The sequence below is a fragment of the Novosphingobium sp. CECT 9465 genome, from assembly GCF_920987055.1.
In the GTDB taxonomy this organism is placed as follows: Bacteria; Pseudomonadota; Alphaproteobacteria; order Sphingomonadales; family Sphingomonadaceae; genus Novosphingobium.
In genome coordinates, this window is sequence record NZ_CAKLBX010000001.1 from 962,895 (window position 1) to 1,018,833 (window position 55,939).

Genomic DNA, 55,939 nt, shown 5'->3' on the forward strand with positions numbered 1-55,939 from the left:
TCGTTTTCTTCGGTCACGCTGCGCGCTGCGACCGGGGTCTGCGCCGAGATTTGCGGTGGGGTTAAAGACGACATTTGCTGTGGCAGCGCTGACGATTGAGCGACCGCACTGGCTGAAGGTTCAGGTTCCTTGCTGACCGAACAGGCGGCCAGAGCGGCCAGAAGAGTCAGCGGGATCAGGGATGCGGCGCGCATGGGGCAGTTTCCTCTCGCAACGGACCGCGCTCTGCGGCATGAATGGGTGCAACATGATCGACAGAAACGCGCTGATCCAGCCTGATCGCGGCCAGCAGGCCACTGCCATCCACCTTGTCGACAAGGCGACGCTGCCGGATTTCCTCAAGGGACTCAACGCCGGACAGCGGGCAAGCCTTGCCGCGCAGAAATTCGAGGGCGGCGGCTATGAACATGCTATCGTGCCAGATGGCGATGGCTGGTTCGCGGTGGCGGGCGTGGCGAATGTCAACAATCTGTCGTCGTGGTGCCTTGCCAAGCTGGCCGATGTGCTGCCCGGCGGGACCTATCGCAGGGTCGGCGGGGATGCGGGCAAGGCGCTGCATGGCTGGGTGACAGGGCAATATCGCTTCGACCGCTACCGCAAGGACTCGACGGAAGCCGAACCCCGCATCCTTCTGACCAAGGAAGTCGCGCTGATCGAACCGGCGCTTGCCGAGGCGACGGCCGTGCTGATGGTGCGCGATCTGGTGAATACGCCCGCCGAGGACATGGGACCGGCGCAGCTTGAAGCCGAGGCGCGCGCGATGGCCCGGATGCATCACGCCGAAATTCATGTGGTGGCGGGCGATCTGCTCGAACGCGATTACCCGATGGTTCACGCGGTCGGACGCGCCGCCGCGCGCAGCCATGCGCCGCGCATGATCGAACTGGAATGGGGCGATCCTGCGCATCCGCGCGTGGCCATCGTCGGCAAGGGCGTGTGCTTCGATTCCGGCGGGCTGGATATCAAGCCCGCATCGGGCATGGCGCTGATGAAAAAGGACATGGGCGGGGCCGCCCATGCGCTGGCGCTGGCGGGCCTTGTCATGGCGATGGGCTTGAAAATCCGGCTGCATATGCTTGTTCCTGCGGTGGAAAACGCGATATCTGCCCATGCGTTCCGACCGGGCGATATCCTGCGCGCGCGCAACGGCTTGTCGGTGGAAGTCACCAACACCGATGCCGAAGGGCGGCTGGTGCTGGGCGATGCGCTGGTGCGGGCTTGCGAAATGACGCCAGACCTGGTGATCGACTTTGCCACGTTGACCGGCGCGGCGCGCGTGGCGCTTGGCCCCGATCTGCCCGCGATGTTCGCACGGCGCGACGAAACGGCGCAGGGCCTGATCGCCGCCGGGCTTGAACGCGACGATGCGTGCTGGCGGCTGCCATTGTTCGAAGGCTATCGCGAGTATCTGAAATCGGACGTGGCCGATCTGCAGAATTCGCCCGCCAATGGCTTTGCCGGTGCCAGCGTGGCGGCATTGTTCCTTGATCGCTTCGTGACTGAAGGCACCGACTGGGCGCACTTCGATACATTTGCCTGGCGGCCTGCGGCAAAGCCGGGGCGGCCCAAGGGTGGCGACGCGCTGGGCCTGCGCGCGGCATGGGGGCTGTTGAAGGCGAGATACGGCTGAAATGCGCATCGGCTTGCCTGACAGCGCCGACGCGGCTAATCGCCCTGCTTTCCTGTTCCGGGGGCCACCTGAATTGACCGTTGAAGCATCGCCTCTTCCTGTTGACGTACCGAACGCGCAGCTATCACTGTGCCGCCCGTCGGACCGTTCGGACAAGCCACACCTGCCGGTGCGGGGCGACCTTGCACACATCGGTCTGGCCGGGCGCTATTTCGTGCCGCACTACGCCGTGCCGATGCCGCATGTGCTGAAGACGACCACTGTGATGCGCGGCGCGGGCAAGCTGGAAGGTGAGGCGTTGCGGACGATTGCCGAAGGCGAAGTCTTTGATGTGCTCGATATTTCAGGCGGCTGGGCGTGGGGGCAGGCAAAGTCCGACTTGTTGGTCGGCTATGTGGAACTGACCGTGCTTGAGGCGCTGGCATGACAACGTCGGTCTTCATCGATGGAGCAGCGGGCACGACCGGGCTGGAAATTGCCGACCGTCTGGCGGGCCGCAGCGAATTCGCGCTGATTGCTCTGGATGATGCGCGGCGCAAGGACGATGCAGCGCGGTCGCAAGCGATCAACGATGCCGATGTGGTGATCCTGTGCCTGCCCGATGATGCTGCGCGCGATGCCGTGGCGATGATTCGCAATGATCGTACGCGCGTGATCGACGCATCGACCGCGCATCGCGTGGCCGATGGCTGGACGTACGGCTTTCCCGAAATCGTCGGGCGCGAGGTCGTGGCGGAAGCGCGGCGGGTTTCGAACCCCGGCTGCTATCCCACCGGCTTCCTCGGCCTGCTCGCACCACTGGTCCATAATGGCCTGCTGCCTTCGGCCTGGCCCTATAGCTGCAATGCGATTTCCGGCTATTCCGGCGGCGGCAAGGCCCTGATCGCGCGGTTCGAAGATGATCGGGACATTGCATGGCGCGGTTATGGCCTGACCTTCGGGCACAAGCATGTGAGCGAGATGCAGCGCTATGCAGGCCTTGCCATCGCCCCGATGTTCAGCCCCGCGGTGGTCGCGGCGCATCGCGGCATGATCGTGGAAATCCCGCTGCCGCTGGGCGTGATGCCGGGCAACGTCCCTGCCGAACTGCTGCGGGCGGCGCTGACGCAGTTCTATGCCGGGTCGCCGGTGGTGACAGTGGAGCAGGACTTGCCTGCCGATGGCGAACTGCTGCTGCGCGCGTCGATGGAACCGTGGGACGGGTTGAAACTGCACGTGATGGGCAGCGCCGATGGCGAACAGGTGCGGCTGGTCGCGGTGCTCGACAATCTGGGCAAGGGCGCAAGCGGGGCGGCGGTGCAGACGCTGAACCTGATGGCCGGGCTGGACGAGACCGCAGGCTTGCGCCTCTGACGAATCGCCGGGTAACCCAAAATGCAAAAAGGCCCGCGCTCCCTCTGGAGGCGGGCCTTTTTGTTTGCGCAGAAGCGCTGAAAGATCAGTCTTCCGGTGCGATGGTCACGCGCAGGCCATCGAGATCGCCGGTGACCTGAACCTGGCACGAAAGGCGCGAGGTTGCGTTGCGGTGGTCCGAACTGTCGAGCAGATCGTTCTCGTCTTCGCTCATCGCCGGGATCTTGTCGGCAAAGGCAGGGTCGATGAACACATGGCAGGTAGCGCATGAGCAGCAGCCGCCGCACAGTGCCAGAAGCTCGTCAAAGCCATTGTCGCGGATTGCTTCCATCACCGAAAGACCGGCATCGACTTCTACCGTGGATTCTTCACCAGCACGATTGACAACGACAAGCTTGGGCATCGTCCATTCTCCAAACGCGGCGCAGGGCACTCCCCCTGTTCGCCTTTGGACGGGGCTGCTATCGCGGCAGCCTGGGTTTGGCAACTGCCGATCCGGTCAAATCGCCTGCTTGGGAGAATTAAGGATGGGTCTGTCGGCAGAAGCGATCCGTGCAGGGCTTGATCATATCGCCAGCCGCACACCTGCCCTGGCCACTGCAATCGAGCGGGTGGGCTACCCGGAACCGCGCATCCGCGCTACCGGCTATGGCACGCTGCTGCGTACGATCGTGGGTCAGCAGGTGAGCGTGGCGGCGGCGGCTTCGGTATGGAACAAGCTGGAGGCGCTGCTGGGGGAGGACATGCCGCCGCAGGATCTGCTCGACGCCGATTTCGACGCGCTGCGCGCCTGCGGGTTGTCGCGCCAGAAACAGGGCTATGCGCGGTCGTTGTGCGAATTGGTGGTATCGGGCGAACTCGATCTCGAACATCTGCCTGCCGATGATGAGGAGGCAATCGCCGAACTGGTCAGGATCAAGGGCATCGGGCGCTGGTCGGCGGAGATATATCTGCTGTTTGCCGAAGGCCGTGCCGATATCTGGCCCGCCGGCGATCTGGCGGTGCAGGTGGGGCTGGGCAAGCTGCTGGGGCTTGCCGAACGCCCCAGCGAGAAGGACACGCGCGCTCTGGCCGAGGCGTGGCGACCGCATCGCGGCGCCGCGGCGATCTTCACCTGGCATTGCTATAACAATCCGGCGCTGTAAGCACGCGCCTGAAAATAACGCAGGCATGGGTGGCGCAATGGCGGGCAGGACGATCTTCATCACCGGCGGCGCATCCGGCATTGGCCGCGCCGTTGCGCAGCGCTTCGCCCAAGGCGGATGGTTCGTGGGACTGGCCGACATCGATGAGGCGGGCATGGCGCAAACCGCCGCACTGCTGCCGGCAGGGCAAAGCTCGTGCCACAGGCTCGACGTGCGTGACCGCGCGATGTGGGATGCGGCGCTGGCCGATTGCGCAAAGGCTGCGGGCGGGCGGATCGATGCCGTGTTCAACAACGCCGGAATCCCGGTGGGCGGTGCCATTACCGAACTGACGCCCGACGAGATCGAGCGCGCGCTCGCCATCAATCTCAAGGGTGTGATCTTCGGTGCGCAGGCTGCCTATCGGTGGCTGAAGGCGAGTGCTCCGGGATCGGTCCTGCTCAACACCGCCAGCGCGGCGGGCATTTATGGCACACCCGGAACTTCTGTCTATTCCGCGACCAAGTTCGGGGTGAGGGGTATCACCGAATCGCTCGATGGAGAATGGGCTGCCGACAAGATCAACGTCCGCAGCCTGATGCCCGGCTACATCGATACGCCGCTGCTGGATCACGCGCCCAACCTTGCGAGCAACGGCGATATTCGCGCCCGTGTGCGCGGCGCAGGGCTTGAGATCACGCCGGTGCACGATGTGGCCGAAGCGGCGTGGGCGGCAGTCCATGGCGCCAGGCTGCATACGCTCGTCGGCAAGACGGCGCGGCGGATGGCCTTCGCTTCGCGGTGGATGCCGGGCGCGTTGCGCAAGCAGATGCGCAAGATGCACAGGCCTGCGGGGAAATAAGATCAGTCCTCCGACTCCGTCGCCCCGGACCTGATCCGGGGTGAGGCTTTTCTTTGCGCCAGCAGGGGAGAATTTGGTTCGCGCAAAGTTCGCAAAGAACGCAAAGAACTTCCAAGCGCAACCGGCAGGGTCTGAAAACGGCAAGTCGACGCGCCTGCACGCGAGCAATCTTTCTCTGCGTTCTTTGCGAACTTTACGCGAAACAAGACAGGCAGCGTTACCCCGTATCAAGTCCGGGGCGACGGCTGGTCTTCAGGATAGGGACCTAACGGGCGCAAAACGAAAAGGGGGTGGGCAGTCGTCATCGATTTCGCGATCAAGCAACGGCTATTTGGGGGTTTTCGCACCTGTCACGGTAATTTCGTCACGGTAATTCCCGGCAATGCAACCTGATATCATCTGGCTCTAACCTGCGCCGACTAATGCCCACGCAAACAGCAGCGTCGTAGCGGCCCCCAGTAAACTCCTGATGTTGTGCAATTTGCCCCATTGGATCAGCATCGCCCGGCTTGCAGCGCTCGCCTCGCGTTCCGGCATCGCCATCAGGCGTTTGTTGACCGGCATGATAACAGTTAGCGTGAACGGCCAGTTTGCGAGCAACAGGGCGCTTCCCGCAAACCATCTCCAGTCGGCCGAAAGGTATCCAGCAAGGATTCCTGCCGCGCCCCCGGCGATCGCTAACCCGGACTGGATCGGCAGTGCCCGCTTGTAGCTGGGCTGCCACTGCATAAGCAACGGACCGTCTGTCAGTTCGAGACGCGCAGGATGTTCGACAAGGCTAATGTAAAGTGCAGCGCCGGAAAACAGCGTAGCGAAAAGGAGAGCGGCTACAGAGAGTTGAAACATCGAAATTCCTCGGCATCAGCCGGGAAAGCGCAGCACCCGCAGCAGCGCCTTCCCACACAAGTTGGGTTGACGCCGTGGCTGGGAAGAACCCGATGACGGGCGCAGGAGCTACCGACCTGCAACTCTATTTTCGGCAGCCCGAACATGGCCCGTAATGCCGACATTTGCAATCGCCGAAAGTTCGCATCGGCGGCGTGCCATCAAACAAACCCCTCCATTGCCCGCGCCATCGCTGCGTCCCTTGCTGACAGTCCGTCGGCGTCGTGCGTGGTCAGCGTCACGTCCACGCGGTTGTAGACGTTGAACCATTCCGGGTGGTGGTCAGCCTTTTCCGCATAGAGCGCAACGCGGTTCATGAAGGCCCACGCGGCGGAGAAGTCGGCAAAGCGGAAGGTGCGCACGATGGCGCGGCCATCTTCGCGCAAGGTCCATGCCGGAAGTTCGGCCAGCAGGGCATCGCGCTGGGCATCGGAAAGGCGGGGGATGGCCATCGGGACCCTTTCAAAATCGGCATGCTTGGCAGGCCCCGTGGTTTCGCCTATCGCCGCGCACCATGCAAGACTGCCGTCTCGTCGCCACGAATATCGCCTGCAGGCGGGGGGATCGAATCCTGTTTCGCGGGCTGTCGCTGGCCGTCGAGCCGGGGCAGATGGTGCATCTGGCCGGGCCGAACGGGATCGGCAAATCCAGCCTGATCAGGATACTCGCAGGCCTGCTGCGCCCTTATGCCGGAACGGTGGAGCGGGCAGGCAGGCTGGCGCTGGCAGATGAACGGCTTGCCCTCGATGGCCACCAGACGCTGGAGCGCGCGCTGGGGTTCTGGCGCAGGATCGACCGTTCGGACGACGCTGTAGCGGACTTCGGCCTTGCCAACCTGCTCGATGTTCCGGTGCGCTTCCTGTCCACCGGCCAGCGCAAACGCGCGGCACTGGCGCGGATCGCCGCCAGCGATGCGTCGATCTGGCTGCTGGACGAACCCCTGAACGGACTTGACCAGCACTGGTCGAGCATGGCGCAAGCGGCGATCAACGCGCATCGCAGATCGGGCGGGGCGGTGGTGATCGCATCGCACCAGCCGCTTTCCGTCGAAGGCGTCCGTCCTCTCGAACTGCTGGATTACGCGGAATGATCGGGCCACTGTGGGCTGTCTTCCTGCGCGACCTGGCCTTGCTGACGCGTGGCGCACAAGGGCGCGGCGGGGCGGTGCTGCCGCTGCTGTTCTTCCTTGCCGTGGCGATGCTGTTTCCTTTCGCGGTGGGACCGGATGCGCGCCTTCTGGCGCGAACGGGGGCGGGCGTGATCTGGGTGGCGGCGCTGCTGGCCGCGATCCTGCCGCTGGACCGGCTGGTCGAACCCGATCTGGAGGCAGGCTTTTTCGACCAGTGGGCCTTGCGCGGCCTTTCCGAAGAAGCGCTGCTGCTGAGCCGGATATTGGCGCATTGGCTCAGCTTTGGCATACCCTTGATGATCGCTGCGCCCATCTCGGCAGGATTGCTCTCGCTTGATGCGGCGCAACTGCGCATGGTCGAGATCGGGCTGTTGCTGGGCACACCGGGCCTTGCGGCCATAGGCGTGACCATCGCCGCGCTGACGGCGGGATTGCGTGCAGGATCGGCGCTGGGAGGGTTGCTGGCTATCCCGCTCACCGTGCCGCTCCTGATATTCGGCGCAGGCTCGCTCCAGCCCGGCGGCGAGGGAGGCCTTGCGCTGTTGGCAGCCAGCAGCCTTGTTGCGCTGGCGGTGGCGCCGTTCGCGGGCGGAGCGGCGATCCGGGCTGGGCGTGAGTGAGACTTGCGCAAGCAAAAGCGCAAATTCGTTGGCAATCGCGCGAAGGCACCTTAATTCAGGGGCCATGATGGCACCTGCAATTGCAAACGATACGATCTCCCTCATCGGCAACACCCCGCTGGTCCGGCTGAAGGGGCCGAGCGAGGCGGCGGGGTGCGACATTTTCGGAAAGTGCGAATTCGCCAATCCGGGTGCCTCGGTAAAGGACCGCGCGGCGCTGTGGATCGTGCGCGATGCCGAAGAGCGCGGATTGCTGAAGCCCGGCGGCACGATTGTCGAAGGCACGGCGGGCAATACCGGGATCGGCATCGCGCTGGTCGCCAATGCGCTGGGCTACAAGTCGGTCATCGTCATGCCCGAAACCCAATCGCGCGAGAAGATGGACACGTTGCGCGCACTGCGCGCGGAACTGGTGCTGGTTCCCGCCGCGCCATTCTCCAATCCGGGGCACTTCGTCCACACCTCGCGCCGGATTGCCGAAGAGACCGAAGGCGCGGTCTGGGCCAACCAGTTCGACAATATCGCCAATCGCCGCGCGCATATCGAAAGCACCGCGCCCGAACTGTGGGAACAGATGGACCACCGCATCGACGGTTTTACCTGCGCTGCGGGCACCGGCGGCACGATTGCGGGCGTGGGCATGGGCCTGAAGGCGTTCAATGAGGACGTGATCATCGCACTCAGCGATCCGCATGGCGCGGCGCTGTATAATTATTATGCCCATGGCGAGCTGAAGGCTGAAGGGTCTTCGGTTGCCGAAGGGATCGGGCAGGGCCGCATTACCGCCAACCTCGATGGCGCGCCGATCGACACGCAGTTCCGCATCTCCGACGAGGAAGGGCTGTACTGGGTAGAACGGCTTCTGGCCGACGAGGGCCTGTGCCTCGGCCTGTCGAGTGGGATCAACGTGGCCGGGGCAGTTGCGCTGGGCAAGCAGTTGGGCACGGGCGCGCGGGTGGCCACGATCCTGTGCGATACCGGGTTCCGCTACCTCTCCTCGCTGTACAATCCCGAATGGCTGAAGGCCAAGGGACTGCCGGTGTTCCCTTGGCTGGAGCAATAGGGTAGAAGGCCCGCATGGCCCTATTCGACAGGTCGCAGGCGCAAGGCACTGCTCCTTCCGGTTTCGAACCGGCCCCGCCTGCCAGCGCGCTCGCCTATACCCCGCCATCGATGCGCGAATTGCGCGCGCAGGCCGTGCACCGGCTGCAGGTGGGCATGTTCGGTCTTGCCGGGATGTTGCTGCTGGTCAGCCTTGCCAACGTGATCATGGACCGCGCCAAGTATCTTGATGACACGGCGGTCAATGTGGCAGCGCCGGAAGTTTCCGCCAGCGAGACAAAAGCGAACGATCCGCTGGTCGACATGGGGGTGGCGCCTGAATTGCCGGTCTCCGGCAATCAGCCTCAGACCAGTATTTCACCCGCTCCCCCACCAACACCCGCGCCTTCGGTCAAGGCGCCGCCGCCCTGATAGACGGGGTGCAGCAACGCCGAATCGCGCTGACGCTTTCGTTGGTGTTGATGGTTTTGGCCGCAGGAAGCTGGGCGTTCATCAATCGCGAGGCCGGGCAGGCTGCAAAGGCCGACCAGCGACTGGGCCTGTTCACCAGCTTGCCGATCCTGTGGGCTGAGCAACCCGACCTGCGCGATGTGCTGGCTGCACCGGAGCCGCCACATTGGGTACGCGATGTGTTTGAACGGCATGGCCAGCTGGTTGCGCTCGACACACTGCTCGACCTGTCGCGGGTCGATGTTCTGGTCGTCGCGCAGCCCCGGCCGCTTGCCGCTCCCGAAAATGTCGCGCTGGACCGGTGGGTACGATCGGGCGGGCGATTGCTGTTGTTCGCAGATCCGATGTTGACCGAGGACAGCGCCTTTTCGCTGGGAGATCGCCGCAGGCCGCAGGATGTCGTGCTGCTGTCTCCGATCCTGAGGCGTTGGGGGCTGGAATTGCGTTTCGACGAAGCGCAACCCGCTGGTGTACGGGAAAGTGCGGGCGAGGCGCTGCCGGTGCATCTGGCCGGGCAATGGGCGCCAAAAAAAGGCGGATACGATGCCAATTGCCGGATCGGTCCCGATGCCTTGATCGCGCGCTGCACAATCGGTGAAGGGCAGGCAATCCTTATAGCCGATGCTGCCATTCTGGAAGCACAGGGCAATGGGAAAGCACGGGCGGAAAGGCTTGATATGCTGATCATCGAAGCGTTTGGCCGCTGATGCCGCCGGTTTGCGGGAAATTGCGGGCAGGTGGTGGAGATTCGCTGATCGACGGGGGCGAGCCCTCATATTTCCCCCGTGCAGCGCGCTTAATACTTGTGCAGGGCGTGGTTAATGAGATGGCAGTACGTAGAAAAAACAGTCTGGAATCATAGTTAGTCCGCATTTTCCCGCATTTTCCCCTTTCCGCCCGCCCGGTCCCGCGTTAGTAATGCTTCCCATCGGGACGAACTCCAGTCGCATCCACGGGGGATGAGTCGGCACTGCGTGATGGCGCAGGGCCGGAGGGTGGCGCTTTTGTCCGCATTCGGGGTGTCTGGGTGGCGGGAGGTCCGGCAAATTTCGTGGGACAGGGCTTTTCGCCAAAGGGCGAAAAAGGCCGCTATGTCCTGCCTGCGGACTTTCGCGCCGATGTGTTCGCCGCCTCTGACAACACCCGCATCCTGTGCCTCGACAAGCACCCGCGTCTGCCGTGTCTGGTCGGCTTCGGCCTTTCGCGCCTTGCTGAATTTGCCGCAGAGATCGACCGCGAGGAAGAGAAGCAGTTGCGTCTCGGCAACGATTTCGATCGCGATATGGCTGAGGCGCAGGTCTATGGGTTTTACCGCGCCAGCTTCGATGAAAGCGGCCGTTTCGTCCTGCCCGAACACCTCGCGGAACTCGGCGGAGTGGAGGACGGCCTGTTCTTCCAGGGCGGTGGGCGACAGTTCACGATCTGGAATCCTGATGTCCTGGCCCAGCAGGGAGCAGGTTGGGCCACCGCGCAAGCCGGGTGCCGGGCCAAGATGGCCGAAGCTGCCAAGGGGAAGCGCAAGTGAGTGCACCCCTGAATCCTGACGGTCGCGCTCCGCATATCCCCGTGCTGCTCGACGAGGTGGTTACGGCGCTTGATTGCAAGCCGGGTGACCTGATCGTCGATGCCACGTTCGGGGCAGGCGGCTATACGCGCCGCCTGCTGGAATCCGGCGCAATCGTTCATGCTTTCGACCGCGATCCCGATGCGATTGCGGCGGGACAGGGCTGGGGAGAAACCTGTGGAGAACTTCCGCGCCTGATTCTCCATCCCCGCCGTTTTTCCGAACTTGCAGAAGGGCTTGCCCAGGCCGGAATTGCGGGTGTCCACGGTGTCGTGTTCGATATTGGAGTAAGCTCCATGCAGCTTGATCAGGCAGCGCGGGGATTTGCGTTTTCATCCGATGGCCCCTTAGACATGCGCATGTCGCAGGAAGGGCTGAGTGCAGCCGATTTCCTGAATGAGGCTGACGAGGGGGAAATAGCGGACGTTCTCTATCGCTATGGCGAAGAACGCCAGTCGCGCCGGATTGCCCGCGCCATCGTTGCCGCCCGCCCGCTGACCACGACCGGACAATTCGCGGCGGTTGTGCGCAAGGCGCTGCATTATCGTCCTGACATCAAGGGACCGAAAGCGCAGAAGGACCCGGCCATTCGCAGCTTTCAGGCCGTGCGGATTCACGTCAACGGCGAACTCGACGAACTGATCGAAGGGCTTGCCGCGGCGGAAAAGGTGCTGCTGCCCGGTGGCCGGATTGCGGTGGTCAGCTTCCACAGCCTTGAGGACCGGATCGTGAAGCAGTTCCTGCGCGATGGTGCGGGTGCCGTGCCGTCAGGATCGCGCCATTTGCCACAGATGCAGGCCAAGGCGCAGCCCGTCTTCGAAAAGCCATCGGCTGCGATCCGCCCGACCGAGGAAGAGGAAGTGCGCAACCCGCGTGCGCGTTCCGCCACCTTGCGCTGGGCGGTGCGGACGTCTGCGCCGGCGCGCATTTCCGGGGGGAGGGTAGCGGCATGATCGCATCGGCCAATCGACTTCGCTCCGCAGGCTGGCTCGTGCTGCTGGGGTTGTGTGTTGCGCTTGTTCTTGTGCTGGCGTTCCGCGTCAACGCGCTGCGCAGCCAGATCCACCATGCCGAGGCGCGTATCGTCGCGCTCAAGCAGGACAAGATGTATCTCGAAACCGAATTCGAGACGCGCGCCAATCAGCAGCAGCTCAAGATCTGGAATGATGTGGAATTCGGCTATGCCGCGCCCAATGCCAGCCAGTATCTGGAAGGCGAGCGGCAACTGGCGGCGCTGAGCATGCCGACGACGGCGGGCGCGCCCGAACCGATCCGCGTGGCCAGCGTCGATGACAGTGTGATTGCCTCTGCCGCGTTTCCCGCGATGGTCTCACCGCTTTCGGGCAAGGCGCTGGATGGCGATGACGGCAAGGTCGCAGCGGACGAGAACGATGCGGTCCGCCCGGTTCGCATGGATCACGACGAAGCCGTAGTCACCTTGAAGGAACGGCTGGGCAAAGTCGTCGAAGTCGCGCCGCGCAAGCCGGTGCGCAAGGAGACTGTTTCCGAGAAGGAGCGGGCCGAAAAGCCGGAGAAGAAGGCCCCGGCCAAGGCTGAACAGGCCAAATCCGGCTCCAAAACTGCAAAGCCCAAGGCCAAGCCCGTCGAAGTTGCGGAAAAGTCGGCCCCGAAAAAGGATAAGTCCGGCTCCGGCTCTCGCCCTGCCGCGCGCAAGGAGGCTAAGATCGCCACGTGAACGCCCTTACCGCATCAGCCGCCATCGCTTCGGGCCGGGTCCGCCTCGCCAATGTCCGCCAGCGATCGCTGGTGGAAGCCAAAGTGCGCGTGCTGGTCATCGCGTTCCTGTTCCTGCTGACCGGTGTTGCGGCCATGGGGCGCATCGCCCAGCTTGGCTTGTTCGAGGATGCGCCAGAGCGTCGGTCGCTGGCCGAGGCGCTGCTGCCGCCGCGCGGTGAAATAACCGATCGCAACGGTTTCCCGCTGGCGCGCGCCTTTCCCGCTTATGCCCTGTGGTATAATCCGAAAGCGCTTGGCGCTGCTGGAACACCGCTGGTCAAATCACCTGAGGAAGTGGCCGATGCGCTACTGCAGATTTTTCCCGATGCCGATCGGGCCGATCTGCTGCGTCGGCTGAAGTCCGACAGGCCCAGCTATCTGCGCCGCCGCGTGATGCCCGAAGATGCCAACCGCATCTTTGCATTGGGTGAACCCGCGCTGGAATTCCCGCGCGAGAACCAGCGCTATTATCCGCAAGGATCGCTCGGCGCGCATGTGCTCGGTTATGTCGATGGCGAAGGCAAGGGCCACGTCGGCATGGAGCAGGTGCTCGAAAAGCAATTGCTCGATCCGGCGCAGCGCGGTCGCCCGGTCGCTCTGGCCATCGACATGCGGGTCCAGGGGGCGCTGGAGGACGAACTCGGCCGGGGCATGATGGAGACCGAGGCCAAGGGTGCAGCCGGGGTGATCCTCGATGTCGATACCGGCGAAGTCGTTGCGCTGGCATCGTTGCCATCGTTCAACCCCAACCGTTCGGACATGGCCTACAACGATCTCGTGTTCAACAAGGTCACCAATCAGGTCTACGAACTCGGCTCCACGTTCAAGCCGCTGAGCGTTGCGGCGGCCATTGATGCGGGCGTGGTTACCGATCTTTCAGTGCGTTATCCCTCTGATCGTCCGCTGGAAATCGGCGGTTTCCGCATTCGGGACAGCCACAGCTTCGGGTCGTCGCTCAACGTGCCCGAAGCGCTGATCCATTCGTCCAACATCGTCACCGCGCAAGTGGCCGACAAGCTGGGCAGCGCAGGCCTCAAGCGCACGATGGCGGCGCTGGGCATGAATGAGCGCCCCTATATCGAACTGCCCGCCCGTGGCTTCCCGTTGTGGCCGCGCGGCAATGGCAAGGACGGTGAATGGGCGCGGATCACGACGATGACGGTCAGCTATGGCCACGGCATCGCGGTGACCCCGCTGCACTTGGCCGCGGCCTATGCCACGATGGTCAATGGCGGCGTCTGGCGTCCGGCCACGCTGTACAAGGTCGATCCCGCCAAGGTTCCCGCAGGGCGCCGCGTGTTCAAGGCATCGACCAGCGCGCGGATGCGCCAGTTGCTGCGGATGATCGTGGTGGACGGCACCGGCAAGTCCGCCAATGCCCCCGGTTTCCGCGTGGGCGGCAAGACCGGATCGGCTGAAAAGCCCGGCGGAAAGGGCGGTTACAACCGCACCTCGCTGGTCGCCACTTTCGCCGCGGCCTTCCCGATGGACAAGCCGCGCTACGTGGTGATCGCCATGCTCGACGAGCCGAAGGGCACGGCGGCCACATCGTTCCAGCGCACTGCCGCCTGGAATGCGGGGCCGATTGTCGGTCGCGTCGTTCCCCGCATCGGGCCTCTGCTGGGCATCATGCCCGACGACAGCCGCGACATCGATATTTCCGACCTTTCGCCGCTGGTCGGCAACGGGGACGGCGAATGAAGCTGGACGCGATCCTTGAAGCGGCCGGCTTTCCGGCGGCAGGCACGGATGCCAATGTCACCGGCTTTGCCATCGATCACCGCAAGGTCGCCCCCGGCACCGTGTTCGGCGCCTTTCCCGGTACGCGCTTCAATGGCGAGGATTTTATTGCCCATGCGGTGAAGGCGGGGGCGGTCGCCATTGTCGCGCGCCCTGAAGCCCACGTGGAAGGCGCGGTTCACGTCGCCGATGCCGAGCCACGCCGGGCCTTTGCGCAGCTTGCCGCGCGGTTCTTCCAGCCGGTGCCCGAAACCGTGGTGGCGGTGACCGGCACCAACGGCAAGACTTCCACCGTCGAGATGACACGCCAGATCTGGCGCATGGCGGGCTATTCCGCCGCGTCCATCGGCACTCTGGGCGTGACCACGGCGGACGAGAGCGTGTCCACCGGCCTGACCACGCCCGATATCGTCACGTTCCTTTCGAACATGACCGGCCTTGCCCGCGAGGGGGTGACGCATGTTGCTTACGAGGCGTCCAGCCACGGTCTTTCGCAGTACCGCAATGAGGGCCTGCGCGTCGTCGCGGGAGCCTTCACCAATCTCAGCCGCGATCACCTCGATTATCATGCGACGATGGAAGATTACTTCGCGGCCAAGATGCGGCTGTTCGATCATGTCGTCGAAGATGGCGGCACCGCCGTCGTCTGGATGGACGATGAATGGTCGGACAGGGCGGTAGACCATGTCCGCAAGCGCGGGCTGCGCCTGGTCAGCGTGGGCGAGAACGGTACGTCTATCCGCCTTGTTTCCCGCAACCCCACGCAGCTTGGCCAGACCCTCGAAGTGGAATGCGAAGGCATGGTCCGCAAGATCAACCTGCCGCTGATCGGGGCCTATCAGGCGGCCAATGCGCTGGTGTCAGCGGGGTTGGCTATAGCCTCAGGGCTGGAAGCCGCTATGGTGCTCGATACGCTCGGAAGGTTGCAGCCGGTGCGCGGGCGGCTTGAACGCGCGGCAATCAATCGGGCAGGGGCGCCGGTCTATGTGGACTATGCCCATACCCCCGATGCCATCGACGCCGCGATTGCCGCGCTGCGCCCGCATGTGAAGGGGCGGCTGATTACCGTGTTCGGCGCAGGCGGAGACCGCGATGGCGGCAAGCGCCCGGAAATGGGCCGCGCGGCATGCGCGGGATCGGATGTGGTGATCGTCACCGACGACAATCCGCGTGGTGAAAACGCCGCGGAAATCCGCGCGGCCGTTCTTGCCGGATGCAATGGCCGCGCGCGTGAGATCGGTGATCGACGCAGCGCGATTGCCGCAGCCATTTCCGAGGCGGGTCGCGACGATATCGTGCTGGTCGCGGGCAAGGGGCATGAACAGGGGCAGATCATCGGACGGGGCGATGCGATGCGCGTCCTGCCGTTCGACGACGTGCAGGTTGCAAGGGAGTGCACCACATGACCGCTCATCCGGCGCTGATCGAATGGCCTGAAGACGCTGCGGATTCAGCAGGCCTCGCACTTTGGACCAGTGATGAGGTTGCGCGCGCAACCGGCGGGCGGGCAAGCATTTCCTTTGCCGTGTCCGGCGTCGAAATCGACAGCCGCGATGTGGTGGAAGGGGACCTGTTCTTTGCGCTGAAGGGCGAAAGTTCGGACGGACACCGCTATCTGGATGGTGCTTTCGGCAAAGGTGCGGCAGGGACCGTCGTCGAACACGCCTGTTTCGGTCCGCATGTGCTGGTTCCAGATACTTTCGCGGCGCTTGAGGCGCTGGCAAAAGCCGCGCGAAACCGGGTGGATGCGGGCATTATCGGAGTCACCGGCTCAGCGGGCAAGACCGGGGTGAAGGAAGCGCTTTACGCCGCGCTCGACCGTTCGAGCCGGGGCCGCGCGCATCGTTCGGTCAAGAGCTACAACAACCACGTCGGCGTTCCGCTCAGCCTGGCGCGGATGCCTGCTGCCACGCGCTTCGGCGTGTTCGAAATGGGCATGAACCATGAAGGCGAACTGGCCGCTCTGACGCGGCTGGTTCGGCCGCATGTGGCGATAGTAACGACCATCGCACCTGCCCACATTGGTTATTTCAGTGGCGAAGAGGCGATTGCCGACGCCAAGGGCGAAATTTTCGAGGGGCTGGAGCAGGGTGGCGTCGCCATTGTGCCCGCCGATAGTCCGCATTTCGAGCGGCTGCGCGCCAAGGCCGCGCTTCACGCCGCGCGCGTCGTCAGCTTCGGCACCCATGCCGATGCCACCGTGCGCCTTCTGGATGCGGTTGCCGCTCCCGGCGGCGGTTCGCTGGTCACCGCCGATCTTGGCGGGCGCAAGGTGTGCTACACGATTGCACAGCCCGGCGCGCACTGGGTGCTCAATTCGCTGGCGGTGATGGCGGCGGTTGATGCCATCGGTGGCGATCTGGGCGCGGCGGGGCTGGCTCTGGCGGAACTCGAAGGCCTTGCCGGGCGCGGTGCGCGGCACACGATTGCGGCGAGTGGCGGCGATGGTTCGGGCAAGGCGCTGCTGATCGACGAGAGTTACAACGCCAATCCCGCCTCTATGGCGGTCACGCTGCAACAGCTTGGGCAAACGCCAGCGACGCGTCGCGTGGCGATCCTTGGCGCGATGCGTGAACTGGGGGCCGAGGAGGCGCGCTATCATGCCGAACTCGCCGGGCCGGTTGCACAGGGCAAGGTTGATCGCCTGATCCTTGTCGGTGCCGAAATGGCGGCATTGGCGGACGCGCTGGGGAAAAATATGGGCACCTCGCTTGCCGCTGCGATCGATGTGGCGCATGTGCAAAACACGAAGGAAGCGCTCGATTGCCTTGCTGCAGACGGCGTGCGCGGGGGTGATGCCATCCTCGTAAAAGGGTCGAATTCGGTCGGACTGGGCGCTCTCGTGCGCGCCCTTACCGCCAGGGAACAATGAATGCTCTACCTGCTGGCGCAATGGCTTCAATTTGAGGGATTCAGCAACCTCATCCGCTACCAGACGTTTCGTGCCGGGACGACACTGGTAACCGCGCTGGTGATCGGCCTGATCATCGGGCCGCGCTTCATCAACATGCTGCGTGTGCGCCAGGGCAAGGGCCAGCCGATCCGCGAAGACGGGCCGCAAACCCACCTTGCCAAGCGCGGTACGCCGACGATGGGCGGGCTGATGATCGTCACCGCGCTCACCCTGTCGCTGATGCTGTGGGTCGATGTCAGCAGCCGTCTGGTGTGGGCCTGCGTCGTGGTGACGCTCGGCTTCGGCCTGATCGGGTTTCTGGACGATTACGACAAGGTCACCAAGTATGCGCACAAGGGTGTGCCCGCCAAAGTGCGCCTTGCCGGGGAGTTCGTGGTCGCTGCCATCGCCGCGTGGCTGGCGGTGGGCGAGACCAACCTTTACGTCCCGGTGTTCAGCAATCTCTACATTCCGCTGGGACCGTTCTATTACCTGTTCGCGATCTTCGTGATCGTGGGGGCGGGCAACGCGGTGAACCTGACCGACGGTCTTGATGGGCTGGCGATCATGCCGGTCATCATCGCGGCGGGCACGTTCGCGATCATCGCCTATCTTGCCGGTCGAACGGACTTTGCCGACTATCTGGGCATTCCGCATGTGAAGGGCGCGGGCGAACTGGCGATTTTCTGCGCGGCGATGATGGGGGCGGGCCTTGCCTTCCTGTGGTTCAATGCCCCGCCTGCCGCCGTGTTCATGGGGGATACCGGCAGCCTTGCCCTGGGCGGTGCGCTGGGCGTGATTGCGGTCGCCGCGCATCACGAAATCGTGCTGGCCATCGTCGGCGGTCTGTTCGTGATGGAGGCGGTTTCGGTGATCGTGCAGGTCGCGGTCTACAAGCGCACCGGCAAGCGCGTGTTCCGCATGGCTCCGATCCACCACCACTTCGAACAACTCGGCTGGAAGGAATCGACCGTCGTCATCCGCTTCTGGATCGTGTCGATCGTGCTCGCCCTCGTCGGCCTAGCCACGCTGAAGGTGCGATGATCGTTTCGGCCGCCTTTGCGGGCAAGCGCCTTGCGGTGCTGGGCCTTGCGCGTTCGGGCGTGGCCAGCGTCGAAAGCCTGCTGGCGAGCGGCGCGCAAGTGACGGTGTGGGACAGCCGCGAGGAACCCCGCGCCGCATTCGAAGGGCGGGCCGATATTGCCGATCCGCTCGCGATCGATCTTGCCGGATTCGATGGCGTGGTCGTCTCGCCGGGGGTTCCGCTGAACCGTCATCCGATTGCCGATCATGCCCGTGCTGCCGGAGTTCCGGTGATCGGCGATATCGAACTGTTCGCGCAGGCCCGCGTCGATCTTCCCCCGCACCGCGTCGTCGGGATTACCGGGACCAACGGCAAATCGACCACGACCATGCTGGTCCACCACATCTGCGCGGCTGCCGGCCTACCGGTGCGGCTGGGCGGCAACATCGGGCTGCCGATTCTGGCGCAGGACCCGCTGCCCCAAGGCGGGGTCTATGTGCTGGAACTATCGAGCTACCAGATCGATCTTACGCAAAGCCTTGCCTGCGATGTGGCCGCGCTGATCAACCTCAGCCCCGATCATCTTGACCGTTATGACGGGTTCGCGGGCTATGCCGCATCGAAGGCGCGGCTTTTCCAGATGCAGCGTCCCGATCAGCATGCCGTGTTCGGCTGCGGCGACGAACATACGCTGAAGATTGCGGGCGAGGCATCGGTCCGTCATGATGCTGGCACAGTTCATGTGGTTGAGCCTGCCGGGTTGTCGGGGCAGACCGATTGGCCATCGCTGCAAGGCCCGCATAATCTTCAGAATGCTGCCATAGCGGTGGAAATCGTGCGCCAGCTTGGCATTGGCGAGGATGTGTGGCGTCCCGCGCTCGCCAGTTTCGTCGGTTTGCCGCACCGCATGGAGCGTGTGGCCGAGGCGGACGGTGTGCTTTATGTAAACGACAGCAAGGCAACCAATCCTGCCTCTACCGCGCCCGCGCTGGGGGCCTATCCGCGCATTCACTGGATCGTGGGTGGCCTGCCCAAGAGCGACGATCTTGATGAATGCGTGCCCTATTTCGGGCATGTCGTCGCGGCTTATACCATTGGCGAGGCAGGGCCGCGCTTCGCCGAAACCCTTGATCCGGTCATGCCAGTCACGCGCAGCGAAATGTTGTGCGATGCAGTGCGGCAGGCGATGGACGCGGCGCGGCCGGGCGATGTCGTCATGCTTTCGCCCGCCTGCGCCAGCTTCGACCAGTTCCGCGATTTCGAGGCGCGCGGCGACAGCTTCCGCCAGATCGTCGAAGCCCTGATCGAGGATCGTGGCGCGCCCTGTCCGCCTGGTGCAGCCGCATGAGCACGACGCCCACGCCGACACGGCTTGTCACCACGACCATGCCTGAAGGCGGCGTCCGCGTGGTCGGGCATGGCGCGCGGTTCCGCCGCAGCCGCCGCAGCGAACTGCTGATCTGGTGGCGCGAGATCGACCGGGTGCTACTGGGCCTCATCCTGTTTCTGGTGGCCATCGGCACGATTGCCGTGGCAGCGGCATCGCCTGCCAGCGCGCACCGCTTGTCCACCTCCACCAAATCGCTGGGCGATCTGTATTTCTTCTGGATTCACTTGCGCTGGGTGGCGTTCGGGATGGTCGCGATGTTCTTTGCGTCCGTCCTGCCCAAGGAGGCCGCGCGGCGCGGCGCGATCATCCTCGCCGCGGCGATGGTGGTGGCGCTTGTGCTCGTCCCGCTGGTCGGCAGCGAGGTGAAGGGGGCCAAGCGGTGGCTGTGGATCGGGTTCAGCCTTCAGCCTTCGGAATTTCTCAAGCCCGGCTTCGCCATTGCGATTGCATGGATACTGTCCTGGCGGGTCCGCGATCCCAATATCCCTGTGATCCCGATCACGTTGGCGATCATGGGGCTGGTCGGCGCACTATTGATGGCGCAGCCGGACTTTGGATCGACCGTGCTGTTCGGCGGGGTCTGGTTCGTGCTGGTGCTTCTTTCCGGCCTTTCGATCAACAAGGTGCTGTGGTCGATGGGCGGGGGCGTGCTGCTGGTGATCGCTGCGTACTTCCTTTATCCCAATGCCACGCACCGGATCGATGCGTTCATTTCGGGCGGCAGCGAATTCGATCAGGTCGATCTTGCGATGCGGACACTGCTGAACGGTGGGTGGAGCGGGGCGGGGCTATGGCTTGGCAGCCGGAAGAATGCCCTGCCCGAAGCACACACCGACTATATCTTTTCGGTGATCGGTGAGGAATTCGGGCTGATTGCCTGCGCGGTGGTGGTCGTGGTCTATTGCGCTATCGCGTTGCGCGTGCTGATCCGCCTGCTCGATGAGGAAGATCTGTTCACGATCCTGGCGGCGGCGGGGCTTACCGCACAACTGGTCGGGCAGGCCTTCATCAACATTCTGGTGAACCTGCAACTCTTCCCCTCGAAAGGCATGACCCTGCCCCTGATCAGCTATGGCGGATCGTCCACCATTGCGCTGCTGCTGGGTGTTGGCCTGCTGCTGGCGATTACCCGCCGCAATCCTTTCCTGACGCGGGAAAAGTTCGACATTTCGGAACTGGTGCGCAAATGACAGGCAGCGTTTCCCGACATTATGTGCTGGCCGCTGGCGGCACGGGCGGTCACCTGATCCCGGCGTTCGCGCTGGCGGTGGAGCTTGAGCGGCGCGGGCATCACGTTGCGCTGGTGACTGACGAGCGTGGCGCGAAAATTCCCGGCAAGCCCGATTTCCTGCCCGCGCATGTTCTGCCCGCTGGCCGTCTCGGCAAGAACCCGGTGGCGCTGTGGAAGGGCTTGCGCGCAATTCTGCAAGGGCGCGCGATGGCGCTGCGCCTGTTCGAAAGCTTCCAGCCTTCGTGCGTGATCGGCTTTGGCGGCTATCCCGCGCTGCCCGCCTTGCTGGCGGCGCGCTCGGCAAAAATCCCGACCGTCATTCACGAACAGAACGCCGTGCTGGGGCGGGTCAACCGCTTTCTGGCAAAGCGGGTGGATGTCATCGCAACCGCCTACGGGGAGGTTGAACGGCTTGATCCCAAGTTGTGGGGCAAAGTTCACCGCGTCGGAAATCCGGTGCGCCCGGAAGTTCTGGCGCTGCGTGGCGAGCCTTTCCCCGAATTCACCGAAGACAGCCTGTTCCGTGTGCTGGTGACCGGCGGCAGCCAGGGCGCCTCGATCCTGTCCGAAGTTGTGCCCGATGGGCTTGCGATGCTTCCGCCTGCGCTGCGCCATCGTCTGCAAGTGACTCAGCAGTGCCGCCCGGAAGACCTTGAAGCCGTTCGCGCGCGTTATGCCGCACATGAAATCCCCGCCGAACTTGGCACCTACTTCGAGGACATGCAGGCGCGGCTTGCGGGTGCGCACTTGTTCATCGGCCGGGCGGGGGCATCGACCATCGCGGAATTGACCGCCGTGGGCCGCCCCGCGATCCTGATCCCGCTGCCCATCGCAACGGACGATCATCAGGCCGCCAACACGCGCGAGATGGTGACCGCAGGCGGCGCGCGGGCGATCCGCCAGACCGGGTTCACCCCCAAGGAACTTGCCAAGCAGATACAGACGATGGCCCAGCATCCCCATACTCTTGCCAACGCCGCCCATGCCGCATGGAACTGCGGCTTGCCCAACGCGGTCAGCGATCTTGCCGATCTGGTCGAAAGCTTCGGGGCGGAACCGATCATGGACGTGATGCGCGTCGATACCCGCGCGTCGGCTGCTTCCGGGGCTGCCTCCGGTCAGGAGCAACTGGCATGAAGGGCGTCGGCACCGAGATCGGGAAAATCCACTTTGTCGGAATCGGCGGCATTGGCATGTCCGGCATTGCCGAAGTCATGCACAACATGGGCTATGCGGTGCAGGGGTCGGACATGGCGGAAAGCTATGTCGTGGAAGGCCTGCGTTCGCGCGGGATCACCGTGATGATCGGCCAGCGCGCCGAAAACGTCGATGGCGTTGCCGTTGTCGTAACCTCGACTGCGGTGAAGCGCGACAATCCCGAAGTCGTCGCCGCGCTTGAAAACCGCATTCCGGTCGTCCGCCGCGCGGAAATGCTGGCCGAACTGATGCGGCTGAAAAGCACGGTTGCGGTGGCGGGAACGCATGGCAAGACCACCACCACCTCGATGATCGCCTGTCTGCTCGATGCGGGCGGCGTGGACCCGACCGTGATCAACGGCGGCATCATCAATTCCTATGGCTCCAACGCGCGCCTGGGCGATAGCGACTGGATGGTGGTCGAGGCGGACGAGAGCGACGGATCGTTCCTGCGGCTCGACGGCACTTTGGCGGTCGTCACCAACATCGATCCCGAACACCTCGATCATTATGGCAGCTTCGACAAGGTGAAATCCGCCTTTGTCGAATTCATCGAGAACGTGCCGTTCTATGGCGCGGCCATGCTGTGCATCGATCATCCCGAAGTGCAGGCGATCATCCCCAAGGTGCGCGACCGCCGCGTGGTGACGTACGGTTTTTCCGCGCAGGCCGATGTGCGGGGCGAGGCGGTAACGCCGATTCCGGGCGGCAACCGCTTCGATGTGCTGCTGCGCCAGCGCGATGGTTCGTTCCGGCGGATCGATGGTATCGAACTGCCGATGCCGGGCCGTCATAACGTGCAGAACGCGCTCGCCGCCGTGGCGGTCGCGGTGGAAATGGGCGTTTCGGATGATCTGGTCCGCACCGGCTTTGCCAAGTTCGGTGGGGTCAAGCGCCGGTTTACGAAGGTGGGCGAGGTTGGCGGTGCTACCGTGATCGACGATTATGGCCATCACCCGGTCGAAATCCGCGCCGTGCTTGCTGCTGCGCGCGAAGGTGTGCCCGTTACAGGATCGGGAGGCCGCGTGATTGCGGTCGTCCAGCCGCACCGCTTTACCCGGCTGCGCGATCATATGGAAGAATTTCAGGGCGCGTTCAACGATGCCGATGTGGTCTACGCCGCGCCAGTCTATGCTGCGGGCGAACAGCCGATTGCGGGCGTGGACAGCGCCACGATGGTCGAGGGCATCAAGGCGCGCGGCCACCGCAGCGCGCACCTGATCGATGGTGCCGATGCACTGGCGAAGGAACTGGCGGGCACCGTGCAGCCGGGCGATATGGTCGTTTGCCTTGGCGCGGGCGATATCACCAAGTGGGCGGCCGGGCTGGCCGATGCGATCGCGCGCGAGAGGGCGGCGGCGTGACGTTGAAGACACCACCCCCAACCCCCTCCTCTGAAGAGGAGGGGGCTTCCACTCACCCCCTCCTCTTCAGAGGAGGGGGCCGGGGGGGGGTGTCTTCTGAAATCAGGGGCAAACTCACCCCCAACGCTCCGCTCGCTCCGCTGGTGTGGTTCAAATCCGGCGGCACGGCGGACTGGCTGTTCGAGCCGAAAGATGTGGCCGATCTCCAGCACTTCCTCGCCGGTCTTGCGCCGGATGTGCCGGTCATGGCACTGGGTCTTGGCTCCAACCTGATCGTGCGCGATGGCGGGGTTCCGGGCGTGGTGATCCGGCTGGGCAAGGCTTTCGCGAAGGTCGAGAAAGTGGACGGGGTCACGCTCAACTGCGGCGGCGGGGCCAGCGGCATTCTGGTGTCCTCCACCGCGCGCGATCACGGCATCGCGGGGCTGGAATTCCTGCGCTCCATCCCCGGCACGGTCGGCGGGTTCGTGCGGATGAACGGCGGGGCTTACGGCCGCGAAGTGAAGGACGTGCTGGTCGATTGCGACGTGGTGATCCGCTCCGGTGAAATCGCCACGCTGCCGCTGTCGGAACTTGGCTATACTTATCGTCACTCCGATCTTGTCGATGGCTGCGTCGTTGTTGCCGCGCGGTTTCGCGGCGAACCCGGTACGCCAGACGCCATTCAAGCCGAAATGGACCGCATCAGCGCCGCGCGTGAAGCCTCGCAGCCGCTGCGGTCAAAGACCGGCGGCTCCACGTTCAAGAACCCCGATGGCGCGCGCGCATGGGAACTGGTGGACAAGGCCGGTTGCCGGGGATTGACCATGGGTGGGGCGCAGGTCAGCGAGAAGCATACCAACTTCCTCATCAACACGGGCACCGCCACCAGCGCCGAGATCGAGGAACTGGGCGAGGAGGTGCGCCGCCGCGTGAAAGATCACGCAGGTGTGGACCTTGAATGGGAAATCAAAAGGATCGGCCGCAAGTGACTCTCCCGAAACTCCACGTCGCAGTCCTTATGGGTGGCTGGTCGAGCGAGCGCCCGGTCAGCCTGATGTCGGGCGAGGGCGTGGCCAAGGCGCTTGAGTCCAAAGGCCATCAGGTAACGCGGATCGATATGGACCGTGATGTGGCCCTGCGTTTGGCTGAGGCCAAGCCTGACGTCGTGTTCAACGCGCTGCATGGCACGCCGGGCGAGGACGGCTCGATTCAGGGCCTGATGGATATCATGGGGCTGACCTATACGCATTCGGGCCTTGCCACCTCGGTCATCGCGATCGACAAGGAACTGACCAAGCAGGCGCTGGTGCCGCATGGCATTCCCATGCCCGGCGGACGGATCGTGAAGACGCAGGAACTCTACCGCGCCGATCCGCTGCCGCGACCTTATGTGCTCAAGCCGGTCAATGAAGGATCGTCGGTTGGCGTTGCCATCGTGACGGCGGATGGCAACTATGGCGATCCGATCAGCGCCGATGCCAAGGGGCCGTGGCAGGAATTCGACGAACTGCTGGCCGAACCGTTCATTCGCGGGCTGGAACTGACCACGGCGGTGATCGGTGATCGTGCCCTGCTGGTCACCGAACTCAAGCCCAAGTCCGGCTTCTACGATTTCGATGCCAAATATACCGAAGGCATGACCGATCACATCTGCCCGGCGCAGATTCCCGACGAGATCACCGAAGCCTGCAAGGACATCGCCCTGCGCGCGCACAGGCTGCTGGGCTGCAAGGGCACCAGTCGTTCCGATTTCCGCTGGGACGATCAACAGGGGATCGAAGGGCTGTTCCTGCTGGAAGTGAACACCCAGCCGGGGATGACCCCGCTCAGCCTGGTGCCTGAACAGGCCAGAACGCTGGGCATGGATTATCCCGATCTGGTCGAGGCGATCATCGCCGAAGCCATCAACGATGCCGGAAAGGGCTGATCATCATGGCGCAGACGATCAAGCGGGGCGGCAAGGGTGTGCGACGCGCGGCAGCCGCGCGCACGACGCAGCGCAAGGTCCAGACCGCGCGCCAGCAGACCGGCTCGATCCTTGACAGCGTGATGCGCTGGCTGCCGTTCAGCGAAGAGACGCTGCACCGGATCGTGATGACGCTGATTCTTGCGGTGGCGGCCGCGCTGGTATGGACCGTGGCGGTGATGGCCGGCATCCCGGCGCTGGCATCCGAACAGGCAGCGCTGATCGCCTCGGATGCGGGCTTCAAGGTCAGCCATCTTGAGGTACGTGGCGTCAATCGCATGAACGAATTGAAGATCTACGAACGCATCCTTGGCCAGAACGACCGGGCGATGACCACGCTGGATCTGGGTGGGTTGCGCGATGAACTGAACGAATTGCCATGGGTCAAGGACGCCCGCGTATCGCGCAAGCTGCCCGATACGCTGGTGATCGACATCGTCGAGCGCAGCCCCCACGCGGTGCTGCGCAAGCCCGACCGGATGGTGCTGATCGACGAGACCGGCGCCGAACTCGAACCGATCAAGCAGGATCGCGCCAAGGGCATGCTGGTGCTGGCGGGGCCGGGCGCGGGCAAGCGCGTCGAGGACCTTTCGCACCTGCTCGAAGCCGCGCCCGCGCTCAAGCCGCAAGTGTCCGAAGCCGAATGGGTCGGCAACCGCCGCTGGAACCTGACGTTCAAGACCGGGCAAGTGCTCGCCCTGCCCGAAGGTGACGACAAGGCGGCGGGCGCTTTGCTCAGCTTTGCACGGATGGACGGCGTCAATCGCCTGCTCGGCGGCAAGGTTGCCGCGTTCGACATGCGCGCGCCTGACCGCATCTATATGCGCGTACCTGGCCATGCCGATGAAGTTGCGGCTGAAAAGCGCGCGGCCGATCAGGCCAAGGCCGAGGCCAGGCGCGAACGGGCCGCCGCGAAGTCCGCGTCCGCCAAATCAGACGAGGGTTGAGCCAGGGATCATGGCTGCTCCGCGGATTTCAAAGGTTTTCGCTGCCGTAAACATCGGTTCGTTTCGTGTGTCCGCGATGATCGCGGGGCTATCCGAAACGGGCGAGATGGTGGTGCTGGGATCGGGCCACCGCGCCGCGCAAGGCATCAAGCGCGGCTATGTGACTGATATGCAGGCCGCAACGCATTCCGTGCGCGATGCGATCGAACGTGCCGAAAAGATGGCCAATATAGGCATTCAGAAGGTGTGGATCGGCTGTTCGGGGGCGGGGCTGGCCAGCACCACCACACGGGTCGAGGTCGAGATTGGCGGGCGCCGGATCGAACAGGACGATATCGAACACCTGCTGGTGGCCGGGCGCGAGCGGATCGAGCCGGATGGCCGCACGGTGCTTCATGCCCAGCCCGCGCATTACACGCTGGACGGCGCGCACGGCGTACCCAATCCCAAGGGCCTGCATGCCGAACGGCTTGCGGTCGATATCCATGTGATGCTCGCCGATGGGGCGCCAATCCGCAATTTGCGGGAAGCGGTGCAGAACGCGCACCTTGATGTCGAGGCCGTGGTAGGATCGCCCATCGCCGCAGGGCATGCCTGCCTTACCCCGGAAGAACGCGAACTGGGCGTGGCGCTGGTTGAATTCGGCGCGGAAGTGACGACGGTTTCGGTCTATGCCGCCGGAATGCTGCTGGGCATGCAGGTGATCCAGTATGGATCGGGCGACATTACCGATGCCATCGCATCGGCCTTCGGGATTCGTCGCTATCAGGCAGAGCGGCTGAAATGCATGTCAGGCTCGGCCATAGCCAGCCCGGCCGATCATCGCGAGATGATTCCGGTCAACGCGCCGGGCGATCCCGAAGGAGGGCCGGTGGCGCGCCACGCCGATGACAAGAACCGCATCCCGCGCGCCGAACTGATTTCGGTGATCACCCAGCAGCTTGGCTTTTTTACCGAAGAGGTATCCAAGGCGCTGAAGGCGATGGGATTTGTCGGGCAGACTGGGCAGCAGGTGGTGCTGACCGGGGGCGGTGCGCAATTGCCGGGGCTGGCCGATTATGCGCAATCGGCGCTCGGTCGGCCCGTGCGCATCGGTTCTCCGCCGACGATGCTGGGCCTGCCGCCCGGTCACGCGACGCCAAGCTCATCGACTCTGGTCGGCCTTGTCCTGTTCGCGGCGGCCGATCCGGTCGATATCCGCGCTATCGGTCCTGACTATACGCCGACCGGAAGCTACAAGGGCATGAAGTTGCTGAGTCGGCTCTGGCGGGCGCTTCGGGACTATTTCTGATGACGTTATCCATCAATTCGCCTCTGAAATGGGGGAATCAGATAGAGTCATCGTGCTGCAACCTGTGGAAAAGGTTAATCGGCCTTTGATTCGCCGGTCCTGCTTGTGCAACAGGTTGCAGCAGACTTTTTCCACGCCTTTATCGGCGCATGACTGACCCGCTTGGGAGACCGACAATGAGCATCAACATCGGACCGCCGGCCATCGACGAACTTCGTCCCCGGATCACGGTGATCGGAGTTGGCGGCGCGGGCGGCAATGCCATCGCGAACATGATCAACGCCAAGATCGAAGGCGTCGATTTCATCGTCGTCAACACCGATGCGCAGGCATTGAACAATTCCATCGCCGAAAACCGCATCCAGCTGGGACCTGATATCACGCAAGGGCTGGGCGCAGGCGCCCGTCCAGAGGTGGGCCGCGCTGCCGCCGAAGAAACTCTCGAAGATCTCGAACGCTCGCTTGAAGGCGTCCATATGGTGTTCATCGCCGCGGGCATGGGCGGCGGCACCGGCACCGGCGCTGCGCCGGTCATTGCAGAAGCGGCGCGTCGCAAGGGCGTGCTGACCGTTGGCGTGGTGACCAAGCCGTTCCTGTTCGAAGGCACACGCCGCATGCGCGCGGCGGAATCGGGCATCGAAGAACTGCAGAAGCACGTCGATACGCTGATCGTGATCCCCAACCAGAACCTGTTCCTGGTGGCAAAGGCGGAAACGACCTTCAAGGAAGCGTTCCAGCTGGCTGACGAAGTGTTGCAGCAGGGCGTCCGCTCGATCACGGACCTGATGGTCATGCCCGGCCTGATCAACCTCGATTTTGCCGATGTGCGCTCCGTCATGGGTGAAATGGGCAAGGCGATGATGGGCACGGGCGAGGGCGAAGGTCCGCAACGCGCGCTTGAAGCGGCTGAACGCGCGATTGCCAATCCGCTGCTCGATGGCGTTTCGATGCAGGGCGCCAAGGGCGTGATCATCTCGATCATCGGCGGCGATGACATGAAGCTGCTCGAAGTGGATGAAGCGGCCAATCACATCCGCGAACTGGTCGATCCCAACGCGAATATCATCTGGGGTTCGGCGTTCAATCCCGATCTCGATGGCAAGATTCGCGTCTCCGTGGTCGCCACGGGAATCGAGCAGAGCGCGGAACAGGCTGAAGTCGCGTCGCGCCCGATGACCATGCCCTCAACCTCGCGCGGACCTGCCGTTCCTGCATCTGCGTCTACCGCACCGACATTCGCACCGCCGCCAGCCGCGCCTGAACCTGCGCCGCAGCCAAGCTGGACCCCTGCCGCTGAACAGGCCAAACCGAGCGTACCCGAACCCGAAACGCTGGATCTGACGCTTGACCTGTCGGAATCGCAGGAAGCACCTGCCGATCAGCAAGGCGGCGAACTGCTACTGGGCGGGCTGGATGCGCCTGCTGAACCGGCGGCACCTGCCGCACCTGCCATGCCGCGCCTGGGGCGTGGACCAGATGCTCCGGTGGCCAAGCCTGCGGGGGGCGGCAGCACCCTGTTCGAACGCATGGCTAATCTTTCGCGGGGCAACCGCGACGATGACGATGGCGACGATGGCAGCGCGCTCAACATTCCGCGCTTCCTTGGTCGTCAGAACAACCAGTAAATTGTGTTGAAGCGGCGGCATGTTGTCGCCGCTTCATGTTCAGGTCTGTATGAGCGCCGCTGGATGACGAATCGTTTTACATGCGCTCCCCTTGCCGGGTCACGCCCGGCTGGAACGGGTTGGCAACTGTCGCTGGCGGTGCTGCTTTTGGCTGTATCGCCTGCAGCAATGGCTCAGGTTGACGATGATCCTGACGGACCGGCAACGATCTCGCGCCCGGTCGTGCAATCCACCGCACCAAGCCCCAGCCGTGAATTGAACGCTGCGCTGGCCCGGCTTGCGGCCGATCCACGCAGCGTCCCCGCGCTTTACGATGCCGCTGATGCCGCGCTGCGGCTGGGCGACGCCGACGCCGCAATCGGTTTCCTGACCCGCGCAAACGAAGTGCAGCCGGGCAGTGCGCGCACGAAAGTCCTGACCGGCAAGGCCTATCTGCTCGCCGAAAATCCGGTCGATGCGATCCGTGCATTCGATGAGGCCGAGCGCGTAGGCGCCGATACCTTCGCCATGGCCGCAGACCGCGCGCTGGCGTATGATCTGGTGGGTGATAACGGCCGCGCCCAACGCTGGTATCCTGTCGCCCTGAGCAAGGGAGCGGACGACGAAGTTACGCGCCGCTATGCGCTGAGCCTTGCGATTTCCGGGGATCGGCGCGGGGCAGAGGCCCTGATCGCGCCACTTATCAACCGGCAGGACCGGCCGACATGGCGCACCCGCACGTTCGTTATGGCGGTGACGGGCGGCCCGGATGAAGCCGTCGCGGTGGCATATGCATCAATGCCGCAGGAACTGGCGGCGGGAATCGCGCCCTATCTGCGCTACATGCCGCGGCTTACGCCCGCACAGCAGGCGGCGGCGGCAAATTTCGGACGTTTCCCCAGGGCGGCGGATATCGGGCGCGACGATCCGCGCATCGTCCAGTATGCGGCTGCCAACCCACGCGCGCCGCGCTTTGCCGAAGCCGGTTTGACGCCTTCCGGCGCGCCGCTGGGGTCAAGTGCCACGGACAAGCCCAGTCGCGAAAAGCGTCGTCGCCCCGGACGGGAGGAGCGGCAACTGGCGTCGGCGGCCACGGCCAGGCCAGGGCGTGTTCAGGCGAGTTCGATCACGCCTGCGCCAACGTCGGCTGCACCGGCTGTCACCCCGGTATCTTCGACCGCGCCTGCGGCCCAGCCGCCGCAAGCTGCAACGCAACCGACGCGGAAGACCGTCCTGTCCGTGCTGGACCTGCCGCCCGGTGCTTCGCGCCCCCCGGTTCCTCCAATTCGCTCGACCACACAGCCAGCCTCGCCGATTGCTCCGATACAATCGGTGTCCCAGCCGGTCGTTCAGGCCTTGCCCCAGCCGCAGGTAGCAGCGCCATCACAGGCGATTCCCGCTGGCGCAACGGTTGCTACGCAAGGTCCGCAGGCCTCCTCCGCGCCAACGCCGCCTGCGACCGTCGCTGCGAATGCAGCGCCGGGGGCGTTTGATCTGGCCAGGGTCGGAGGCACAACGCAGGCAACGGCGGCGTCTCCGATCACGCCACCGCCGGTTGCACCAAGCCCCGCCGCTGAGACTTCGCCTGCCGTCACTCTGCCGGTGCAAGTGGCAACGGCCACGCCTGCGCCGGGTCCTGCGCCCGCAGCACCGCCTGCCGAGAGCACGGCCACGCCTGACCGTCCTGCCGATTTTGCCAGCCTGTTCAAGACATTCGCGCCGCCGCCGGAGGAGCTTCAGGCTCCCGCCGAAGCGGTGGACATCACGCGGATCGCGGCGAAGCCGGTTGCCAAAGTGGCAAAGCCCGATCCGCGCGGTGAGCGTCCCGATGGCCCTACCGATGTTTCGCGGACCAGCGCGAAAGAGCCGGAAAAGCCCGTCGCAAAAGATGCAAAGGTTGCGTCTAAGGACCCCAAGGCGACAGCGAAAGATGCCGCAAAGGCAGCCAAGGACGCGAAGGAGGCCAAGGCGAAGAAATCGGTGCCAAGCCATCCGAGCCGTATCTGGGTGCAGGTGCTGACCGGCGCGAACAAGGACATGATGGACAATGAATGGCGCCGTCTGGTCAAGGAAGCGCCTGAGGCGTTCCGCGCCCGCAAGCCCTACCTTTCGCCATGGCGCAGCAATTTCCGCCTGCTGACCGGGCCGTTTGAAAGCGAAGCGGCCGCGCAGGAGTTCATCACGAAGCTGCGCAAGGGTGGGGTTGCCAGCTACCAGTGGACCAGTCCCGCAGGGCAGGCGGTGGATTCCCTCTCGCTGAAGTGACCGGGGGCTTGTTCACCCCTTGTCCACAGCTTTCCCACAGGGTTGTCGAGTTTTGCCCAGTGGCCTGTTAACGCACGATTGTCGTGCGCGGAGCAAGCCCGCATGGACAGGGCTGACGGCAGGTCGGGCAAGACGCCCTGCCGGGGCCGACCATTCCGGGAGGCCCATCGAGTGTTCAGGGGACGTACCATGCGCACCGGCCATGACGACAACGAGCGCGAAGAGGCAGCGCCGGTCGACATGATCGCCTCGCTGTTCGAGGCGAGGGGGTGGCCGTGCGAGTTCGTCTCGGACGACGAAATCAGCGGCGAGATACAAGGATCATGGGCGAATTATCAGGTTCGCGCGATCTGGCGGGCCGAGGATCACGTGCTGCAGATCCTGTGCCTGCCTGATATCCGTATCGCCGATGACAAGAAAAGCCCGGTCTTCGAACTGATGGCGCTGATCAACGAACAGGTCTGGATCGGTCACTTCGATATCTGGTCGAACGGGTCGGTCCTTCTCTATCGCCATGGGCTGATGCTGGGCGATGACGGGCTGCTCAGCCTTGGGCAAGCGCAGGCTGCGATCGAAGCGGCGGTGGATGAATGCGACCGCTTCTATCCGGCGTTCCAGTTCGTGCTGTGGGGCGACAAAAGCCCAGTCGAAGCGCTGGCCAGCGCCATGGTTGACGCCGCCGGAGAAGCTTGATCGTTCGCGCCGTTCAAATGGGATAAACGCACATGACGATGTCTTTCCTCCAGTTCGGCTGTGGCAACATGGGCGGCGCGATGCTCAAGGGCTGGCTGGCAGGCGGCATGGCGCCCGAATGCTTCACGGTGATCGATCCCTATCTGGATGCAGCGCCGCAGGGTGTCCGCCTGCTGGATGCAGCGCCTGACGGGCAGGCACCGTTCGATGTGGTTCTGCTGGGGTTCAAGCCGCAGCAGTTGCCGGATTCTGCCGCGGCTGTCCGTCCGTTCGTGGGCGCCACAACATTGCTCCTGTCGATTTTGGCAGGGGTCGATCTGGCAACGCTCCGGTCTGCGTTTCCCGATGCCGGTGCCATCGTGCGGGTCATGCCCAATCTGGCCGCCGCGCTGGGCAAGTCGCCGATCGCACTCGTGGGTGATGTGGACGACGTCGCGCGCCAGCAGGTCGAAGCATTGATGGCCCCGTTGGGGCAGGCCGAATGGCTTTCTGACGAAGATCAGATGGATCTGGTCACGGCGCTGGCCGGATCGGGTCCTGCATTCGTCTATCGCTTCATCGATGCCCTGGCCGAAAGCGCGGCCGCGCTGGGCCTCCCGCGCGAACAGGCGGATCGGCTGGCGCTGTCGATGGTGGAGGGCGCAGCGATGCTGGCCGCATCTTCGGAGTACTCGCCGGGCGAGCTTGCGCGTCGGGTCGCCAGTCCCGGCGGCGTTACGCAAGTGGGCATCGATGTCCTTGATGCGGACAGGCGCCTGGCGCTGTTGATGGAGGATACGTTGCGCGGCGCACGGGATCGCAGCGCCGAAATGACCAGGCAGGCCAGGGCGCGCGGTTAAGTCGCGCAACAATTCGTTACAAAGGATTGTCGATCCATTGTGCCGGTTTCGCTTGAAACAATGGCCCGGTGCGCCGATATTCGCAGTACGTGGCCAATGGGGCCACAGAACGGAGCTTTGAAAATGGCAAATTGGAACGACCCTCGGCCCACCGGAACGGGCTTCGGCGCGTCTCCGAGCCTTTCCGGCGTTTCGGCTCGCGGCGAGGTTTTCGACGCTGGCCTGCGCCGTCACATGCTGTCGATCTACAATTACATGGCGTCGGGTGTGCTGCTTTCGGGCGTGGTCGCCTTGCTGTCTGCGTCATCGGGGATGACTCAGGCGGTGGCCGGTACGCCGTTGATGTGGCTGATCATGCTGGCGCCGCTGGCCTTCGTCCTGTTCATGAGCTTTGGCGCAAACAAGTTCTCGACCACGGCCATCCAGGGCATGTTCTGGGGCTTCAGCGTGGCGATGGGCCTGTCGCTGTCGACGATCTTCCTGGTTTACACCGGCACTTCGATCGCAGTGACATTCTTCGCGACCGCGGGCGCATTCGCTGGTCTGAGCCTGTTCGGGTACACCACGAAGAAGGACCTGTCCGGTTTCGGCAGCTTCCTGATCATGGGTGTGTTCGGTCTGCTGATCGCTTCGGTGATCAACATCTTCCTGCAGTCGCCGGGCCTTGCCTGGGCAGTCAGTTTCCTTGGTGTGCTGATCTTTGCGGGCCTTACCGCTTATGATACCCAGCGCCTCAAGCAGGAATATGCCTATGTTGCGGGCACGGAATTTGCGGGCAAGGCCGTCGTTCTCGGCGCGCTCAGCCTTTATCTGGACTTCATCAACATGTTCCAGTTCCTGCTCCAGTTCATGGGCGAACGCCGCTGATCTATCCGACGTGAATGGAATTAACGACCCGGCGAGCCTTCGGCTCGTCGGGTTTTCCATGTTCGGGGGATTCTCAAACCCGCGTAGTCGCGCTAGTAAACGGTTTCAGCTTGCAGAAAGGATGCCGGGCGCAACATTCTGAGCCGTCTCGGAATGCTGCCGTCAACGGAATGTCCGGGGGAATGCGAATGCTTTGTTTCAGGCGCGCTGTTGCGCCAACCCTGCTTGTCTCGGCGCTGGCCATTGGCCTTGCCTCGTGTGCGCCACCGCCACCTCCGCCACCTCCGCCACCTCCGCCTCCCAAGGTGGTGATAATTCCGCCCAAGCCCAAGCCGCCAAACGGGGCTTCGGACAGGATCGCCGTGCCACCGGCGGATGCCAATGGCCTGCGCCATTCGCTCAACCGCAACATCTCGACCGCCCAGATGGTGTGGAATCTGCGTTCGGCCTATAACGTCGCGGCGCTCAATTGTACCGCGCCACAGCACGCCGATATCCTGCCGCGCTACAAGGTGTTCCTGACCACGCATGCAAAGGCGCTGAATGCGGTGAACAAGGCGCTGGATGGCGAATTCAAGGCCCGTTACGGGGCCAAGTTCATTGCACCACGCGAAAGCTACATCACGGCGGTTTACAATCATTACGCCCTGCCGCCGACGCTCACCGATTTTTGCGATGCGGTGACCGCCGTTACGCGCGACGGTGCTGCGATCAAGTCGGCCGATCTGGAAGCCTTCGCCGTGCGCAGCCTGCCAAGCATCGAAGTGGTGTTCGATGATTTCTACCGCCGCTATGAAATCTACCGCAACGAACTGGCTATCTGGGAAGCGCAATACGGGGCGCCGGTCAGCGCTGTGCAGCCCATGGTCGCGTTACCCGTTGAATTGTCATCGTCTGTCAGCGGAGCCGGGAGCTGACCTGCCAGCCCCGCTGAATTGGCGAAATTGAGTCTGGTCACGCCGGGGGTGCTGCGCTAAGGGCAGCGCTTCCGGCGGCGCAGGCCGTTGGGAGCGATACCGGGAACGGGGCCGTAGCTCAGATGGGAGAGCGCGTCGTTCGCAATGACGAGGTCAGGGGTTCGATCCCCCTCGGCTCCACCACCAGGTATCATCAGAACCGCATGTTTTCTTGCAGGCCTTGCGCGGTTCCTGTCGGTCGGCAGCGTTCGACAAGCTCACCATGAACGGGTTGGATTGGCCGCGGTTCAGGACGCAGCTTGCCGGATCTATCGGCAGTTCTTCCGGGCCTGTTGTTGGACCAGTGACCCGTCATGCATTTTCTCGACCAGGCAAAAATCTTCATTCGTTCGGGCGCTGGCGGCCCCGGTGCGGTCAGCTTTCGCCGCGAAAAGTATGAAGAATACGGCGGTCCCAATGGCGGTAACGGCGGCAAGGGCGGCGACATCGTGTTCGAAGCCGTCGCTGGACTGAACACCCTGATCGACTTCCGCTATACCCAGCATTTCAAGGCGCAGCGCGGCCATGGCGGCGCGGGCACCAACCGGACGGGCGCAGGCGGCGAAGATCTGGTAATCCGCGTTCCGGTGGGTACGCAGGTTCTGGACGATGATCGTGAGACCGTCCTGCTCGACCTGACCGAAGTGGGCACCCGCGTGGTGCTGCTGCGCGGCGGCGATGGCGGGCGCGGCAACGCGTCTTACAAATCGTCCACCAACCGCGCGCCGCGCCAGTGCGGCCCCGGCTGGCCGGGTGAGGAGATGTACGTCTGGCTGCGGCTGAAACTGCTGGCCGACGCTGGCCTTGTTGGTTTGCCCAACGCAGGAAAATCGACGTTCATCAACCAGCTTACCAATACCAAGGCCAAGGTTGGCGAATATGCGTTCACCACATTGCGCCCGCAACTGGGCGTGGTGCGCCATCGCAATCGCGAATTCGTGCTGGCGGACATTCCCGGCCTGATCGAAGGTGCCGCTGACGGCGCAGGGATCGGCGACCGTTTCCTTGGCCATATCGAACGCTGCCGTGTGCTGATCCATCTGATCGATATTCACAGCGACACCGATCCGGTCGAGGCGATGCACGTCGTCGAAGGCGAACTGGAAGCCTATGGGGCGGGACTGGATGAAAAGCCCCGCCTGATCGCGCTCAACAAGATCGATCTGGTCGACAAGGAATTGGTGCAGGCCTTCGCCAAGGAACTGCTCGATGCGGGTGCGGACAAGGTGTTTCCGATTTCCGGCGCAACCGGCAAGGGCATCGACGCTTTGCTCGATGCGGTGCTGGCCCACCTGCCCGCAGCGACTGTCACAGAGCGCCCGACCGGTGAAGTGGAAGATGCCGAGGATGAGAAACCCTGGTCTCCCATCTGAAAGCCGGCAAACGGATCGCCGGGGTGGGCTACAAGTGCGACCGGTAGGCCTTCACGCCCTGTCACAATTACCCTAAGCGGCTCAGCCATGAAGATCAGCCAGCTTGCCCATTTGACCGATGCCACCATCTGTCCGCGTCTTGTGGTCAAGGTCGGCTCGGCTTTGCTTGTCGGCAAGGACGGGCAGCCGCGCCGTGAATGGCTGGCCGCGCTGGTGGCGGAAATCGCCGCCGCGCGCATTGCGGGTCAGGAAGTCATTGTCGTATCTTCGGGGGCTATTGCCCTGGGCGCGCGCAAGCTGGGTCTTGCCAAGGGCGGGCGCGGCAGTCTGTCTGATGCACAGGCCGCAGCATCGGTCGGGCAGATTGCGCTCGCCGGGTTGTGGGCCGAACTGCTGGCCGCGCATCGGCTGACCGCGGCGCAAATTCTGCTGACACTGGAAGACCTTGAAGACCGCCGCCGTTATCTGAATGTCACCGCCACCCTCGGCACGTTGCTTGCGGCAGGTGCGGTGCCTGTGATCAACGAAAACGATTCGGTCGCCACGCAGGAAATCCGCTTTGGCGACAATGATCGCCTGGCCGCGCGCGTCGGGCAGGCGGCGGGGGCCAGCGCCGTACTGCTGTTGTCCGACATTGATGGCCTTTATGACCGTGACCCGCGCCAGCCCGATGCCGTGCGCATTCCGGTCGTGCGCGGGGTGACGCCGGAGATTCATGCCATGGCGACCGGTGGATCGTCCTCCGGGCTGGGTTCGGGCGGTATGACGTCCAAGTTGCAGGCCGCCGAGATCGCCGAATTTGCGGGCATTGCCTTGGCCATCATCGATGGGCAGCCGGTCGCACCGATCAGCGCGGCGCTGCAATCCGATAGTGGCACGTTGTTCCTGCCGCGCGGGCGCAAGCAGGCGCGCAAGGCGTGGCTGGGCGGAAAGATGCGTATGCGCGGCTCTGTCCACGTCGATGCGGGGGCGGCAAGTGCCCTTGCGCGGGGATCGAGCCTGCTGGCGGCGGGCGTGACGGCCGTCGAAGGTGATTTTCAGCGCGGCGATGCGATTGCTGTGCTTGGTCCCGATGGACAGACGCTGGCGCGCGGTCTTTGCGAATATGATGCCGCAGAATGTACGCGGATCATCGGCCACCACAGCCGCGATCATGAAGACCTGCTCGGCTATGCGCCGCGCTCTGCCCTGATCCATCGCGACCAGATGGTGCTGCTGTAATGGCCGCAGAATTGCTGGCGATCACCGGGGCGACCGGGTTCGTCGGGCAGGCCGTTCTCGAATTTGCCGCCCGTGCCGGGATCGAGGTCCGTGCGCTCGCCCGCCGCCCGCAGGAAGCGCGCGTAGGGGTGGAGTGGGTGCAGGGCGACCTTTCGGACCGCCGCGCCCTGCAACGGCTGGTCGGCAAGGCCAGTGTCGTGCTCAACATCGCAGGCGTGGTCAATGCACCCGATCCGCAAGGGTTCGAGGACGGCAACGTCTGGGGTACGCTCAACGTGGTCAACGCAGCGCTCGATGCCGGTGTGCCGCGCTTCGTCCATGTCTCCTCGCTGTCGGCGCGCGAGCCGGACCTGTCGGTCTATGGCAAATCCAAGTTGCGCGGGGAAAAGGTGGTCAAGGCCAGCAGCCTCGACTGGACTGTGGTGCGCCCACCATGGGTCTATGGCCCGCGCGATACCGATACGCTGGACATGTTCAAGGCGGCGCGGTTCGGGCTGCTGCCGGTTCCGCCAAAGGGCCACGCCTCGCTCATCCACGTCAACGATCTCGCGCGCCTGCTGCTCGCGCTGATCCCCGGCGGCGAGGAGGTGACGCACATGATCTTCGAACCGGATGACGGCAGGCCCGGTGGCTGGACTCACAACGAGATCGCCAAGGCCATCGGCATGGCCGTGGGTACGCGCGTGACGGCGATGAACCTGCCCGCGGGAATGCTGCGGCTGGGTGCGAAGCTCGACGCCCGGTTCCGGGGCAAGGGCGCGAAGCTGACGCTCGATCGCGTCGGCTACATGTGCCACCCCGATTGGCGCGTGGGCGAGGGGATGCAGCCGCCACCATCGCTGTGGACCCCGCAGGTCGAGACCCAAATGGGCCTTCACGCTACCGCCGCATGGTATCGCGAGGCGGGCTGGTTGAAATGATGTTGTGCTGAAAGGCACTGGCGCTGCGCCATCAGAGGCGCAGCGCAGAGCTCGAATCTACGAGCATGCGCAAGCACAATCGAGGGGTTCGATGCTCACGGGCGTTAATTTTGCCGGAGTCCGTCAACACTGTTTTGATTTGAAAAATCTGAGTATCAGCGGATAAGTCCGTTGAGATCATCGACAATCGTATTTCCGAACATTGTCGAAAAAAGCATTTTGAACATACTGCCGCCCTTTCAGGATTCACTTGAGAAAATCTAATTGTAAGCTCAAAAATTCTTGCGATAAGTGATTTTCCATCCATAGTGGTGGCATGGATAAGAAGTGCAACTGGATCGGGACAGCCAGGCTCACATTTTTTGCGGCACTCATGGTCGGTTTCTCAGGCCATGCAGTGGCAGGGTCTGCAGAGTTTGACTTGGATATCGCAACTCAGCCGATCGCCGCACTGAATAAGTGTGACGCGATGCTTGCACTAGAAAAGAACATATCCGTCAGGGTGCGCTTGCTGGCGCAGCGAGCCATCATTCTCGCTAAGCTTGATCGGCTGGCCGATGCGGATGACGCCGTTGGGCAGGCAAGAAAGGCGCTCGTGCGCGGTGACCTTCTCGGAGAAGCAGAAGTATTGCTTGCTGAAGCGGATGTCCGTTCCCAGCGTCAAGAGTATAGCGATGCGGCGGTGTTAGTGCGGCGGGCACGTACTTTGCTCGCGCGCCGTTTTCCCGAAGACAGCATCGAAATTGCCCAGGCAGACACAATGCTTGGTCGTTTGCTGATTAGTCAAAGCAAACTTGACGAAGGTCTCGCACGAACTCGCCATGGTTGGGAGGTTCTAGGCAAGCTTCGTCCCGTCGGCGATGACGAACGTGTTGATGCTGCATTTCAGTATGCGATCGGACTAGTCTACTCCCGCCAGCCTGAACGGTCAGAGCCGCTGCTAAGGCAGTTGGTATCGGAAATCGAAAGCCTAAGACCAAATCAGCCTTACCGTGCCAAGCTACCGAATCTGTTGGGCACAGAACTGCTTATGCAGGGCCGCATTCAGGAAGCAGTGCCGTGGTTGAGGCAGTCTGTAGACGTGGGTGAACAACTGAAGACAACTATTATAGGTGAGCGCGCGGATTCGCTTTCGGCTCTCGGTGTCGCGTTGCTCATGTCGGACCGGCCCGCTGAAGCACTTCCCTTCTTTCAAAAGTCTGCTCAGCAATTTGCTATCGGCGGGGCGGTGCCATCGCAGGCAGGTGCGCTGATAAACGGCGGTACGGCCGCCGACCGAGCCGGTGATAGAAATCTCGGCCTGCAGATGCGTGAGGCGGGTATCGCGCTATTGGCGGAAATGCCCCATCAACATGACCTTGCGGTAGCTCTGAACAAGTTCAAATTGGCGCAGTCCTACGTTCATGCCGGGCGTCTGGATGAGGGTGAATCGATGGCTATCGATGCTGCCAGTGTGCTCAAGCTTCTGCGCCCCCCAACGCATTTCCAGACGCTCAACAGCCGTATATCGCTCGGCTGGATCAAGGCCTTGCGCGGGCGTACGGCAGAGGGCCTTGGCGAAGTGCGTGATGCGTTTCGTACTTCGATTGCAGTCAATAACAGCCTTGAAGTTTCACAAAATCGCGTTGTCGGTGTGATCGACAATATCGAGGCGTTCAGCCAGGCGCTCGAAACGGCGGTGCTGGCTGGTGACAATGACTTTACCTTCGAAGTATTGCAGGTGCTGGTGGAGACTGACGCCAGCCGCGCGGCGGTGGCGGTGACTGCGCGCGAACAGGCGGGCAATTCCGAGTTGGGGTTGCTGCTGCGTCGCCGACAGGAGGCTGCGGGAAAGCTTGCGGATGCCGATGCCGCGCTGCTGCGCGCTGCAGGGCTGGAGCAGGGCACGGATCACGCGCCGCTGAAAAAGGCGGTGGACGATTCGCGCGCCGTGCTGGTTGCGCTGGATGCCGAACTCGATGCAGAAGCGCCCGGATTCCGCTCGCTGTTGCGCCCGCGCCCCGTCACGCTTGCGGAAACGCAAGGTAGGCTCGCACCCGATGAAACGCTGCTGGTGATCGAAGAAAGCGACCTTGGGCTTTATACCATGGCGATCACGCGTGATCGGCTTGCCATCGGTCGTGCGCCGATCCGCCGTGAAGCACTACGTGGTCTTGTCCGTCGGATCAGGGCGGGCACGGAAAGTGGCACACTCGTTCCTTTCGATACGACCGCCGCCCACGAGATTTACCGGGCGGTGTTCACCCCCGACGTGGCCGCACTCGTGCCCGCCAAACAGCGGTTGCGGGTGGTTACAGGGGACATTCTCTCTGCCCTGCCGCTCACCCTCCTTGCCAGCCGCGCGGGGCCTTCGCTGGCATCGACCCGCTGGCTTGTGGAAGATCATGCAGTTTCGGTGGTCCCCTCGTTGGCTACGCTGGGCCGTGCCTCATCCCGCAAGGCGACGCGCGGCAATCTCGTGGCAATTGGTGCGCCTGCGCTCAGCGGAGACCAGCGCGTAACGGCGGGGGCCGATGTCTTTGCGGGTGGCGGCACCCGCGCCGCCCGCGTCAGCCGGTTACAACCCTTGCCTGGTGCCTCGCGTGAAATCGCAGCGGTGGCGGGGCACGTGAAGCGTCCTGCTACCGCCACGATCCTGACCGGAGCCGAAGCCACGGAAACAGCCGTCCGCAACCTCGATTACAGTTCAGCAAGTGTGGTGTTGTTTGCCACGCATGGGCTGGTTGCAGGTGCGTTTGACGCGCGCAGCGAACCCGCGCTGGTCTTGACCCCGCCAGATGCAGAAACGCCAGAGAACGACGGTCTGTTGACTGCCTCGGAAGCCTCACGTTTGCATCTCGATGCCGATTGGGTGATTCTGTCTGCCTGCGATACCGCTGCCGGGGACCAGCCGAGCGCCGCAGGCTACACCGGGCTTGCGCGCGCGTTTCTGTTTGCAGGCGCGCGCCGCGTCGTCGCAAGCCATTGGCCGGTCCGCGATGATGTGGCGGCGCAATTGTCTGTGGGAATTCTGGACGCCACGGCCAAAGGCATGCCCGGTGACGAAGCGCTACGGCACGCAATCCTGAAGGTGATGAAACGAGGCAAGCCCGAAAGTGCGCGCAATCCCGCGCTCTGGGCGCCATTCATGCTCGTCGGAAATTAGAAGACGGGATCGTAGCCCGGCGGCAGATCGTCGGGCTTGCTTTCGCCAGTGGTTGGCGAATGGATGCCGCATTCGGTCTTGTCCCAGCCCTTCCATCGGCCCGAACGCGGGTCTTCGCCCGGCAATACCCGGCTGGTGCAGGGCGCGCAGCCGATCGAAGGGTAACCCTGCGCCACCAGCGGATGGGGCGGAAGGCCGTGTTCGGCAAAGTAGGCTTCGAGCATGTCCTTCGACCAGGACGCCAGCGGATTGATCTTGAACCGTCCTTGCGCGTCCGAACGGTCGATCTCGAAACGCGGCAGACCGGTTCGGGTCGAGGACTGGAAGCCCTTTCGACCCGTGATCGAGGCATCATAGTGCAGCAAGGCCTTGGCCAGCGGCTCTACCTTGCGGATCTCGCAGCAGCCATCGGGGTCCCAGGACCAGCGCAGACCATTGTCGTCGTTCTTTGCGATCAGCTCGGCGTCAGGCTCGACGACCACCAGATTGGTCAGCCCAAGCACATCGACCAGCTGATCGCGATAGGCCAGCGTTTCGGGGAAGTGCTTGTGCGTTTCGAGGAACAGGACCGGCAAACCCTTGTCCACTTGCGCCACCAGATGCAGCAGCACCGCGCTTTCCGCGCCGAAACTGGACACCACCGCAAGGTCGCCCGCCAACCCGTCACGGATTACCGAACGCAGCATATCCTGCGAATCAGTACCCCGGAACAGGTTGTTGAGCCGGATCGCATCGGTGTCGCTGAAGCGCGGGCCGGTGTCGATCAGGTCGATCTTGCGGTCGAGATTGCGAGTCACGGTCTGGTCCATTGCAGAGGTGTCCATTCGGAGCGAAAACGGGGTCAAGCCCAAAGCTTACGCAGGGTGGCGCTTGGCCCAGATCGCAGGGCGGCCATCGACGGTCTTCTGATAGACCTCTGGCCAGGTGGCGAAGGCCTTTTCGGCGGCCTCGGCACTGATCGGCTGTTGGGGCGCGAAGCTGTCGAACCCGCAGCGGCGCATGTGCGAAAGCTGGTCAATCAGCACATCGCCCACCGCGCGCAATTCGCCCGCATAGCCATGCTCGCGCAGGATGCGCGCCGCTGAATAGCCGCGCCCGTCGCCATAGACCGGGAAGTTCACTTCCACGAGCGCGATGCGGTCAAGATGCGGCAGCAGTGCGCGCGCATCGTCGCCCGGTTCGATCCGCACGGCGGTGGCATTCGACTGATCGGCGAAAGCGTCCACCGTCACCGCTGGATCACCTACCGGCTCATCGCTGCGGTAACGCAAGTTCTGTTCAACCATTGACAGGCTCCTTGGCATAGATCGCCTCCTTGAACGGGGCCATGCCGATGCGGCGGTACGTATCGAGGAAGCGTTCGCCGTCTGCGCGCTGGGCGAGATAGACGTCGGTGGCCTTTTCGACCGCATCGACGATGCCGTCTTCGTTGAAGCCGGGACCGGTGATCGTGCCGAGCGACGTATCCGCGCCTTCCGATCCGCCGAACGAAAGCTGGTAATTCTCCACGCCTTTGCGGTCGACCCCAAGGATGCCGATGTGGCCTGCGTGGTGATGGCCGCAGGCGTTGATGCAGCCCGAAATCTTCAGTTTCAGCTCACCCAGTTCTCGCTGGCGGCCGAGGTCGGCAAAGCGCTCGGAGATCTTCTGCGCCACCGGGATCGAACGGGCATTGGCCAGCGCGCAATAGTCCAGACCCGGACAGGCGATGATATCGCCGATCAGGTCGAGGTTGGCATTGGCAAGGCCCGCCGCGTCCAGCTTCTGCCAGACAGCGTAGAGATCTGCCTTCTTCACATGCGGCAGGACGATGTTCTGTGCGTGAGTCACGCGCAGTTCGTCGAACGAATATTCGAGCGCGAGATCGGCCATCAGGCGGATCTGGTCGGCCGAAGCATCGCCCGGAATGCCGCCAACCGGCTTCAGGCTGATGTTGACGATGGTGTAGCCCGCGCGCTTGTGGGCATGGGTGTTCTGATCGACCCACAGCGCGAAATCGGGATCAGACAGGTCCAGATCGTCCGAGGCGTCGGCATCAAAACCGGGCTGTTCGAAGAAGCCCTTGATCCGCTCCAGTTCTGCCGCTGGCGGTTCGAGGCCGAGCGTGAGGATGTGCGCGAATTCTTCTTCCACCTGGCGGCGGTATTCGTCTGCGCCAATTTCGTGGACAAGAATCTTGATCCGCGCCTTGTACTTGTTGTCGCGGCGGCCATAGCGATTGTAGACGCGCAGGGCGGCTTCCAGATAGGAAATCATCTGGAGCGGCGGCACGAAATCGCCGATCACCGGGGCGATCATCGGGGTGCGGCCCATGCCACCGCCGATGTAGAACCGGCAGCCGATCTCGCCTGCGTCGTTCTTCACCAGCTGGATGCCGATGTCGTGCAGCTTCATCGCCGCACGGTCGGTTTCGCTACCGATGATCGCGATCTTGAACTTGCGCGGCAGGTAATCGAATTCCGGGTGGAAGGTCGACCACTGGCGCAGCAGCTCGGCATAAGGGCGGGGATCGACCAGTTCATCCGCCGCCGCGCCCGCAAACTGATCGGACGTGGTGTTGCGGATGCAGTTGCCGCTGGTCTGGATCGCGTGCATTTCCACCGATGCGAGATCGGCCAGAATGTCGGGCGCGTCTTCCAGCTTGATCCAGTTGTACTGGATGTTCTGGCGCGTGGTGAAGTGGCCATAGCCGCGGTCATACTTGTCCGCAATGTCCCCCAGCAGGCGCATCTGGCGGCTGTTCAGCGTGCCATAAGGCACGGCAACGCGCAGCATGTAGGCGTGAAGCTGGAGATAGAGGCCGTTCTTCAGGCGCAGCGGCTTGAACTGGTCCTCGGTAATGTCACCGGCGAGGCGGCGCTCCACCTGATCGCGAAATTCCGCGACGCGGGCATCGACCATCGCCTGGTCATAACTGTCATACTGATACATGTCAGATCACCCAGTTGCCGGCAGCGGGATCGGCAGGCTTGAGGGAAAGGTCGAGGCGGACGGTCGGTCCCAAGGCGCGGATTCGTTCCTTGATATGCGCAGGGCGCACCCCTTCGGCGGTCACGGTCGCGTCGATCACGTGCGTGTCGGTCACGATCTGCTTGGCGTTTTCGCGCGCGATGATCGCGTCGGCATGTTCGCCTGCGTCCACTGCATCGTTGACATGGCGCGACCAGCCTTCGCCGGTCCACCAGATCACGTCGCCGGTGCGGAGGTCATTTCCGGTGATGATCTTCATTTCGCCGCCTCCAAAACTTGCTTCAATTCCATCATGTCTCCCCGGCCTGCAACGTCACCAACGATGATGAGCGCAGGACTCTTGACCTTGTTGCCCGCGATCACCGCGCCGAGACCCGCCAAGGCCCCGCGCAGCACACGCATTTCGGGCCGCGCCGCATTTTCAACGACGGCCACGGGCATGTCGGGCGCAAGCCCGTCCGCCATCAGCTTTTCGGCAATCGCGTCTGCCGTGGCGACGCCCATATAGATCACCAGCGTACGGCCAACGCCTGCAAGGCCCGCCCAGTTCTGATCGGTCAGGCCCTTGCACTGGCCCGCCACGAACGAAACGATGCTGGCGCTGTCGCGGTGAGTCAGCGGGATCATGGCCGAAGCCGCCGCGCCCATCGCAGCGCTGATGCCGGGCACGACCTGCACCGGTACGCCTGCCGCCGCGCAATCCTCGGCCTCTTCACCGCCGCGCCCGAACACGAACGGGTCGCCACCTTTCAGCCGGACCACATCGTTGCCTGCCAGCGCTTCGCGCACCAGCAGCGCGTTGATACTCTCCTGCTGCATGGTGTGGCGCGACCGCTGCTTGGCGACCGAGATCATCCGGCAACCCTTGGGCGCCATGGCGAGAATAGACGGATCGACCAGCCCGTCATGCACCAGCACACGCGCGTTCATCACCAGCCGCGCGGCGCGCAGGGTCAAAAGGTCCGGGTCGCCCGGACCTGCGCCGACAAGGAACACGGTTCCGATTCTGGCAGAGGGATTGCTCATGGAGTGCAGATGGGCGTGTGCACCGCAACAAACCAGCGAGAATGGATTGTCGCAGCCCTAGATCAGCTTTAGCGCCAGCTTGCCATCAAGGATTTGCAGTGGTTTCGCGCCCGGCCAGCGCTTCGGCCAGCCGTCGCAGACCCTCGCTGTCCTTCAGGTTCACGTCTGCTTGCGGGAACGGGATTTCGATGCCGTTTTCGCGGAACAGCCGCCACACTTTCCATAGCACTTCGGACCGCACGTTGCCGACGCCGCCTTCGGGATCATCGATCCACACGACCATGATCATGTCGATGCTGCTCGGCCCGAAGGCATTGAGCAGCACGCCGGGCGAGGGGAAGCTCAATACGCGCGGGGAGGATTGCGCGGCTTCGAGGAGCAGCTTCTCCACCACATCAAGATCGCTGCCGTACGCCACGCCAACAGGAATGTTGATTGCCACCTCGCGTGAGGAATAGGACCAGTTCTCTACCTGCGACGTCATCAGGTTTTCGTTCGGAATCAGGTACTCGCGATTGTCGCGCGTAGTGACCGATACCGCGCGGATGCCGATCTTCTTGACCTCGCCGAACGAATTGCCCTTGCCGTCATTCACCGCGATCACGTCGCCCGGCTTGATCGAACGGTCCATCAGCAGGATGATCCCGGCGATCAGGTTGCCGAAGGTCTTTTGCAGGCCGAAGCCGATGGCGAGGCCGAACGCGCCGGAAAACACCGTCAGCGCGGTCAGGCTGATGCCCAGCACGTCGATGCCGATCAGGATCGCCACGGCCCAGATCGCAATCGTCGCGATCTTTTCGCCGAGCAACTGCTGTGTGCGGTCAAGGCTGTCGATCTTGCGGAACGTGCGCCGCGCCAGCTTGCCGATCAGGTGCGCGCCCGCGAACACCAGCGCCATCACGATCAGGATACGCAGCGCGCCCCACACCGAGATGTGATAATTGCCCAGATCGAAGCCGATTTCATTCAGCAGGCGAATGCCATCGGCAATCTGGTGCTTCAATTCGTTCACGCAGCACCTCCATGCGCAGCCCAGACGGAAAGCGCGCGATCAAGGTCGGCAATAAGGTCGGCGGTGTCTTCCAGTCCGATGGACAGACGAACGCCGAAGCGGTCGCCCGGCTCCATGCCATGCAGCGGCCAGGCGCTGGCGGTGCGGATCGACGCGGGATCGACCGGCGTTGCCAGACTTTCGAAGCCGCCCCAGGAATAGCCGATGCCAAACAGGTCCAGCGCATCGATCAAGGCATCGCGCGCGGCTGACGTGCCGCCGTTCAACACGAAGCTGAACAGCCCGCAACCGCCGGTGAAATCGCGGCGCCACAGATCATGCCCCGGCGATCCCGGCAACATCGGGCACAGCACCCGCGCCACTTCGGACCGCCCTTGCAGCCATTGGGCAATCGCCAGCGCAGAAGCCGTCTCCGCCTCCAGCCGCAGCTTCATCGTGCGCAACCCCCGCAGCATCAGCGAGGCATCGTCGGGCGAGACCACAGTGCCCATTCCCTGCGCGCGCAGGCGCAGCTTGCGATACCATTCCTCGCCAGCGCTGGCACTGCCCATCATGCAGTCCGAATGGCCGGAGACATGCTTGGTCAGGCTCATCACCGCGATATCCACGCCGTGCTCCAGCGCGGCAAAACCCAGGGACGAGGCCCAGGTGTTGTCGAGCACTGATACGATCCCGCGCGCGCGCGCGGCCGCTGCCAGCGCAGGCACGTCCTGCACTTCCATGGTCAGGCTGCCGGGGCTTTCGAGCAGCACCGCGCGGGTGCGCTCGCAGCAGGCGGCTTCGAACGCGGCAAGGTCGGTCGGATCGAACCAGCGGGTCTCCACGCCGAAATCCTTTAGCAATCCGCGCCCCATCACCCGGCTCGGCTCATAGGCATTGTCGGTCATCAAAAGCACGTCGCCGGGGCGGAGCACGGTGAGCAGAACCCCCGCAATCGCCGCCACCCCCGAAGAATAAAGCACAGTGCCCCCACCGCTTTTGGCCGCCCCCGGCTCCAGTTGTGTCAGCGCCTCGGCCAAGGCCCACTGCGTAGGCCCCCCACGCCGCCCGTAGTAGAAATTTCCATCCGTATTGGCCGGATGCGCCCTCAGCGCCGCCATATCGGGATAAAGATGCGTCGAAGCCCGCCACACCGCCGGATTGACCACCGCGCCGGGGTGCTCCGGCGTCCCCGTCCACCCCGCACGCCGCCCGGCCAGCACGCCGCGCGTTGCGGGGGCGAATTTGCTCATATCGTCAAAACTGCTCATGCTTCGGGCGTTAGCAGAGGGACGGGGCGGGAGTCATGGGGTTCGGTGCAAAAGCCAGCGTCACCGCCTCAACCTTGTCATTCCCGCGAAGGCGGGAATCCAGCGACATAAAGACTCACGTTAGCCCAACTGACATCACCCCCAAAGCTGGAAACCCGACATCTTCCGCCAGATCTCGCCAGTCAGGATTTCCCTCCTCAATTAGCCGCAACTTCCACGCCCGGTCCCACTTCTTGATCCGCTTCTCGCGCGTGATGGCATGCTCCATCGTGGAATGCTGTTCAAACCACACCAGCCGCTTCACGCCATGCCGGTCGGTAAATCCTTTGAAAGTGCCCTCGCGATGCTGATGAATACGGCCAAGCAGATTGGACGTAACGCCCACGTAAAGCGTTCCGTTTCGCGCTGAGGCGAGAAGGTAGGTCGTCGGCGAAAACTCGCGCTGCATGCGCGAGGTTGCTACTGGATTCCCGCATGCGCGGGAATGACGAATGGTTTGGTTCTGGCGCTATCTTCTGAAATCCGCCTTGGTCGTGCACAAGCACACCCGAATTTCCACTGCTCTTCTAATCGTCATTTCCGCGAAGGCGGGAATTCAACAACAGAAAAACCGCGCAGTTCAATCCAAACTCAAACCGCCCCCGTCGCCTTGGGCGTGGCCGGGTCCAGGCCCCATTCGCTCCATGAACCGTCGTAGAGCGAAACATCGTCCTTACCGATGAGGTGGGCGGCGAAGATCAGGACGTTGGCGGTCATGCCTGAACCGCAGGACGAGATCAGGGGGCGGGAAAGATTGATGTCGGCCGCCTCGAACGCGGCCTTGATCGCTTCAGGTGATTTCCACGTGCCATCGGGGTTGAACAGGGTGGAATAGGGCAGGTTGCGTGCGCCGGGGATGTGGCCGCTGGCAAGAGCCGGGTTGGCTTCGGGCACATCGCCGGTGAACCGGCCCGCGCCGCGCGCGTCGATCAGTTGTTCGGCATGACTGGCAAGATTGGCGAGGACATCGGCCTTGGAGCGCACATGGGCGTCATCCGACCAGACCGTGAAGTGGCGCTGGCGCAGCGTCTCGGTGCCTTGCGCGCAGGGGCGGCCCTCCGATTTCCACTTGGCGATCCCGCCATCGAGCAGGGCGACGTTCTGCGCGCCGAACATCGTCAGCATGAACCATGCGCGCGTTGCGGACTTGATCGGGCTGTCGTCATAGATCACCACGCGGCTGCCATCGCCAAGGCCGAGCGCCTGCATGCGGCTCGCGAATTTTTCCGCCGATGGCAGGGTGTTAGGTATGGGCGAGGCCGTGTCCACCAGTTCGGACAAGTCCATGAACACCGCGCCGGGGATGTGGCACGCCTCGTATTCCAGCAACGGATAGCGGCCGTGTTCCGGCAGGAATGCCGTAGCGTCGACAATACGAAGGTCGCTCGCGCCCATCTCGTCCGCGAGCCACTGGGTAGACACCAGTGAATCCATGGTTTCCGTTGCTCCTGCCTGCCTTGTGCGACCCGTCTGGCGCGGGTTCGTCCGGGCAAGACTAGACGCGGCATCGGGGGGCGTCGAGACGAAAAAGCCGGGCGACGATAATCAGGCGAAAGCGGGCACGGGCAGCACGCGTTGCCCGACTTCGCCATAGACGCGTGGGCCGAGATCAAGGCGAAACGGCTGCAACCGCGCGCCGGAGCTTGCATCGTCAAGCCCGACAACGAAGGCGGAGCGTAGCGTGATCGTCTGGCCTGCAAGGGCGGCGGTCACCTCGATTCGCACCAGCGGCACGAAAAGCGCGGCGGTGCCGTGGCGGATAGGAGTGATCGCGGCGAGCGGCAGGCGGATTTCGCCAACGCATTCGATGACCTCTCCTCCGGTCATGTGATCCAGGCGATGGAGGACGGGGGCGTCGGCTGATCCGAGTTGCTCTTGGGCGGGGCGCGATGCGTGAGCGGAGGTCATGTCGGCGCGCACGATAACGCCTGTCAGGTCGGCGCTGCCAGTCAGGATAAGGCGATAGGAAAGCGTAGCATTTACAAGGCTGGCGCTCATGCGGGTTGCGACAAGATCGACGACAAGCGGTGGCGGGGCAGCGGTCGCTTCGACCTTCGCCGGCTTTTCAGAGGTCCGACGCTGGACGGCCGGCGGCGCGAACTCTGCGATCGGCTCGTCGCGCATGCGCCGTCGCCACAGCAGCCAGCCGGCCGCAGCCAAGGCGGCGATCATCAGTGTGCCGATCCAGCCCCATGGCCATTCGTCCTGTGGCGGCTCCAGACCTTCGTCTGACGGGCTAGGAAAAGATCGCACCGGGACGGCGCTGGCAGCGGTGGGCAGCGGATCGGGGGCCAGTGTGGGCGTAGTCTGGACTGCCGGGGTGCTGATGCGGGGTGGCGTCGGGACAGGGCGGGAATTGCCCTGCGTTCGCGCGCGCGGCGACGCTGTTGGGGCTGGTGTCGGTTGCGGGACCGCGATCACCGGCGCAGGCTCTGTCGTTTCGATCCGGGGTGCGCCCGTCGTCACGGCGCGCGGAGGGGCAGCGTCGGGCACGACCGGGCCTTGGGGCGTAGCCGTTTGCGACGGCGCGGGCGGAAGTTGATAAGATCCGACATCCTGCGCCAACGCGGCGGCGAGCGGCAGCGCGGTGGCCACCATCGCCGCTGCCGTGAAAACCGGAAATTTCCCCACGATCCTGATCATGTTCTGGCGAACAGGCGAGGTCGGTTTAATCCCGGCTGAACCAGAGGGCATCGCCCGCCGACTTGCCCTTGGGCTGCGACAGGTGCATGGCGGCGCGAATGGCGTTGCGCAGGAATCCGCGCGAGCAGACAGGTTTCGCAGACAGGTTTCAAGGGACGATCACGACATGGCCAGCGAAGGACCGCTCCACCTCGGCAAAGCCAGCGCGCTTCCTGCAAGCCCGGAAGAGGCCGCGCTCGATTACGTGCCCAATCCGCGCCCCGGCATGCTTTACATGATCCGCTTTGCCGCGCCGGAATTCACGTCGCTGTGCCCGGTCACCGGCCAGCCCGATTTTGCGCATCTGGTGATTGATTATGCGCCCGGTGAAACCATCGTGGAATCAAAGGCGTTGAAGCTGTTCCTCGGATCGTTCCGCAATCATGCGGGCTTTCACGAAGACGTGACCGTGGGTATCGGGCAGCGCCTGTTCGACGAAATGCGTCCGCAGTGGCTGCGCATCGGGGGGTACTGGTATCCGCGCGGCGGCATCCCCATCGACGTGTTCTGGCAATCCGGCTCCCCACCTGCGGGGCTGTGGCTGCCGGACCAGGGCGTACCGTCCTATCGCGGGCGCGGCTGACCGACATCACCACCGCGCCACGGTTGCAATTTCAACGATTTGCGCCCATGGGGCCTTTATCGATGAGAAGACCATTGTAGGCATCATCGGCTGAGAGACCCCGCGCGCTCCCGCTTACGCAGTGGGAGTCCGTCCATGGACCTCAATCTCCTTTACGCCGAGCATCAGCAATCGCTGTTGCGCGCAATGGCCAGCACCAGTGCCAGATTGCGTACGCGTCATCTGGCGTGTGCAGGATCTGTGGCACGGCGCATACAGGCCTGGCAACAGGCCGAAGGCGCGCTTGCCGCGGGCGGCTGGACGCTGTTCATGGATGACACCGATCTGCATGACCATTGCAACCAAAGGATAATCGCATGAGCCGCGCCATGAACCTGAGCCTGCCTGAGGCGAAAGTCCGTACCCGTTGCGACCAGGCGGGGGTTTCGATCAGCGCGATCGAGACTTTGCCATCGGGCGGAACGCGTCTTGTCTGCACCCGCGAAGAAGGCGCCGAGGAAATGCGCGTGGTGTTCAGGAAGGACGTGATCGAGGGCAACGTGGCGCGCTACACCTTCCAGCGAAGCCAGAATTCGCAATACCGCTAAAGCCACGCGATGTGGCAGGAACCGGGTCAGGCAGGGATCGGATATCTGATCCCTGCGGGCTTCCTGCGCGCTGACAATGCTCGTCCGATCGGCGTTTCTACATGTCGATGGAACAGTACGCCAACGGTTACGCAAATGGTAAATCCAACGGGCAGCAGCAGCGCCATCGGTGCCGGTCGGCCCAGCAAGGATACGACGACCAGCGCCAGTGCGTGACGATGGAACAGATAGAGCGCATAGGAGGCGTTGCCGAGCAGTTCGAGAAAGGCGACCGGACGAAGCCACGAGTCCATGCCGCGCGCGCCGCCAACGATCAGGATTGCGGGCAATGAAACCGCCAGGGTATGATTGTCGGTGACACTACCCAGTGTTGCCAGCAGGACAAAGCCGACAGGGCAAAGCCACCATGGCGCCTTCAGCCCGGTCCAGGCCAGCAGCATGCCTGCCCCGAATTCCAGCACAAGCGGCGAGAGATAAAACCTTGTCCACGGCCCGCTTGCCAACGTGGGTCCGACAAGCCCTATGGCAATCAGGGCAGCAGCCGTACCCAGGACCGATATCCGGCGCGGCAGCGCCATCGATGCAGCGAAGAAAAGGTAGAACGCAACTTCGAGACACAGCGTCCAGCCCACGTCAAGCGTCGGTGAAATCAGGCGATCGACGCCATGGACCGGGGTTGGTAGGAACAGCAACGATAAAAGCAGGCTTGCCTCGTCACCGCGATTGGTGATTCCGGCAAGGACCAGCAGCAAGGTGGCGATCCAGTACAACGGCGCGATGCGAACCAACCGCCGCCGAATGAAGCTCATTGCGTTGGAGGGCAGTTTTTCGGTCGAGACCACGGCGACGAACCCGGAAATGACCAGAAATATCGAAACGCCATGCTTCATCCAGTAAACCGGATTTACAGTGACGCCGGCAACCAGTCCGTAGCTGAACATGTGCATGCAAACGACCATCAGCGCGGCGATCACGCGCAGATAGTGAATTGACATGACTTTATCGGAATGCCCCATCCAGAGGCTTTTCTGTCAATTTTCCTAATATTTTCTGAAAGTGATCAGGCCGCGTCCTGCATCGGCGGCGGTTCGTGCCCTGCCAGCAGGATCTGGTTTCGCCCGGAATGCTTGGCCGCGTAAAGTGTTTCGTCTGCCGCTTTCAGGGCATTGCCCTTGGTGGGATAGGCGAAGACATCGGCAATGCCGCCGGAAAACGTGATTCGCCCGAACGGCATGTCCGTGGCGCGGTTCACCAGTCTGCGCTCGGCGATCTCCTCGCGCGCGGCATCAAGCCGCCTCCATGCCTTTTCCGGGGTCAGCGCGCGGAACAGCACGGCGAATTCCTCACCACCGTGGCGCGCGACGTGGCAGCGCGAATCCGATATGCGGCTGAGCGTTTCGGCCACGACTTTCAGTACGCGATCGCCTGATGCGTGGCCGTGGGTGTCGTTGATCCGCTTGAAGTGATCGATATCGACAAAGGCGACGGATAACGGCTCACCGGCGGCCCTGGCATTTTCCAGTTCCCTGTCGAACGTGGTTTCGAACGCGCGGCGGTTGGGAAGACCGGTCAGGTGATCCTCATCGGCCACGCGCCGCGCTTCATCAAGGCTTTGCTGCAGGGTCGACGCGCGCTGTTGCGATTCGCTGAGATTGTGTTCGATTTCGCGTGTGCGGCTCATCATCGCGCGCGCCAGCGTTGCCAGTTCGGTGATGACAACCCCGGCTTTGCTGACCTGCTCAAGGTCATCGACATGTTGCTTCAGCGCGGCGCCGTAATCGCTGGTGGCGGAATGGGCGCTGGTCGTCGCGCGTGAAAATTCGTCGAGGCTTTCTTCGAGCCGTGACATCAGCGAGTTCAGCATTTCGGCAGTACTTTCGCCTTCGATTTCGCGCTGGACCTGTTCTAGCCATTTGAGCGTGACGGGCTGACCCGATTCCGTGCGTTCGAGAATCAGCTGCGTAAGCTTCGGGTTGCCGCCGGTGACGCAATCGTAAGCGATGCCGAGTGTGCGAGGCATGACTTCGAGATCGTGATCGATCAGGAAATCGGCCACTTTTCCAATCATCCGGCGCTTTGCAGGCAACCACACATCGCGCGCCTGGGGATCGCGGAAGGCGTCGGCATCGACAACGGGTATTGTTTCCGAGGCATGCTCATGGTCGGACAGGCCAAGCCATTTCAGCAGACGGGATCGCGAACCGCGCGCAGGATCTTCGTGAGTCATGTCCTGAAGAACGACGGGCGCCACGCGGTATTAACCACTGTGGCGCCCGCAATTGAGCGATTAGGTAATGTCCCGCAGAAGAATGAGGCGTTTGCAGGGTCCGCCTTTGATCCGCGTCTCTTGGCGTGCTTCGACGTTAACGCACCCTGGGACCGCCGAAAGGCATCGGCGGGGGAGGGCGGCGATGGCCGCGCGGCAATTGTGCCTGATAGGCACGGCCGCAATGTTCGACGCAATACGGGAAGCCGGGATTCACCTTGTCACCACAGAAGTGGAAGTCGGGTTCGCCAGGGTGGCCCATCGGCCAGCGGCAGATGCGATCGTTGAGATCGAGCAGGCTGGTCTTGTCCGAAATTTCCGGGCTGGGGCGCGCCGGCACGAGACGGCGGGGCGGCGCTGGCGGAATGGGTGCCTGCTGATCACCGGGGCCTTGGCGCAGAAAGCCACCGGGGCCGACCGAGACGATTCGCGGAGCGGGCTTGGGCGCAGGGGCATCGGTGCCCGATTCCGCGGCGACGGGGCGCGGCTCAGGCGCAGGTGCGGCCGCGCGCGGGGCAGGCGCGGCAACCGGGGTGGGGACTGGTCGTGGCGGAACCGCCATCTTCGGTTCGGGCGACGGTGCTGGCGCGGGCTTTGCCACTTTGGGTGCGGCAGCTACGGCCGGTGCGTCCGTCTTTTCATTGGCCTTGACCGGGGACGGACGTGCCTTGAGTCCAAGGCGGTGGGCTTTGCCGATGACGGCATTGCGGCTGACACCGCCAAGCTCTTCGGCGATCTGGCTGGCGGTGGAGCCGCCTTCCCACATCTTCGTCAGCTTTTCGATGCGCTCTTCGGTCCAGCTCATGCCTTCAAACGTCCTTCATGCGGAGGGGCTTACCCGACCGTTTCATCCTGCACGGGCAATGCCCGTTCGGCAAATCTTGCCATTGGCAGCCGCGCGCGATACCGCAAGACGCATGGCCAATCAATCGTCGCCCCATGAAGGGGCCATCACCCACGAAGCTGGCGCAAATGGCGCCGTAACCTTTACCCCACCAGGACAGCCGGTGTTCCGCAGCTTCAACAGGTTGGGGATGTGGACCCTCTATATGAAGGAGGTGCGCCGTTTCTTCAAGGTGCAGACCCAGACGATCTGGGCACCGGCGGTTACAACGCTGCTTTATCTGATGATATTCACGCTGGCGCTGGGCGGCGGGGCCAGCGGCGGCAGCCGGATCGTGCTGGGGGTCAATTTCGCCAGCTTCGTTGCGCCCGGTCTGATTGCGATGGCGATGATCAACAATTCGTTCGCCAATTCCAGCTTCAGCCTGCTGGGCGGCAAGATACAGGGCACCATCGTGGATTACCTGATGCCGCCGATCAGCACCGGAGAACTGACGGCGGCGCTGGTTGGCGCAGCGGTGACGCGCGCCGTGCTGGTCGGCTTTGCGGTGGCGGGGGCAATGCTGCTGTGGCCGGGCGTGGACTTGAGCATGGCGCACCCCTGGGCGGTGGTGTGGTTCGGCCTCATGGGTTCGATCCTGCTGGCGGTGATCGGTGTGCTGACATCGATCTGGGCCGAAAAGTTCGATCATAACGCCGCCATCACCAACTTCGTGATAACGCCGCTGTCGATGCTTTCAGGCACGTTCTACGTGATCGACAATCTGGCACCGGCATTCCAGGCAGTAAGCCGTGCCAATCCGATCTTCTACGTGATATCGGGCTTCCGCTTCGGCTTTCTGGGCAAGAGCGACATCGGTGATACCAATCTGGCAGTGCTGCATGGCGCGATCGGGCTGGGTGTGCTGAACATCGCCATTACGGCGCTGCTCTATGTACTGCTGCGATCGGGCTGGAAGCTGAAGAACTGACCGCGCGGGGGGGCTACCCCGGCCCGATCAGTGAGAAAGGCTGCGGCGCAGGCGGTAACGGCCGTTGCGGAAGCCTTCGAACATCTCTTCGATCGAAGGATGATCCACCGGCCCGGCATCTGCATCGCCCATCAGGTTTTGCTGGCTGACATAGGCAACATAACTGCTTTCGTCGTTTTCGGCCAGAAGATGGTAATAGGGCTGATCGCGCATGGGTCGGATATCTTCCGGGATGGACTGATACCATTCTTCGGAATTGGCAAAGACAGGGTCTACATCGACGACGACCCCGCGAAACCCGAACATTCGGTGCCGCACGACTTCGCCAATCGAAAAGCGCGCCGATGAGACGGGAGGGGCTGAAATATCGCGGCCAGCCTGGGGCG

58 protein-coding genes and 1 tRNA gene (2 of these 59 only partly in view) are annotated in these 55,939 nt (G+C 63.4%); 40 read left to right on the forward strand and 19 right to left on the reverse strand.

Annotated features, from left to right (window positions below; all coding sequences use genetic code 11):
* Positions 1-194 carry the 5' portion of a DUF4163 domain-containing protein gene (locus tag LUA85_RS04695; RefSeq protein WP_231467377.1) on the reverse strand. Its footprint begins 640 nt before the window's first position, so only the first 194 of its 834 coding nucleotides appear in the window; its start codon is at positions 192-194; its stop codon lies off the left edge, out of view.
* A gap of 53 nt (positions 195-247) precedes the next feature.
* On the opposite strand from LUA85_RS04695, the gene LUA85_RS04700 reads away from it, so the two are divergent.
* The 3 genes from LUA85_RS04700 to argC all read left to right on the forward strand — a co-directional run bounded on the left by LUA85_RS04700 (position 248) and on the right by argC (position 2,983).
* Entirely contained in the window at positions 248-1,630 is a 1,383-nt protein-coding gene (locus tag LUA85_RS04700; RefSeq protein WP_231467379.1) for a M17 family metallopeptidase, read from the forward strand.
* 73 nt (positions 1,631-1,703) lie between these two features.
* On the forward strand, positions 1,704-2,057 hold the full coding sequence (locus LUA85_RS04705) for an SH3 domain-containing protein (RefSeq protein WP_231467381.1): 354 nt from the start codon (positions 1,704-1,706) through the stop codon (positions 2,055-2,057).
* Entirely contained in the window at positions 2,054-2,983 is a 930-nt protein-coding gene (argC, locus tag LUA85_RS04710) for an N-acetyl-gamma-glutamyl-phosphate reductase (protein WP_231467383.1), read from the forward strand. The genes LUA85_RS04705 and argC overlap by 4 nt, the downstream gene beginning before the upstream one ends.
* Before the next feature lie 85 nt (positions 2,984-3,068).
* Here the strand turns inward: argC and LUA85_RS04715 are convergent, their stop codons facing one another.
* Positions 3,069-3,386: a 2Fe-2S iron-sulfur cluster-binding protein gene (locus tag LUA85_RS04715; protein WP_231467385.1), complete on the reverse strand. Its 318-nt coding sequence runs from the start codon at positions 3,384-3,386 to the stop codon at positions 3,069-3,071.
* A 124-nt stretch (positions 3,387-3,510) separates the two neighbouring features.
* On the opposite strand from LUA85_RS04715, the gene LUA85_RS04720 reads away from it, so the two are divergent.
* Both LUA85_RS04720 and LUA85_RS04725 read left to right on the forward strand, forming a co-directional pair.
* The gene (locus LUA85_RS04720; protein ID WP_231467387.1) at positions 3,511-4,128 is read left to right on the forward strand and encodes a DNA-3-methyladenine glycosylase; all 618 of its coding nucleotides are present in this window, start codon (positions 3,511-3,513) and stop codon (positions 4,126-4,128) included.
* 25 nt (positions 4,129-4,153) lie between these two features.
* Positions 4,154-4,969, forward strand: a complete 816-nt coding sequence (locus LUA85_RS04725; RefSeq protein WP_231467389.1) for an SDR family oxidoreductase — start codon at positions 4,154-4,156, stop codon at positions 4,967-4,969.
* A gap of 405 nt (positions 4,970-5,374) precedes the next feature.
* Here LUA85_RS04725 and LUA85_RS04730 read toward each other — a convergent pair whose 3' ends face one another.
* Positions 5,375-5,815 (reverse strand): DUF1772 domain-containing protein, encoded by a 441-nt coding sequence (locus LUA85_RS04730; RefSeq protein WP_231467391.1) that lies wholly within the window; start codon positions 5,813-5,815, stop codon positions 5,375-5,377.
* 200 nt (positions 5,816-6,015) lie between these two features.
* On the reverse strand, positions 6,016-6,306 hold the full coding sequence (locus LUA85_RS04735) for a 4a-hydroxytetrahydrobiopterin dehydratase (RefSeq protein WP_231467393.1): 291 nt from the start codon (positions 6,304-6,306) through the stop codon (positions 6,016-6,018).
* A 62-nt stretch (positions 6,307-6,368) separates the two neighbouring features.
* On the opposite strand from LUA85_RS04735, the gene ccmA reads away from it, so the two are divergent.
* From ccmA to LUA85_RS04885, 30 genes are all read left to right on the forward strand, one after another.
* Complete coding sequence (gene ccmA, locus LUA85_RS04740) at positions 6,369-6,944, forward strand: heme ABC exporter ATP-binding protein CcmA (protein WP_231467395.1); 576 nt, start codon at positions 6,369-6,371, stop codon at positions 6,942-6,944.
* Positions 6,941-7,603, forward strand: a complete 663-nt coding sequence (gene ccmB / locus LUA85_RS04745) for a heme exporter protein CcmB (RefSeq protein ID WP_231467397.1) — start codon at positions 6,941-6,943, stop codon at positions 7,601-7,603. Before ccmA ends, ccmB begins: the two co-directional genes overlap by 4 nt.
* A gap of 64 nt (positions 7,604-7,667) precedes the next feature.
* Positions 7,668-8,666, forward strand: a complete 999-nt coding sequence (locus tag LUA85_RS04750; RefSeq protein ID WP_231467399.1) for a cysteine synthase A — start codon at positions 7,668-7,670, stop codon at positions 8,664-8,666.
* Positions 8,667-8,680: 14 nt separating this feature from the next.
* Positions 8,681-9,076 (forward strand): hypothetical protein, encoded by a 396-nt coding sequence (locus tag LUA85_RS04755; protein WP_231467401.1) that lies wholly within the window; start codon positions 8,681-8,683, stop codon positions 9,074-9,076.
* An 8-nt stretch (positions 9,077-9,084) separates the two neighbouring features.
* Positions 9,085-9,822, forward strand: coding sequence for a GldG family protein (locus LUA85_RS04760; protein WP_231467403.1), 738 nt, complete (start codon positions 9,085-9,087; stop codon positions 9,820-9,822).
* 344 nt (positions 9,823-10,166) lie between these two features.
* On the forward strand, positions 10,167-10,640 hold the full coding sequence (locus LUA85_RS04765) for a division/cell wall cluster transcriptional repressor MraZ (protein WP_231467405.1): 474 nt from the start codon (positions 10,167-10,169) through the stop codon (positions 10,638-10,640).
* Positions 10,637-11,632 carry a 16S rRNA (cytosine(1402)-N(4))-methyltransferase RsmH gene (rsmH, locus tag LUA85_RS04770; protein WP_231467407.1) on the forward strand — a complete coding sequence of 332 codons (996 nt, stop codon included), beginning with the start codon at positions 10,637-10,639 and terminating at the stop codon, positions 11,630-11,632. Before LUA85_RS04765 ends, rsmH begins: the two co-directional genes overlap by 4 nt.
* Positions 11,629-12,375, forward strand: coding sequence for a hypothetical protein (locus LUA85_RS04775; RefSeq protein WP_231467409.1), 747 nt, complete (start codon positions 11,629-11,631; stop codon positions 12,373-12,375). The genes rsmH and LUA85_RS04775 overlap by 4 nt, the downstream gene beginning before the upstream one ends.
* On the forward strand, positions 12,372-14,117 hold the full coding sequence (locus LUA85_RS04780) for a penicillin-binding protein 2 (RefSeq protein ID WP_231467412.1): 1,746 nt from the start codon (positions 12,372-12,374) through the stop codon (positions 14,115-14,117). The genes LUA85_RS04775 and LUA85_RS04780 overlap by 4 nt, the downstream gene beginning before the upstream one ends.
* Entirely contained in the window at positions 14,114-15,562 is a 1,449-nt protein-coding gene (locus LUA85_RS04785) for a UDP-N-acetylmuramoyl-L-alanyl-D-glutamate--2,6-diaminopimelate ligase (protein WP_231467413.1), read from the forward strand. The genes LUA85_RS04780 and LUA85_RS04785 overlap by 4 nt, the downstream gene beginning before the upstream one ends.
* The gene (gene murF, locus LUA85_RS04790) at positions 15,559-17,028 is read left to right on the forward strand and encodes a UDP-N-acetylmuramoyl-tripeptide--D-alanyl-D-alanine ligase (RefSeq protein WP_231467415.1); all 1,470 of its coding nucleotides are present in this window, start codon (positions 15,559-15,561) and stop codon (positions 17,026-17,028) included. The genes LUA85_RS04785 and murF overlap by 4 nt, the downstream gene beginning before the upstream one ends.
* Positions 17,029-18,093 (forward strand): phospho-N-acetylmuramoyl-pentapeptide-transferase, encoded by a 1,065-nt coding sequence (mraY, locus tag LUA85_RS04795; RefSeq protein WP_231467417.1) that lies wholly within the window; start codon positions 17,029-17,031, stop codon positions 18,091-18,093.
* Positions 18,090-19,421 carry a UDP-N-acetylmuramoyl-L-alanine--D-glutamate ligase gene (murD, locus tag LUA85_RS04800; RefSeq protein ID WP_231467419.1) on the forward strand — a complete coding sequence of 444 codons (1,332 nt, stop codon included), beginning with the start codon at positions 18,090-18,092 and terminating at the stop codon, positions 19,419-19,421. Before mraY ends, murD begins: the two co-directional genes overlap by 4 nt.
* 38 nt (positions 19,422-19,459) lie before the next feature.
* Complete coding sequence (locus tag LUA85_RS04805) at positions 19,460-20,653, forward strand: FtsW/RodA/SpoVE family cell cycle protein (protein WP_231471769.1); 1,194 nt, start codon at positions 19,460-19,462, stop codon at positions 20,651-20,653.
* Positions 20,650-21,831, forward strand: a complete 1,182-nt coding sequence (gene murG / locus LUA85_RS04810) for an undecaprenyldiphospho-muramoylpentapeptide beta-N-acetylglucosaminyltransferase (RefSeq protein WP_231467422.1) — start codon at positions 20,650-20,652, stop codon at positions 21,829-21,831. The genes LUA85_RS04805 and murG overlap by 4 nt, the downstream gene beginning before the upstream one ends.
* Complete coding sequence (gene murC / locus LUA85_RS04815) at positions 21,828-23,255, forward strand: UDP-N-acetylmuramate--L-alanine ligase (RefSeq protein WP_231467424.1); 1,428 nt, start codon at positions 21,828-21,830, stop codon at positions 23,253-23,255. Before murG ends, murC begins: the two co-directional genes overlap by 4 nt.
* An 89-nt stretch (positions 23,256-23,344) precedes the next feature.
* On the forward strand, positions 23,345-24,226 hold the full coding sequence (gene murB, locus LUA85_RS04820) for a UDP-N-acetylmuramate dehydrogenase (RefSeq protein WP_231467426.1): 882 nt from the start codon (positions 23,345-23,347) through the stop codon (positions 24,224-24,226).
* Entirely contained in the window at positions 24,223-25,164 is a 942-nt protein-coding gene (locus tag LUA85_RS04825) for a D-alanine--D-alanine ligase (RefSeq protein WP_231467428.1), read from the forward strand. Before murB ends, LUA85_RS04825 begins: the two co-directional genes overlap by 4 nt.
* Positions 25,165-25,169: 5 nt before the next feature.
* Entirely contained in the window at positions 25,170-26,150 is a 981-nt protein-coding gene (locus tag LUA85_RS04830; RefSeq protein WP_231467430.1) for a cell division protein FtsQ/DivIB, read from the forward strand.
* 10 nt (positions 26,151-26,160) lie between these two features.
* The gene (ftsA, locus tag LUA85_RS04835) at positions 26,161-27,441 is read left to right on the forward strand and encodes a cell division protein FtsA (protein ID WP_231467432.1); all 1,281 of its coding nucleotides are present in this window, start codon (positions 26,161-26,163) and stop codon (positions 27,439-27,441) included.
* Between the two features lie 176 nt (positions 27,442-27,617).
* Positions 27,618-29,066, forward strand: a complete 1,449-nt coding sequence (gene ftsZ, locus LUA85_RS04840; RefSeq protein ID WP_231467434.1) for a cell division protein FtsZ — start codon at positions 27,618-27,620, stop codon at positions 29,064-29,066.
* Positions 29,067-29,234: 168 nt separating this feature from the next.
* Positions 29,235-31,310: an SPOR domain-containing protein gene (locus LUA85_RS04845; RefSeq protein ID WP_231467436.1), complete on the forward strand. Its 2,076-nt coding sequence runs from the start codon at positions 29,235-29,237 to the stop codon at positions 31,308-31,310.
* Between the two features lie 189 nt (positions 31,311-31,499).
* Positions 31,500-32,003: a YbjN domain-containing protein gene (locus LUA85_RS04850; protein WP_231467438.1), complete on the forward strand. Its 504-nt coding sequence runs from the start codon at positions 31,500-31,502 to the stop codon at positions 32,001-32,003.
* Between the two features lie 38 nt (positions 32,004-32,041).
* On the forward strand, positions 32,042-32,842 hold the full coding sequence (locus LUA85_RS04855) for a pyrroline-5-carboxylate reductase family protein (RefSeq protein WP_371823708.1): 801 nt from the start codon (positions 32,042-32,044) through the stop codon (positions 32,840-32,842).
* A gap of 123 nt (positions 32,843-32,965) precedes the next feature.
* On the forward strand, positions 32,966-33,709 hold the full coding sequence (locus LUA85_RS04860; RefSeq protein WP_231467441.1) for a Bax inhibitor-1/YccA family protein: 744 nt from the start codon (positions 32,966-32,968) through the stop codon (positions 33,707-33,709).
* Between the two features lie 188 nt (positions 33,710-33,897).
* A complete protein-coding gene (locus LUA85_RS04865; RefSeq protein WP_231467443.1) occupies positions 33,898-34,626 on the forward strand; it encodes a hypothetical protein in 729 nt (242 codons plus the stop codon).
* Positions 34,627-34,733: 107 nt separating this feature from the next.
* Positions 34,734-34,809: transfer RNA gene (locus tag LUA85_RS04870), tRNA-Ala, on the forward strand.
* Positions 34,810-34,979: 170 nt separating this feature from the next.
* Positions 34,980-36,038 carry a GTPase ObgE gene (gene obgE, locus LUA85_RS04875; RefSeq protein ID WP_231467445.1) on the forward strand — a complete coding sequence of 353 codons (1,059 nt, stop codon included), beginning with the start codon at positions 34,980-34,982 and terminating at the stop codon, positions 36,036-36,038.
* An 87-nt stretch (positions 36,039-36,125) separates the two neighbouring features.
* Positions 36,126-37,259, forward strand: coding sequence for a glutamate 5-kinase (proB, locus tag LUA85_RS04880; protein ID WP_231467447.1), 1,134 nt, complete (start codon positions 36,126-36,128; stop codon positions 37,257-37,259).
* Entirely contained in the window at positions 37,259-38,179 is a 921-nt protein-coding gene (locus tag LUA85_RS04885; RefSeq protein WP_231467449.1) for an NAD(P)-dependent oxidoreductase, read from the forward strand. Before proB ends, LUA85_RS04885 begins: the two co-directional genes overlap by 1 nt.
* A gap of 478 nt (positions 38,180-38,657) precedes the next feature.
* Here LUA85_RS04885 and LUA85_RS04890 read toward each other — a convergent pair whose 3' ends face one another.
* On the reverse strand, positions 38,658-38,843 hold the full coding sequence (locus LUA85_RS04890; protein ID WP_231467451.1) for a hypothetical protein: 186 nt from the start codon (positions 38,841-38,843) through the stop codon (positions 38,658-38,660).
* Between the two features lie 675 nt (positions 38,844-39,518).
* On the opposite strand from LUA85_RS04890, the gene LUA85_RS04895 reads away from it, so the two are divergent.
* Positions 39,519-41,324: a CHAT domain-containing tetratricopeptide repeat protein gene (locus LUA85_RS04895; protein WP_231467453.1), complete on the forward strand. Its 1,806-nt coding sequence runs from the start codon at positions 39,519-39,521 to the stop codon at positions 41,322-41,324.
* Here the strand turns inward: LUA85_RS04895 and LUA85_RS04900 are convergent.
* From LUA85_RS04900 to LUA85_RS04945, 10 genes are all read right to left on the reverse strand, one after another.
* Positions 41,321-42,133 (reverse strand): phosphoadenylyl-sulfate reductase, encoded by an 813-nt coding sequence (locus LUA85_RS04900; protein WP_231471770.1) that lies wholly within the window; start codon positions 42,131-42,133, stop codon positions 41,321-41,323. The genes LUA85_RS04895 and LUA85_RS04900 overlap by 4 nt on opposite strands.
* Before the next feature lie 45 nt (positions 42,134-42,178).
* Entirely contained in the window at positions 42,179-42,610 is a 432-nt protein-coding gene (locus LUA85_RS04905) for a DUF934 domain-containing protein (protein WP_231467455.1), read from the reverse strand.
* Positions 42,603-44,255 carry a nitrite/sulfite reductase gene (locus LUA85_RS04910; protein ID WP_231467457.1) on the reverse strand — a complete coding sequence of 551 codons (1,653 nt, stop codon included), beginning with the start codon at positions 44,253-44,255 and terminating at the stop codon, positions 42,603-42,605. The genes LUA85_RS04905 and LUA85_RS04910 overlap by 8 nt, the downstream gene beginning before the upstream one ends.
* A 1-nt stretch (position 44,256) precedes the next feature.
* The gene (locus tag LUA85_RS04915; protein ID WP_231467459.1) at positions 44,257-44,553 is read right to left on the reverse strand and encodes a DUF2849 domain-containing protein; all 297 of its coding nucleotides are present in this window, start codon (positions 44,551-44,553) and stop codon (positions 44,257-44,259) included.
* Positions 44,550-45,320, reverse strand: a complete 771-nt coding sequence (cobA, locus tag LUA85_RS04920) for a uroporphyrinogen-III C-methyltransferase (RefSeq protein ID WP_231467461.1) — start codon at positions 45,318-45,320, stop codon at positions 44,550-44,552. The genes LUA85_RS04915 and cobA overlap by 4 nt, the downstream gene beginning before the upstream one ends.
* An 85-nt stretch (positions 45,321-45,405) precedes the next feature.
* Entirely contained in the window at positions 45,406-46,332 is a 927-nt protein-coding gene (locus LUA85_RS04925) for a mechanosensitive ion channel family protein (RefSeq protein ID WP_371823647.1), read from the reverse strand.
* A complete protein-coding gene (gene metC / locus LUA85_RS04930; protein WP_231467463.1) occupies positions 46,329-47,582 on the reverse strand; it encodes a cystathionine beta-lyase in 1,254 nt (417 codons plus the stop codon). The genes LUA85_RS04925 and metC overlap by 4 nt, the downstream gene beginning before the upstream one ends.
* 115 nt (positions 47,583-47,697) lie before the next feature.
* Complete coding sequence (locus LUA85_RS04935; RefSeq protein ID WP_231467465.1) at positions 47,698-48,030, reverse strand: GIY-YIG nuclease family protein; 333 nt, start codon at positions 48,028-48,030, stop codon at positions 47,698-47,700.
* Positions 48,031-48,212: 182 nt separating this feature from the next.
* Positions 48,213-49,055 (reverse strand): sulfurtransferase, encoded by an 843-nt coding sequence (locus LUA85_RS04940; protein ID WP_231467467.1) that lies wholly within the window; start codon positions 49,053-49,055, stop codon positions 48,213-48,215.
* A 111-nt stretch (positions 49,056-49,166) separates the two neighbouring features.
* Positions 49,167-50,264, reverse strand: coding sequence for a hypothetical protein (locus LUA85_RS04945; RefSeq protein WP_231467469.1), 1,098 nt, complete (start codon positions 50,262-50,264; stop codon positions 49,167-49,169).
* Positions 50,265-50,430: 166 nt separating this feature from the next.
* Here LUA85_RS04945 and queF point away from each other — a divergent pair, with 166 nt between their 5' ends.
* The 3 genes from queF to LUA85_RS04960 all read left to right on the forward strand — a co-directional run bounded on the left by queF (position 50,431) and on the right by LUA85_RS04960 (position 51,473).
* On the forward strand, positions 50,431-50,886 hold the full coding sequence (gene queF, locus LUA85_RS04950; RefSeq protein ID WP_231467470.1) for a preQ(1) synthase: 456 nt from the start codon (positions 50,431-50,433) through the stop codon (positions 50,884-50,886).
* 135 nt (positions 50,887-51,021) lie between these two features.
* Positions 51,022-51,246 (forward strand): hypothetical protein, encoded by a 225-nt coding sequence (locus tag LUA85_RS04955; RefSeq protein WP_231467472.1) that lies wholly within the window; start codon positions 51,022-51,024, stop codon positions 51,244-51,246.
* Positions 51,243-51,473 carry a hypothetical protein gene (locus LUA85_RS04960; RefSeq protein WP_231467474.1) on the forward strand — a complete coding sequence of 77 codons (231 nt, stop codon included), beginning with the start codon at positions 51,243-51,245 and terminating at the stop codon, positions 51,471-51,473. The genes LUA85_RS04955 and LUA85_RS04960 overlap by 4 nt, the downstream gene beginning before the upstream one ends.
* Positions 51,474-51,499: 26 nt before the next feature.
* On the opposite strand, the gene LUA85_RS04965 is transcribed toward LUA85_RS04960, so the two are convergent.
* The 3 genes from LUA85_RS04965 to LUA85_RS04975 all read right to left on the reverse strand — a co-directional run bounded on the left by LUA85_RS04965 (position 51,500) and on the right by LUA85_RS04975 (position 54,544).
* Positions 51,500-52,468 carry an acyltransferase gene (locus LUA85_RS04965; RefSeq protein ID WP_231467476.1) on the reverse strand — a complete coding sequence of 323 codons (969 nt, stop codon included), beginning with the start codon at positions 52,466-52,468 and terminating at the stop codon, positions 51,500-51,502.
* A 65-nt stretch (positions 52,469-52,533) separates the two neighbouring features.
* Complete coding sequence (locus tag LUA85_RS04970; RefSeq protein WP_231467478.1) at positions 52,534-53,724, reverse strand: diguanylate cyclase; 1,191 nt, start codon at positions 53,722-53,724, stop codon at positions 52,534-52,536.
* 112 nt (positions 53,725-53,836) lie between these two features.
* On the reverse strand, positions 53,837-54,544 hold the full coding sequence (locus LUA85_RS04975) for a GcrA family cell cycle regulator (protein WP_231467480.1): 708 nt from the start codon (positions 54,542-54,544) through the stop codon (positions 53,837-53,839).
* A gap of 112 nt (positions 54,545-54,656) precedes the next feature.
* On the opposite strand from LUA85_RS04975, the gene LUA85_RS04980 reads away from it, so the two are divergent.
* The gene (locus LUA85_RS04980; protein WP_371823648.1) at positions 54,657-55,553 is read left to right on the forward strand and encodes an ABC transporter permease; all 897 of its coding nucleotides are present in this window, start codon (positions 54,657-54,659) and stop codon (positions 55,551-55,553) included.
* A gap of 27 nt (positions 55,554-55,580) precedes the next feature.
* On the opposite strand, the gene hspQ is transcribed toward LUA85_RS04980, so the two are convergent.
* Positions 55,581-55,939, reverse strand: partial view of a heat shock protein HspQ gene (hspQ, locus tag LUA85_RS04985; protein ID WP_231471773.1) — the 3' portion only. The gene runs 22 nt beyond the window's last position; 359 of the gene's 381 nt are visible here — the last part of the coding sequence; its start codon lies beyond the right edge, outside the window; the stop codon is at positions 55,581-55,583.

Excerpts from the sequence above, each read along its gene's own strand:
- LUA85_RS04700 (WP_231467379.1), top strand. The coding sequence starts at position 248 with ATGATCGACAGAAACGCGCTGATCCAGCCTGATCGCGGCCAGCAGGCC.
- argC (WP_231467383.1), top strand. The coding sequence starts at position 2,054 with ATGACAACGTCGGTCTTCATCGATGGAGCAGCGGGCACGACCGGGCTG.
- LUA85_RS04715 (WP_231467385.1), bottom strand. The coding sequence starts at position 3,386 with ATGCCCAAGCTTGTCGTTGTCAATCGTGCTGGTGAAGAATCCACGGTA.
- LUA85_RS04720 (WP_231467387.1), top strand. The coding sequence starts at position 3,511 with ATGGGTCTGTCGGCAGAAGCGATCCGTGCAGGGCTTGATCATATCGCC.
- LUA85_RS04725 (WP_231467389.1), top strand. The coding sequence starts at position 4,154 with ATGGGTGGCGCAATGGCGGGCAGGACGATCTTCATCACCGGCGGCGCA.
- LUA85_RS04730 (WP_231467391.1), bottom strand. The coding sequence starts at position 5,815 with ATGTTTCAACTCTCTGTAGCCGCTCTCCTTTTCGCTACGCTGTTTTCC.
- LUA85_RS04735 (WP_231467393.1), bottom strand. The coding sequence starts at position 6,306 with ATGGCCATCCCCCGCCTTTCCGATGCCCAGCGCGATGCCCTGCTGGCC.
- ccmA (WP_231467395.1), top strand. The coding sequence starts at position 6,369 with ATGCAAGACTGCCGTCTCGTCGCCACGAATATCGCCTGCAGGCGGGGG.
- ccmB (WP_231467397.1), top strand. The coding sequence starts at position 6,941 with ATGATCGGGCCACTGTGGGCTGTCTTCCTGCGCGACCTGGCCTTGCTG.
- LUA85_RS04750 (WP_231467399.1), top strand. The coding sequence starts at position 7,668 with ATGATGGCACCTGCAATTGCAAACGATACGATCTCCCTCATCGGCAAC.
- LUA85_RS04755 (WP_231467401.1), top strand. The coding sequence starts at position 8,681 with ATGGCCCTATTCGACAGGTCGCAGGCGCAAGGCACTGCTCCTTCCGGT.
- LUA85_RS04775 (WP_231467409.1), top strand. The coding sequence starts at position 11,629 with ATGATCGCATCGGCCAATCGACTTCGCTCCGCAGGCTGGCTCGTGCTG.
- LUA85_RS04785 (WP_231467413.1), top strand. The coding sequence starts at position 14,114 with ATGAAGCTGGACGCGATCCTTGAAGCGGCCGGCTTTCCGGCGGCAGGC.
- murF (WP_231467415.1), top strand. The coding sequence starts at position 15,559 with ATGACCGCTCATCCGGCGCTGATCGAATGGCCTGAAGACGCTGCGGAT.
- mraY (WP_231467417.1), top strand. The coding sequence starts at position 17,029 with ATGCTCTACCTGCTGGCGCAATGGCTTCAATTTGAGGGATTCAGCAAC.
- murD (WP_231467419.1), top strand. The coding sequence starts at position 18,090 with ATGATCGTTTCGGCCGCCTTTGCGGGCAAGCGCCTTGCGGTGCTGGGC.
- LUA85_RS04805 (WP_231471769.1), top strand. The coding sequence starts at position 19,460 with ATGCCTGAAGGCGGCGTCCGCGTGGTCGGGCATGGCGCGCGGTTCCGC.
- murG (WP_231467422.1), top strand. The coding sequence starts at position 20,650 with ATGACAGGCAGCGTTTCCCGACATTATGTGCTGGCCGCTGGCGGCACG.
- murC (WP_231467424.1), top strand. The coding sequence starts at position 21,828 with ATGAAGGGCGTCGGCACCGAGATCGGGAAAATCCACTTTGTCGGAATC.
- LUA85_RS04830 (WP_231467430.1), top strand. The coding sequence starts at position 25,170 with ATGGCGCAGACGATCAAGCGGGGCGGCAAGGGTGTGCGACGCGCGGCA.
- ftsA (WP_231467432.1), top strand. The coding sequence starts at position 26,161 with ATGGCTGCTCCGCGGATTTCAAAGGTTTTCGCTGCCGTAAACATCGGT.
- ftsZ (WP_231467434.1), top strand. The coding sequence starts at position 27,618 with ATGAGCATCAACATCGGACCGCCGGCCATCGACGAACTTCGTCCCCGG.
- LUA85_RS04845 (WP_231467436.1), top strand. The coding sequence starts at position 29,235 with ATGGCTCAGGTTGACGATGATCCTGACGGACCGGCAACGATCTCGCGC.
- LUA85_RS04850 (WP_231467438.1), top strand. The coding sequence starts at position 31,500 with ATGCGCACCGGCCATGACGACAACGAGCGCGAAGAGGCAGCGCCGGTC.
- LUA85_RS04855 (WP_371823708.1), top strand. The coding sequence starts at position 32,042 with ATGTCTTTCCTCCAGTTCGGCTGTGGCAACATGGGCGGCGCGATGCTC.
- LUA85_RS04860 (WP_231467441.1), top strand. The coding sequence starts at position 32,966 with ATGGCAAATTGGAACGACCCTCGGCCCACCGGAACGGGCTTCGGCGCG.
- LUA85_RS04865 (WP_231467443.1), top strand. The coding sequence starts at position 33,898 with ATGCTTTGTTTCAGGCGCGCTGTTGCGCCAACCCTGCTTGTCTCGGCG.
- obgE (WP_231467445.1), top strand. The coding sequence starts at position 34,980 with ATGCATTTTCTCGACCAGGCAAAAATCTTCATTCGTTCGGGCGCTGGC.
- proB (WP_231467447.1), top strand. The coding sequence starts at position 36,126 with ATGAAGATCAGCCAGCTTGCCCATTTGACCGATGCCACCATCTGTCCG.
- LUA85_RS04885 (WP_231467449.1), top strand. The coding sequence starts at position 37,259 with ATGGCCGCAGAATTGCTGGCGATCACCGGGGCGACCGGGTTCGTCGGG.
- LUA85_RS04895 (WP_231467453.1), top strand. The coding sequence starts at position 39,519 with ATGCCCCATCAACATGACCTTGCGGTAGCTCTGAACAAGTTCAAATTG.
- LUA85_RS04900 (WP_231471770.1), bottom strand. The coding sequence starts at position 42,133 with ATGGACCAGACCGTGACTCGCAATCTCGACCGCAAGATCGACCTGATC.
- LUA85_RS04905 (WP_231467455.1), bottom strand. The coding sequence starts at position 42,610 with ATGGTTGAACAGAACTTGCGTTACCGCAGCGATGAGCCGGTAGGTGAT.
- LUA85_RS04910 (WP_231467457.1), bottom strand. The coding sequence starts at position 44,255 with ATGTATCAGTATGACAGTTATGACCAGGCGATGGTCGATGCCCGCGTC.
- LUA85_RS04915 (WP_231467459.1), bottom strand. The coding sequence starts at position 44,553 with ATGAAGATCATCACCGGAAATGACCTCCGCACCGGCGACGTGATCTGG.
- cobA (WP_231467461.1), bottom strand. The coding sequence starts at position 45,320 with ATGAGCAATCCCTCTGCCAGAATCGGAACCGTGTTCCTTGTCGGCGCA.
- metC (WP_231467463.1), bottom strand. The coding sequence starts at position 47,582 with ATGAGCAGTTTTGACGATATGAGCAAATTCGCCCCCGCAACGCGCGGC.
- LUA85_RS04935 (WP_231467465.1), bottom strand. The coding sequence starts at position 48,030 with ATGCAGCGCGAGTTTTCGCCGACGACCTACCTTCTCGCCTCAGCGCGA.
- LUA85_RS04940 (WP_231467467.1), bottom strand. The coding sequence starts at position 49,055 with ATGGATTCACTGGTGTCTACCCAGTGGCTCGCGGACGAGATGGGCGCG.
- LUA85_RS04945 (WP_231467469.1), bottom strand. The coding sequence starts at position 50,264 with ATGATCAGGATCGTGGGGAAATTTCCGGTTTTCACGGCAGCGGCGATG.
- queF (WP_231467470.1), top strand. The coding sequence starts at position 50,431 with ATGGCCAGCGAAGGACCGCTCCACCTCGGCAAAGCCAGCGCGCTTCCT.
- LUA85_RS04955 (WP_231467472.1), top strand. The coding sequence starts at position 51,022 with ATGGACCTCAATCTCCTTTACGCCGAGCATCAGCAATCGCTGTTGCGC.
- LUA85_RS04960 (WP_231467474.1), top strand. The coding sequence starts at position 51,243 with ATGAGCCGCGCCATGAACCTGAGCCTGCCTGAGGCGAAAGTCCGTACC.
- LUA85_RS04965 (WP_231467476.1), bottom strand. The coding sequence starts at position 52,468 with ATGTCAATTCACTATCTGCGCGTGATCGCCGCGCTGATGGTCGTTTGC.
- LUA85_RS04975 (WP_231467480.1), bottom strand. The coding sequence starts at position 54,544 with ATGAGCTGGACCGAAGAGCGCATCGAAAAGCTGACGAAGATGTGGGAA.
- LUA85_RS04980 (WP_371823648.1), top strand. The coding sequence starts at position 54,657 with ATGGCCAATCAATCGTCGCCCCATGAAGGGGCCATCACCCACGAAGCT.